Here is a 57,671-nt window from a genome sequence, read left to right on the forward strand (position 1 = left end):
GAAGGCGACCACAACATTGATTGCAAAATCGATGGTTTTGGCCCGATGAAACTCAAATCTGAGTTTGTGAAAAAGAACTGAGTACAGGACGGCTGTCCGGCCGTCCCTTATTGTGATCACATCAGCAAACGATCCAGCTCTGCGCACTGCTCAACCGTGAGTTCGCCGCCATAATTACGCGAATGGCTGCTCATAGAATCATATTTGCGCGCCACTGCGGTTTTGATAGTCGTGACAAAGTCATCGCCGATGGTGTAAATCGCCATTAGCTTACCAATACGCTGTTGAATCTGTGCCAACTGCGTTAACTCTCCCGCTCGCCATGCGTGCATCGCCTCGGCAAACAACTCCGGTACGATGTTGTTTAATCCGGAAATCACCCCGGCACCGCCTGCCAGCAAATTGGGCAGAAGATATTCGTCATACCCTGAAAGCACGGTGAAATCAGGGCGAACCTTTTTGGTTTCTTCAATCAGGGCTCGATTGTGTGAAAGACAATCCATGGTGTCCTTAATGCCGATAAATTGCGGCAGTTCAGCGGCTAATTCTGCCACCAATGCCGGCGTTAAATCGCAGCCGGTGCGCGCCGGAAAGTTGTAGGCAAACCACTTCCCACCTAACTGTTTATCCAGTGCTTTAAAGTAGCTCAACAGCTGTTTCTGCGTTTGCCCATAGTAGTAAGGCGGCAAAACCATCACGGCGTCATAACCATTTTCCCAGGCGGCTTCAGCGAGCTGCAACATGTCGGGAACACAGGTACTTGAGATATTCGCGACCATGGTCAGTGGCGAAAGCTGACGAGCTTCGCGAATCAGCATCAGCCGTTCCTGTTGGGTCAGCGAAGCAAACTCCCCGATACTGCCCATCAACAACAGCGTATCAATCCCCGAGGCGTTCAGGCGCGCAAAGTGGCGGCCCAGCGCATCAATATCGAGCTTATTATGTTGATCGAAAGGGGTAACTGAAGGACACCAGACGCCGGTTAATTCAGGTTGTGCAGCCATAACGCGATCCTTAATCATTAAAAATGAAACGTTGTTTTAACTTAGTGCTCGTGACTGACATTAACCAGTGACAAAGGGTAAAAAGGTGAGACATCGCACTTTTCTCTTCGCTTAGCGATTGAGAAAACAGGTAGTGTGATGCTCTTCAGCCAGACAGGAGCGTTGCCATGCAAGACTGGAATCCACAGCTGTATCGTCAATTTGAATCGGAACGCACGCGCCCTGCGCGTGAACTATTAGAACGTATTCCACTAACCGACGTGCATTTCGCAACTGACCTCGGATGCGGTCCCGGCAACAGTACTGAGCTGCTGGCGCAAGCGTGGCCAGACGCGGTGATTACAGGCATCGATAGCTCTGCAGCCATGCTGGAACAAGCGCATGAGCGGTTACCTGCCTGCACTTTTCTGCAGGCGGATATTCGTACCTGGCAGGCTAACCAGCCACAGCAGGTCATCTATGCGAATGCTTCGCTGCAGTGGCTAACCGATCATCACACGCTGCTGCCGCATTTGGTTGAACAGCTGGATATCGGTGGCGCTCTGGCGATACAGATGCCGGACAATCTTGATGAAGCCTCTCACAGCTTGATGCGTAAAGTGGCGGCCAGTGAACGCTGGCAGGCACATATCTCGCCACAGGCCGCCGATCGCAAACGCCTGCTAAGCACGGAACAATATTATGATTTGCTGAGTGATGCAGGCTGTCAGGTGGATATCTGGCGTACCACGTACTATCACCCGATGGCCGATGCGCAGGCCATCATTACCTGGCTCCGTGCCACGGGCTTGCGTCCCTTCCTCGCCGGATTGACTGAACAGCAACAGGCCGATTTTCTGCATGACTATCATCAGGCATTAATGCCGGCTTATCCCCCACGCAGCAATGGTCAGGTTTTGCTGGCTTTCCCGCGTTTATTTATGGTGGCAGTGAGAACGCATTAGTATCGTGGAAGCGCGCACGCAAAATGGTGTGACAGAGGTTGAAAAGGGCGCTCTGTTGCTCCATTTATGTCTAACGCGCAGCGCCAAAACAGGAGAAGGCGATGAACGACCAACAGTTGCAGCAGCTCAGCCAGCGTATTGGTGAACAGCTGAAGAAACGCAAGGCAACGGTGACCGCTGCGGAATCCTGCACCGGTGGCTGGATTGCCAAAGTGTTTACCGATGTCAGTGGCAGCTCTGCCTGGTTTGAGCGGGGTTTCGTGACCTACAGCAACGAAGCCAAACAGCAGATGGTGGGCGTGCAGGCAGCGACTTTGGCGCTGTATGGCGCGGTCAGTGAGCAAACTGTGCGTGAGATGGCTCAAGGTGCCTGCAATGCCGCCGCCGCTGAGTTTGGCATTGCTGTGAGCGGGATTGCGGGGCCAGATGGCGGTTCAGCAGAAAAGCCAGTGGGTACCGTGTGGTTTGCCATTGCCGGACCTGGCGATCGTGTTCTGGCGCAGCGGCAGATCTTTGCCGGAGACCGTGACGCGGTGCGTCGGCAATCCGTCAGCTGGGCGCTGCAAACACTGCTTGATGAATTTCTGACAAATTAAACTTGATACTGTATGGTCATACAGTATAATTACCGGCAACAGAACGAGCAGGCACACAATGATGTCGGCTTACCCAGCATGATTAGGAGTGGAAATGGCGATTGACGAGAACAAACAGAAAGCTTTAGCTGCCGCGCTGGGCCAGATTGAGAAACAATTTGGCAAAGGCTCGATCATGCGCCTGGGTGAAGACCGCTCAATGGACGTAGAAACCATCTCAACCGGTTCACTGTCACTGGATATCGCGTTGGGGGCTGGTGGCTTGCCGATGGGGCGTATCGTTGAGATCTACGGACCAGAATCTTCCGGTAAAACCACGTTGACGCTGCAGGTGATTGCCGCTGCACAGCGTAAAGGTAAAACCTGTGCCTTTATTGATGCTGAACATGCGCTTGATCCGGTGTATGCCAAAAAACTCGGCGTTGATATCGACAATCTGCTGTGTTCGCAGCCGGACACCGGTGAGCAAGCGCTGGAGATTTGTGATGCGTTAGCACGCTCCGGTGCCGTTGATGTGATCATCGTTGACTCCGTTGCGGCACTGACGCCGAAAGCAGAAATCGAAGGTGAAATCGGTGATTCGCACATGGGTCTGGCCGCACGTATGATGAGCCAGGCGATGCGTAAGTTAGCGGGTAACCTGAAGCAGTCCAACACGCTGCTGATCTTCATCAACCAGATTCGTATGAAAATTGGTGTGATGTTCGGTAACCCAGAAACCACCACCGGTGGTAACGCACTGAAATTCTATGCTTCTGTTCGTCTTGATATCCGCCGTATCGGTGCGATTAAAGAGGGCGATGAAGTGGTCGGTAGCGAAACCCGCGTAAAAGTGGTGAAGAACAAAATCGCTGCGCCATTTAAGCAGGCTGAATTCCAGATTATGTACGGTGAAGGCATCAACACCTTTGGCGAGCTGGTGGATCTCGGCGTGAAACACAAACTGGTTGAGAAAGCCGGTGCGTGGTACAGCTACAACGGCGAAAAGATTGGTCAAGGTAAAGCGAACTCGACCAACTTCCTGAAAGAGAACCCAGCGATTGCTAACGAGATCGATAAGAAGTTACGCGATCTGCTGCTGACGGGTGCAACGGCTGGAGCGGGTGCAGCAGAAATTTCTGCTGATGACTACGAAGAAGCTAGCGAAACCAACGAAGATTTCTAAGATTTACCCCCACGGGAGCAGCGATGCTCCCGTTTGCTTTTCCCCGTCAACACTTCCCCTGATCGTTTTCTTGCTTTACCCTGCGCAACAGTCAGAACAAGGTCAAATTCATGTCATCATCACCTTCAACGGCTTCGGTGCCGACATTTTCCCGTTTGCTGGATCGTGCCATGCGTGTCTTATCGCAGCGAGACCACAGTCGTGACGAATTGAAGCGCAAGCTGCAACTCTCTTCTCAGCGTGCAGCTTATCTGAAGCAAGAAGAAAATGTGCCGATACCGGATGAGCTGCTGGAAAAGGTGCTCGACTGGTGCCAGGAGAGTGGCTGGCTCAACGATCAGCGCTTCACCGAACGCTTTATCCAAAGTCGCGCACGTAAAGGTTACGGCTCACAGCGCGTGCGCATGGAATTACAGCAGAAGGGCATCAGCCGCGATGAGATCAATCAGGCGATGATGGATACTGAAGTGGACTGGAGCCAATGCGCGGCCGATTTGGCTAAGCGTAAGTTTGGTGATCCTCTGCCGCAAACCTGGGCTGAGAAAAGCAAGGTACAGCGCTTTTTAATGGCTAAAGGCTTTATGATGGAAGATATTCAGGCAGTTTTCAGAAATATTGACGACTGAAAGGCGATGGGATTTTACTTCCCACTGAAGAAAATTTATCTTATTCCCACTTTTTGTTCCTCAATCAGCGGTAAACCTGCAGATGTGGTTTGCCCGCGAAAGGGAACGTTCGTTAGCGTGATTCCAGGAATTATATGAGCAAGAGCACTGCTGAGATCCGTCAAGCGTTTCTCGACTTTTTTCATAGCAAGGGACATCAGGTTGTAGCCAGCAGCTCCCTCGTACCGAACAACGACCCAACGTTGCTGTTTACCAATGCGGGAATGGTGCAGTTTAAAGACGTTTTCCTCGGTCAGGATAAACGCGATTATGCACGCGCAACTACGTCTCAACGTTGTGTGCGCGCCGGTGGTAAGCACAACGATCTTGAGAACGTGGGTTACACCGCTCGTCACCACACCTTCTTTGAAATGCTGGGTAACTTCAGCTTTGGCGACTACTTCAAGAAAGAAGCGATTGCTTATGCCTGGGAACTGCTGACGGGTGAGCAGTGGTTCAAGCTGCCGAAAGAGCGTCTGTGGGTCACCGTTTATGAAACCGATGATGAAGCCTTCGAAATCTGGGCTAACGATGTCGGCGTGCCGCGAGAACGTATTATTCGCATCGGCGATAACAAAGGCAGCGCTTACGCGTCTGACAACTTCTGGCAGATGGGTGATACCGGCCCTTGTGGTCCGTGCACCGAAATTTTCTACGATCACGGCGACCATATCTGGGGTGGCCCGCCGGGTAGCCCGGAAGAAGATGGCGATCGCTATATTGAGATCTGGAACATCGTTTTCATGCAGTTCAACCGTCAGGCTGACGGCACCATGGAACCTCTACCGAAGCCGTCTGTTGACACCGGTATGGGTCTGGAGCGTATCGCCGCGGTACTGCAGCATGTTAACTCCAACTATGAAATCGATCTGTTTGCCAAACTGATCAAGGCTGTTGCTCAGGTCACAGGTGCAACCGATCTCAACAATAAATCGTTGCGCGTGATCGCTGACCACATCCGTTCCTGTGCATTCCTGATCGCTGATGGCGTCATCCCGTCGAATGAAAACCGTGGCTACGTGCTGCGCCGTATCATTCGTCGTGCAGTGCGTCATGGCAATATGTTGGGAGCTAAAGAAGCCTTCTTCTACAAACTGGTTGCGCCATTGATCGACGTCATGGGTGATGCCGGTGAAGATCTGAAACGCCAGCAGAAGCATGTTGAAAACACGCTGAAAAATGAAGAAGAGCAATTTGCCAAAACGCTGGAACGCGGCCTGGCATTGCTGGATGAAGAGTTGGCCAATCTGCAAGGTGATACGCTGGATGGCGGGACGGTCTTCCGTCTGTATGACACCTTCGGTTTCCCGGCCGATTTGACGGCTGACGTCTGCCGCGAGCGCAATCTGAAGATTGATGAAGCGGGCTTCGAAACAGCCATGGAACAGCAGCGCCAGCGTGCGCGTGAGGCCAGTGGTTTTGGCGCGGACTACAATAGCGTGATTCGCTTTGATGCTGCCACTGACTTCAAAGGTTATGACCAGCTGCAGGCTGAAGGCACCGTGCAGGCGCTGTTCGTTGGCGGTCAGCAAGTTGAGCAGATCGCGGCTGGCCAGGAAGCGGTAGTGATTCTGGATCAAACACCATTCTATGGCGAGTCAGGTGGCCAGGTGGGCGATACCGGCGTGATGACTGGGCAGAATGCTGAATTCGGCGTCCAGGATACACAGAAGTATGGCAAAGCCTTTGGTCATATCGGTAAGCTCAACCGCGGTGAGCTGCGTGTGGGTGACCGCCTCAATGCACAAGTGGATGAAGAGCGCCGTGCGCGTATTATTCTCAACCACTCCGCAACACATCTGATGCATGAAGCGTTACGTGAAGTATTGGGCGATCATGTAGGTCAGAAAGGCTCACTCAACAACGATAAATACCTGCGCTTCGACTTCTCTCATACCGAAGCGATGAAGCCAGAGCAGATTCGCACTGTTGAAGATATCGTTAATACCCAGATTCGTCGCAATTTACTCATCCAGACTGAAGTGATGGATCTGGATGAAGCCAAAGCGCGCGGCGCAACGGCGTTGTTCGGTGAGAAGTATGAACAGCGTGTGCGTGTGGTCAGCATGGGTGAATACTCCGTTGAGCTGTGCGGCGGTACGCACGCAGCGCGCACCGGCGACATTGGCCTGTTCCGCATTCAGTCTGAATCCGGCACGGCGGCAGGTGTGCGTCGTATTGAAGCGTTGACGGGTGAAGGCGCAATGGCTCAGCTGCATGCGCAGAGCGATCAGATAACTGAAATTGCGCAGGTGGTTAAAGCCAACAGCAGTAATCTGAATGAGAAAGTACGCGGTCTGGTTGATCACGTTCGCGCGCTGGAAAAAGAACTGCAGCAACTGCGCGATCAGCAAGCGGCTCAAGAGAGTGCCTCGCTGAGCAGTAAAGCAGTGGACCTGAAGGGTACCAAACTGCTGGTCAGCGAGCTTAACAACGTTGAGCCGAAGATGCTGCGCACCATGATGGATGACCTGAAGAATCAGCTCGGCTCGGCCATCATTGTGCTGGCAACTGTTGCTGAAGGTAAGGTTTCCCTGATTGCTGGGGTGACTAAAGACCTGACTGACCGCGTCAAAGCGGGTGAGCTGGTCGGCGAACTGGCCGCTCAGGTTGGCGGTAAAGGCGGCGGTCGTCCTGATATGGCTCAGGCGGGTGGTACAAACCCTGAGGCACTGGCTGGCGCACTGGCTGGCGTGTTGGAGTGGGTGAGTAACCGACTGTAACGAATTAAAATTCAGCATCGTGAGTAGCGCCAGAACCCCCGTGTTCTGGCGCTTTTTAACGCGGTGTGCACCCGATAATGACAAAGTCCGGTTGATGTAGTGTATTTCGGCTAAACTAACTATCAGCAGAATGTATTGGCGTGGCGATGCACAATGGTGTATTTGTCATAGACATTGTTCAGCGTTATATGATGGATATGGCCGGGAGACCGAACAGGCCCGACTCTTTTAATCTTTCAAGGAGCAAAGAATGCTTATTCTAACTCGTCGAGTTGGTGAAACCCTCATGATTGGCGATGAGGTGACTGTAACGGTGCTGGGTGTTAAAGGTAACCAGGTCCGTATTGGCGTCAATGCGCCTAAAGAAGTTTCGGTGCATCGCGAAGAAATCTATCAGCGTATCCAGGCCGAAAAAACTCAGCAAACGAGTTACTAACGGATTCAGCGCCTCGCATCCTGCGAGGCGCTACCGCTTTTATCCCCCCATCTTCATTTTTTCCGCCCTTAACCTCATTTTCTTTCTTCCCATTTTGTTAACTGCAACGTGCTTTCGCTGTTGATTAATCACTCTTTTTGTCGGCAAAACATCCTAATTGCGCGTCATTTGTGCAAACAGAACGATATCCAGAAAAAGTCGGGAAAAATTGTTTGACTTATAAGTGCGGGAAAGTAATATGTGCGCCACGCAGTGCCGATGAGCAGAAACAAGTTCAGAAGCACAGTTCGGAAGAACGCGTAAGGTGAGGTGGCCGAGAGGCTGAAGGCGCTCCCCTGCTAAGGGAGTATGCGGTCAAAAGCTGCATCCGGGGTTCGAATCCCCGCCTCACCGCCATTTCCGATGCATCCATAGCTCAGCTGGATAGAGTACTCGGCTACGAACCGAGCGGTCGGAGGTTCGAATCCTCCTGGATGCACCATTCGGAAAACTGAAGTAAGAGTGAACGAGCAGTTCCTTTCATGGTGAGTTGTCAGCACCCTGCGTTGTACAAGAATTAACTCGATGCATCCATAGCTCAGCTGGATAGAGTACTCGGCTACGAACCGAGCGGTCGGAGGTTCGAATCCTCCTGGATGCACCATTCTTCGTATCATTCCCAGGTTGATTGCAGTAAGTCCATCGTAAGAAAATCTCTCAATGCATCCATAGCTCAGCTGGATAGAGTACTCGGCTACGAACCGAGCGGTCGGAGGTTCGAATCCTCCTGGATGCACCATTCTGTTTTCTTCATGCTATTTTCAAACTGTTTCATCCGTAACATCAGTTATACCCCAATGCATCCATAGCTCAGCTGGATAGAGTACTCGGCTACGAACCGAGCGGTCGGAGGTTCGAATCCTCCTGGATGCACCATCTCCTGTTCGAAACAATCAACGTCCGCTTTCTGAATTTACTTCCCATTTTTCTTCATCACACAAAAACCACTTATATAACCGCCATTTATCCCCGGTATGGCTACCTGACCTTTTTCCGAAAACAAAAATAGCTAATGCTTTCAAAGCATTTGCTGTTAAGCACACCTGGCGACAACCTAAGCGCATTACGCTAAAGTAATGGCTCATTTTGTGGTGCTCGATGGAGTGACAATGTACGACCAATATGACGCCCTGATTTTCGATATGGACGGCACCATCCTGGATACTGAGCCGACACATCGAAAAGCCTGGCAGCAGGTGCTGAGCCGTTACGGTTTCACCATGGATGAGAAAAAAATGGTGAGTTTTAATGGCGCACCCACCTGGCAGCTGGCGCAGTACATTCTTGAGCAGAACAATGCTGAGCATGATCCTCATTTGCTGGCCGCGGAGAAAACCGAAGCGCTCAAGGCGATGTTGCTGGATGATGTACGCCCTTTACCGTTAATGGACGTGGTGAAAGCGTATCACGGTCGTCGTCCCATGGCGGTGGGTACCGGCAGTGAACATAGCCTGGCAAAGGCTCTGCTTGAAGCCTTGGGTGTCTATCATCTGTTTGATGCCGTTGTCGGCGCGGATGATGTGCAGCGCTATAAACCCCAACCTGATACTTTTTTACGCTGCGCCGAGTTAATAGGCGTGGCACCTGAACGCTGTGTGGTATTTGAAGATGCTGACTTTGGTGTTCAGGCGGCGCGAGCCGCGGGCATGGATGTGGTTGATGTCCGTTTACTGTGAATGAAATTCTGACCTATGGATCGTTATTCGGTAGTAGCTTTCTGAGTGCCACTCTCCTTCCAGGAAGTTCAGAGGCTGTGCTGATTGCTTTACTGATCGCCCAAAAGGGTTCGATCTATGGATTGTTATTGGCCGCATCAGTGGGAAACACGCTGGGTGGCCTGACCAACATTATTCTTGGTCGCCTCATGCCGCCAAAAGGGCAGGGGCGATGGCATGACACAGCAATGACGTGGTTACATCGATTGGGTCCTGCAGCGCTGCTTTTAAGCTGGCTGCCGGTAGTGGGCGACCTGCTTTGCGTGCTTGCAGGCTGGTTGCGCTTTGCCTGGCTGCCCACGGTGCTGTTCCTCGCCATCGGTAAAACGCTGCGTTATATCGTTATCGCGACCGCCACATTACAAACAATGCAATGGTGGCATTGATTCGCACAGATTCGAGGCTACGGTTAACATTATGCTGAACAAAAATAAATTATTCGCACAGCGGGAGGTTAATGTGATCCCGGACGTATCAAAAGCGCTTTCCTGGTTGGAAGCGCATCCCGACGCGTTGAAGGGTATCGGCCGTGGCATTGAACGCGAGACTTTGCGCGTTAATCCAAATGGTCACCTGGCAACCACCGGACATCCTGAATCCCTGGGTTCAGCGCTGAAGCACAGTTGGATTACCACTGATTTTGCCGAAACGCTGCTGGAGTTCATTACGCCTGTCGATCAAAGCATTGATCGGTCACTGGCTTTCCTGCGTGATATTCACCGCCACACTGCGCGAGAGTTAGGTCAGGAACGTATGTGGCCGTTCAGTATGCCGGGTTATGTTGAAGATGTTGATAGCATCGAGCTGGCGCAATATGGCAGCTCTAATGTCGGTAAGATGAAAACCCTCTATCGGCAGGGACTGAAAAATCGCTACAGCGCACTGATGCAGATTATCTCAGGTGTGCATTATAACTTCTCGCTGCCACTGTCGTTCTGGCAGGAGTGGGCGGATGTAAAAGATGCGGAAAGCGGCAAAGAGACCATTTCTGCCGGATATCTGCGTTTGATCCGCAACTATTATCGTTTTGGTTGGGTGATCCCTTATCTGTTCGGTGCATCTCCAGCGATCTGTTCATCGTTCCTGCAGGGACGTGAAAGCAAATTACCCTTTGAAACGGACGGCAAAGGCACCTTGTGGCTGCCGTATGCTACTTCGCTGCGCCTCAGTGATTTAGGCTACACCAACAAGTCGCAAAGTGGTTTGGGCATCACTTTTAACTCGCTCGACGGTTACGTTGCTGCGCTGAAAGCGGCGATCAAGACGCCGTCAGAAGAGTATGCGGCCATGGGCACCAAAGATGCAGACGGCAACTGGCTGCAACTGAACACCAACGTGTTGCAGATTGAAAACGAACTGTATGCACCTATTCGTCCAAAACGTGTGACTCGTTCGGGCGAAGCGCCTTCTGATGCATTATTACGCGGTGGTATCGAGTACATCGAAGTGCGTTCTCTGGATATCAACCCGTTCTCTGCCATTGGCGTGGACGCTAATCAGGCGCGTTTCCTCGACCTGTTCCTGATTTGGTGTACCCTGGCGGATGCTCCTGAGATGAGTTCTGACGAGCTGTTATGCAGCCGTAAAAACTGGAACCGCGTGGTTATGGAAGGACGTAAGCCGGGCCAGGTGATTGGTGTAGGTTGTAGCGATACAGAACATCCGCTGGTTGATGTGGGTAAAGCCCTGTTTGCCGATCTTCGTCGTGTTGCCGAGGTGCTCGACAGCAATTATGGCAGCACGCAATATCAACAGGTTTGTGATCAACTGGTGGCATCGTTTGATGATCCTGAGCTAACCTATTCAGCGCGTATTCTGCATGCCATCAAAGAAAATGGCTTAACCGGCGCAGGTGTGGCACTGGCTGAACAGTATCGTCATCTGCTGTGTGAAGAGCCGTTAGAGATTTTGACCGAAGATGACTTTAGTCGTCAGGCGTTGGAATCGGTGCAGGCGCAGGAAAAGCTGGAACAGAGTGATACGCTGGATTTCGAAAGTTATCTGGCAGGTCGCGAAGGCTAAAAAGAAAATGGCCACATCATTGTGGCCAAAATTAACATCTCTGTTGTCAGGGATGATGATAACAAATGCGCGTCTTTCATATATTCAGACGTTGGGCGAACGGAAAAGTTTCATCGTTTTAAAAAAAATCTCAAAACAGGAGGTGACGTATGCCACTACTGGATAGTTTTACTGTTGATCACACCATCATGGGTGCACCCGCTGTGCGCGTTGCAAAAACCATGAACACTCCGCATGGCGATACCATCACCGTTTTTGACCTACGTTTCTGCCGTCCGAATATCGATATTCTGACTGAGCGCGGCATCCATACGCTGGAGCACCTGTTCGCTGGCTTTATGCGTAATCACCTCAATGGTGATGGCGTGGAAATCGTTGATATCTCGCCAATGGGCTGCCGCACCGGCTTCTACATGAGCCTGATTGGTGAACCAGACGAGCAGCGCGTAGCGAAAGCGTGGAAAGGGGCGATGGAAGATGTTCTGAAAGTGAAAGAACAGAGCCAGATCCCGGAACTGAATGAATACCAGTGTGGTAGCTACAAGCTACACTCACTCGACGAAGCGCAGCAGATTGCGCGTAACGTGTTGGCGCATGAGATTGGCGTGAACCGTAACGAAGATCTGAAACTGCCGGCTGAGAAGCTGAAAGAGCTGCACATCTAGTGCCTGTCTGAGCAGAAATGAAAACGCCGCGATGTTCGCGGCGTTTTTTTTGGCTTCAGGAACCGATGGAGGATTTCAGCGGATGATGCGGGGTAATGCGCACCTGCTTCACCATGTTGTCTTGCACGTCGAGAATATCCACATCGTACTTACCGATTTTCACGCATGTATCGACCAACGGAATCTCTTCCAGCGCTTCCAGCAGCATGCCATTGATGGTGCGTGCTTCGTCTTCGGGTAACGTCCAGTTGAAGGCTTTATTGATTTCACGCACGTTGGCGCTGCCTTCAATCAGCACTGAGCCATCATTCTGCGGCATTACTTCTTCCGCCAGCGAGGGAGACATAGACGTCGTAAAGTCGCCCACAATCTCTTCCAGAATGTCTTCAATGGTCACCAGTCCTTTGATGTCACCATATTCATCGACCACTAAGCCGACTTTCTTCTTATTACGCTGGAATTTCACCAGCTGAACATTCAGCGGTGTACCTTCCGGCACATAATAAATTTCATCAGCGGCGCGCAGCAGGCGATCTTTGTTGAACTCTTTCTTCTCGGTCATCATGCGCCAGGCTTCACGCACGCGCAGCATGCCAACAGAATCATCCAGCGAATCGCGGAACAGCACGATCCGGCCATGCGGCGAGTTACTCAGTTGGCGGACAATCGATTTCCAGTCGTCGTTGACGTTAATGCCGACAATTTCATTGCGTGGCACCATGATGTCATCAACGCTGACCTTTTCCAGATCCAGCACCGACAGCAGCATGTCCTGATTACGACGTGACATCAGTGAGCGTGACTCATAGACAATGGTACGCAGTTCTTCCTTACTCAGGGCTGAACTAATGGAGCCTTCCGTTTTGATACCAACCATGCGCATCAGAATGCGGGTAATGGTGTTGAGCAGCCAGACCAAAGGCAACATCACATACTGCAGCGGCGCTAGCAGCACACTGCTGGGATAGGCAACTTTTTCGGGGTAAAGCGCCGCAATGGTTTTCGGCAGCACTTCAGCAAACACCAGCACCACAAAAGTCAGGATCCCGGTGGCAATTGCCACACCCGCATCGCCGTAAAGACGCATACCGACAATGGTACCCAATGCGGAAGCCAGGATATTCACGAGGTTGTTGCCTATCAGCACCAGGCTGATTAAGCGATCAGGACGACGTAAAAGTTTTTCGACACGACGAGCCGCGCGATTACCGCTTTTGGCTTTGTGGCGCAATTTATAACGATTGAGCGTCATCATGCCGGTCTCTGAACCGGAGAAGTACGCAGAGACCAGCACCATGATGACCAGCGTAACGATCAGCGTGGTGGTTGAAACATGTTCCAACGCAAAAATTCCTTTAGTGAGAAGTAAGCAGGTGCTGAAGCACGCGACTGCCGAAGTAGGCCATGGTCAGCAGCAGTGCACCGCCGCAGTTAAACCAGACGACGCGACGTCCGCGCCAGCCCTCGTGATAGTGTCCCCAGAGCAGAACGATATAAACAAACCAGGCAAGAATGGACAGTACCGCTTTATCGACATTCTCCGCGCTAAACAGGTTATGCATGAAGAACAGCCCGGTGCACAGCACCAGCGTCAACAGCACTACACCAATTTGCGTGATATGAAACATCTTACGCTCAATACTCAGCAGCGGCGGCATATCCTGGGTGAAAGCCAGTTTCTTATTTTTTAACTGGTAATCAATCCATGCCAGCTGCAGCGCATACAGTGCTGCGATAATCAGCGTGGCGTAGGCAAACAGCGACAGGCCAATATGGATCATCATGCCCGGCGTGGTTTCGAGATGGGTAATAAAGGCATTCGGCACAAAGGTGGCGAAGGCGAGGTTAATCAAGGCAAAGCCGTAGACAATCGGCAGCAGTAACCAACCGCGATTGCGCGATGCGACGATGGTCATGATCGCGCATATCAGCAGACTCACCAGCGAACCGATGTTTAGCAGACTGAGGTTTTGTCCGTTATCGACGGCAAAAATGCGTTGTTGCAGTGCAACCGCATGGGCGATCAACGCGACGCAAGCAGAAAGCACGGCAAAACGACGCCAGCCACCGTTGCGTTTCAGCAGGCTGGGGATAATCAATGCAAGACTGAGGGAGTAGGCGAACAGCGCCACGATCGCGAAAACGAACATAGATCCTTTCAGGTGTCGGTCAGATAAGGAAAAAACCAGTATAGCGCCAGCTGCATCAGGCTCCAAACGATCTGAAGGTCAATTGCAGAGATCGCTGTGGCTTCGTGCTATAATCCGCCGCATTGTGCCGCCCAGGCGGCCTCGCTACGGTCCTAAGTGAGAGAGCATGTTTGATAATTTAACCGATCGTTTGTCGCAATCCCTGCGCAACATCAGCGGCCGCGGAAGGCTGACCGAAGACAACATTAAAGACACCTTGCGTGAAGTGCGCATGGCATTGCTGGAAGCGGACGTTGCGCTGCCGGTCGTGCGCGAGTTCATCAACCGCGTGAAAGAAGCGGCGGTAGGGCAGGATGTAAACAAAAGCCTGACGCCTGGCCAGGAATTTATCAAAATTGTTCGCAACGAGCTGGTTGCGGCAATGGGTGCAGAAAATAATGCGCTCAATCTGAACGCACAGCCGCCGGCTGTGGTGTTGATGGCGGGCCTGCAGGGTGCGGGTAAAACCACGAGCGTGGCGAAGCTGGGTAAGTTCCTGCGCGAGAAACATAAGAAGAAAGTGCTGGTGGTTTCTGCCGACGTTTATCGCCCGGCGGCGATTAAACAGTTGGAAACACTGGCGCAGCAGGTTGGCGTGGACTTCTGTCCTTCCGATCTGAGCCAAAAGCCTGTCGACATCGTTAAGAACGCCCTGAAAGAAGCGAAGCTGCAATTCTACGACGTGCTGCTGGTGGATACCGCCGGTCGTCTGCACGTTGATGAAGCGATGATGGACGAGATCAAACAGGTGCACGCCGCGATCAATCCGGTGGAAACCTTGTTTGTGGTCGATGCCATGACCGGTCAGGATGCGGCAAACACGGCAAAAGCCTTCAATGAAGCGCTGCCTCTGACGGGTGTGATTCTGACGAAAGTGGATGGTGATGCGCGCGGTGGTGCAGCGCTTTCAATTCGTCATATCACCGGCAAGCCGATTAAATTCATGGGTATGGGTGAGAAGACGGAAGCACTGGAAGCGTTTTATCCAGACCGTATCGCCTCACGCATCCTCGGCATGGGCGACGTACTGTCGCTGATCGAAGATATCGAGAGCAAAGTTGACCGCGAACAGGCGGAGAAGCTGGCGAAGAAACTCAAAACCGGTGATGGTTTTGATCTCAATGACTTCCTCGACCAGCTGAAGCAGATGCGCAACATGGGCGGCATGGCCAGCCTGATGGGTAAGCTGCCGGGCATGGGTCAGTTGCCAGACAACGTGAAGTCGCAGATGGATGACAAAGTGCTGGTGCGTATGGAGGCGATCATCAATTCGATGACCACCAAAGAGCGTCAGAAACCGGAAATCATCAAGGGCTCACGCAAGCGCCGTATTGCCACCGGTTCAGGTATGCAGGTGCAGGACGTTAACCGTTTATTGAAACAGTTCGACGACATGCAGCGCATGATGAAGAAAATGAAGAAGGGTGGCATGGCCAAAATGATGCGTGGCATGAAAGGTATGATGCCGCCCGGATTCCCCGGTCGCTAAGGCGAGCGGCACACAGCCAGAAAATTAACACGCTCAGGTTGCTTTTTTCGCCAAAATGAGTAAAATTTTCGGGCTTTTTATATTGCGCTCGGGTTCCATCCCTCGATGGAGCCCGAGCGCTTTATTAACTAATGAGGATGTTATGGTTACAATTCGTTTGGCACGTCACGGCGCGAAAAAGCGTCCGTTCTATCAGGTCGTCGTTACTGACAGCCGCAATGCGCGTAATGGTCGTTTCATCGAGCGCGTAGGTTTCTTCAACCCGATCGCTTCTGGTCAGGCTGAAGGTCTGCGTCTGGATCTGGACCGTATTGAGCACTGGGTTGGCCAGGGCGCAACGCTTTCTGATCGCGTTAACGCGCTGATCAAAGAAGCAAAAAAAGCAGCTTAATCTGTCACGGTGGTTAGCATGAGCATTAAACCTGCCGCACAGCCTCTCGTTAACCCAATTGTATTGGGGAAAATGGGGGCCGCTTACGGCATTCGAGGTTGGCTCAAAGTGTTTTCCTCCACTGAAGACGCTGAAAGCATCTTCGACTACCAACCTTGGTTCATCCAGCGCGCCGGTAAATGGCAGCAGGTCGAACTGGAAGGTTGGAAGCACCACAATCAGGACCTGATCATCAAAGTCAAAGGCATTGACGATCGGGACGCTGCGGCACAGTTAACCAATTGCGAAATTACGGTTGATTCTGCTCAGCTGCCAGCGCTGGAAGAGGGTGATTACTACTGGAAAGACCTTATGGGTTGCAAAGTGGTAAACCTCGACGGTTACGAAATGGGCAAAGTCATTGATTTGATGGAAACCGGTTCGAACGACGTTCTCGTCGTTAAGGCAAACCTGAAAGATGCATTCGGTGCTCAAGAGCGGTTAATCCCGTTTCTTGATGAACAGGTTATCAAGAAAGTCGATCTCTCTACTGGCACGATTGAAGTAGATTGGGATCCTGGTTTTTGATCTCCGGACAATCCGGTAACGTAACGGCGAACGCGATGTGGATTGGTGTTATTAGCCTGTTTCCAGAGATGTTTCGCGCTATTACCGAGTACGGGGTAACTGGCCGGGCAGTAAAAAATGGCCTGCTCAACATTCAAAGCTGGAGTCCTCGTGACTTCGCGCACGACCGGCACCGTACCGTGGATGAACGTCCTTACGGCGGCGGACCGGGAATGTTGATGATGGTGCAACCCTTACGGGATGCTATCCACGCAGCGAAAGCGGCGGCGGGAGAAGGTGCCAGGGTGATTTATCTTTCACCTCAGGGTCGCAAACTGGACCAACAGGGCGTTTGCGAACTGGCGACCAACCAGAAGTTGATTCTGGTGTGTGGTCGTTATGAAGGGATTGATGAGCGCGTGATTCACACTGAGATTGATGAAGAATGGTCAATCGGTGATTACGTACTCAGTGGTGGTGAGCTACCAGCCATGACGTTGATTGATTCAGTCGCCCGGTTTATCCCCGGCGTATTGGGCAAGCAGGCGTCAGCCGATGAGGATTCGTTCTCGGATGGTTTACTGGATTGCCCGCACTACACCCGACCTGAAGTGTTAGAAGGGATGGAGGTTCCGCCAGTCTTACTGTCGGGCAACCATGCCGATATTCGCCGCTGGCGCCTGAAACAGTCGCTAGGCCGTACCTGGCTAAGAAGACCTGAACTTCTGGAAAACCTGGCTCTGACTGAAGAGCAAGCACGGTTGCTAAATGAGTTCCAACGGGAACATCAGCAGCAACAAAACCATCAGGTGGAAGAGTAATCTTCCCTGACTATCAGTTTACCCAGGATATAGAGATTTAATTATGAGCAACATTATCAAGCAACTTGAACAAGAGCAGATGAAGCAGGACGTACCTTCATTCCGTCCGGGTGATTCCGTGGAAGTGAAAGTATGGGTCGTTGAAGGTTCTAAGAAACGTCTGCAGGCATTCGAGGGCGTGGTTATCGCTATTCGTAACCGCGGTCTGCACTCTGCATTCACTGTTCGTAAGATTTCAAACGGCGAAGGCGTTGAGCGTGTCTTCCAGACTCACTCTCCGGTAATTGACAGCATTTCTGTCAAACGTCGTGGTGCTGTACGTAAAGCCAAACTGTACTACCTGCGTGAGCGTACCGGTAAGTCAGCTCGTATCAAAGAGCGTCTGGGCGCGTAAGCGACATCCCAAAGTTAATAGCAAACAAGGGGTTGGCCTAAGGGCCAGCCCCTTTTTTTTATGGCCGCTTAAGATGGTAAATCGCGCTATTCACTGGACCGCTATCAAGAATGATTAAACCATAGCGGTAATCGATAAACTCAAACCCACTGCGCAATGCCACGGCACGGCTGGCATGATTCTCCTCAGCAGCGATAATCTCCAGTAAGGGGATATGCGCGTGCTCGAAGCCAAAGTCCACCAATTGAGCCACTGCATGTGTTGCGACACCTTGCCTTTGCGCATCGCTGCGAACCCAATAGCCTAATGCACTAAATTCCCCAGGCCGCTGTGCGAATCTGATGCCTGCGCCGCCGAGTAACCGATCATTGCTATCGACAATGGCGAACTCTTCCGCTTCACCGTTTCTGCGCTGCAGATGGGTGAAATTAATCCAGCTAGCAGCTTCCTCTTCCCGATAATCGTGATGCGCCCACACCATCCATGGCAGCAGGCTGTTGAGAGACTGATTGACCGCCGCAGTAAAGGCGCCAGCATCTTGTATAACGAAAGGACGTAGGGTGATGTTGAAAGTGGGCATCCTAAGATCCTGGGAAAACGATGAATAACAAAATGTTAATGGAAAAAGAGGGTGTTGGTATTTTTTCAATAAAAGCACAGTGTAAAATATAGTTTACATAAACTGCTTTGCGTTATATGGATGTTATTTAATTAACTACATGTATTTAATGTGTTTATTGTTTTGTTTTCATGGTATTCATCAATAGTGGTAATAAAAGTGTACATTCATGGATTGCAAGATGTACATGTTGTGGTACAGTAAGCGCCATCCTCAGTGAGGATCCCAAACCGCATAAACGAGTAAAAAGGATCGCCATCATGCAGAAAGACGCGCTGAACAATGTCCATATCGCCGACGAACAGATTTTAATTACCCCGCAAGAGCTGAAAGCGAAATTCCCGCTCACTGCGGCGCAAGAAGCGCAGATTGCCGCTTCTCGCCAGACTATTGCCGATATTATTGCTGGCCGCGATCCGCGCCTGCTGGTGGTCTGTGGTCCTTGTTCAATCCACGATACCGAAGCGGCACTTGAATACGCTCGTCAGCTGCAAACTCTCTCTGCACAGTTAAAGGATCAGCTGTACATCGTTATGCGCGTTTATTTTGAAAAACCCCGTACCACCGTTGGCTGGAAGGGGCTGATCAACGATCCTTACATGAACAACTCATTTGATATGGAAGCCGGGCTGCACATTGCGCGTCAGCTGCTGGTGAACCTGGTGGAAATGGGCCTGCCGCTGGCAACTGAAGCGCTGGATCCTAACAGCCCCCAATACCTCGGCGATCTGTTTAGCTGGTCTGCGATCGGTGCCCGTACTACTGAGTCGCAAACACACCGCGAGATGGCTTCTGGTTTATCAATGCCTGTCGGCTTCAAAAACGGCACTGATGGCAGCCTGGGCACGGCGATCAACGCCATGCGCGCCGCCGCGATGCCGCACCGTTTTGTCGGCATCAATCAGGCGGGACAGGTTTGCCTGTTACAGACCCAAGGCAACCCGGATGGCCACGTGATCCTGCGTGGTGGGAAAGCGCCTAACTACGGCCCTGAAGATGTTGCGCAGTGTGAAAAAGAGATGCTGAAAGCGGGACTGCGTCCAGCCTTAATGATAGATTGCAGCCATGGTAATTCTAATAAAGACTACCGCCGTCAGCCTGGTGTAGCCGAATCGGCTATTGCGCAGATTAAAGATGGAAATCGTTCCATTATTGGCCTGATGCTGGAAAGCAATATTCACGAAGGCAATCAGTCTTCTGAGCAGCCACGTAGCGAAATGAAGTACGGTGTTTCCGTCACGGATGCCTGCATCAACTGGGAAACCACGGAAACCTTGCTGCGTGAAATCCATCAGGATCTGCAGGGAGTGCTGTCGGCACGTCTGTCACACGAGGAATAAAGAGTCATGGTGGCTGAACTGACCGCGCTACGCGATCAAATTGATGAAGTCGATAAAGCCCTGCTTGGGCTATTAGCCAAACGCCTTGAGCTGGTAGCTGAAGTAGGTGAGGTCAAAAGCCGTTATGGTTTGCCGATTTATGTGCCAGAACGTGAAGCCAGCATGCTGGCTTCACGTCGTCAGGAAGCTGAAGTGCTCGGCGTTTCGCCGGATCTGATTGAGGATGTCTTACGTCGCCTGATGCGTGAGTCTTATGCGCATGAAAACGACAAAGGCTTCAAAACACTCTGTCCGACGCTGCGCCCGGTGGTGATTGTTGGTGGGCGTGGCCAGATGGGGCGCTTGTTTGAAAAGATGCTCAATCTGTCAGGTTACCAGGTCCGTATTCTGGACAAGGGCGATTGGGATCGTTCTGAAGAGCTACTCAAAGATGCGGGCATGGTCATCATCAGTGTGCCAATCCATCTGACTGAGCAGATCATCGCCGAATTACCAACACTGCCGGAAGACTGCATTCTGGTTGATCTTGCATCGGTGAAGAATCGCCCATTGCAGGCGATGCTGGCGGCGCATACCGGCCCTGTGCTCGGTTTGCATCCCATGTTTGGCCCGGATAGCGGTAGCCTGGCGAAGCAGGTGGTGGTGTGGTGTGATGGCCGTCAGCCGGAGGCCTACCAGTGGTTCCTTGAGCAGATTCAGGTTTGGGGCGCGCGCTTACATCGCATTAGCGCGGTCGAGCATGACCAGAACATGGCCTTTATCCAGGCGCTGCGTCACTTTGCCACTTTTGCCTATGGTTTGCATTTAGCGGAAGAGAACGTCAACCTGGATCAACTGTTGGCGCTGTCCTCACCGATTTATCGCCTGGAACTGGCGATGGTTGGTCGACTGTTTGCTCAGGATCCACAGCTTTACGCAGACATCATCATGTCTTCGGAGAGTAATCTGGCGCTGATTAAGCGTTATTACCAGCGCTTTGGTGATGCAATCAAATTGCTGGAGCAGGGTGATAAACAGGCGTTCATCAAGAGTTTTGAAGGTGTCGCGCATTGGTTTGGCGATTACGCTCAACGCTTTCTGGTAGAGAGCCGAAGCATGTTGCGTTCGGCTAACGATAGCCGGCAATAAAAGAGAAGGCATCCGCAAGGATGCCTTTTTCATTTACAGTCGCGGTTCCACCGGAACAACATTTTCACCCGGATAGCAGCCGAGTACTTTCAGAGAGCGCGTCAAATCACGCAGCTCTTTCAACGCCAGCTGCATGTTCTCCGATTGCAGATTGCCCTGCACATCAATGTAAAACATCTCTTCCCATGGGTTGCCGTTAATTGGGCGGTTTTCTAGTTTACTCATGATCAGATTATGATTACGCAGCACCAGCAGAGCCTCAACCAGTGCACCAGCTTGCTGACCGGTAGCCATAATCAATGTGGTTTTGGCTGGTACCTGGCCAGAAACTTCAATCGGCTTACGTGCCAGCACAATGAAGCGGGTATGGTTTTGTTGCTGGTTAGCTAAATTCCGTTCTAACACCTGCAGACCATACAGCTCACCGCCCGCTTCACTGCCCAGAGCCGCCACTTTTGGTGAATTCATCGCCGCGACCTTTTCCATTGCCGCTGCGGTGCTTTCGGTATATTCGATTTTCCATTGTGGGAAACGATTGATGAACTGGCTGCACTGCTGGAATGGCTGAGGATGGCTATAAACCGTTTCTATTTGCTGTAAGTCGGTATTGCCGTTGACCAGCACACAGTGTTCGATAGGGATGGTCAGCTCGCCAACGATGGAGAGCGTCGTCTGCTGCAACAGGTCATAGACGTCGTTAATCGAGCCTGAGCTGGTATTTTCGATCGGCATCACGGCGTAATCTGCCTGACCACTCTCCACCTGATGGATGATGTCGTGGAATTTCAGACAGCCCATCTCAACCATTGAATCAAAATGACGTGTGGCGTATTTACGTGCTGCGAGGTGAGAGTACGAACCTTTAGGACCCAGAAATGCAATGCGTGGTGCGTGCGCGTGCGGATGGTTTAAGTTTTTCTGCAGCAGCGCTTGCTGAGTCAGCACCGAATCTTCAATCACCAGTTGGAACAGGCGGGTAATGTAGTGTGCATCAAGCTGATGCTTTTTACCGAGTGAGATCAGATTTTCCAGCAGAGCGCGTTCACGCTCAACATCGCGAATAGGGCGATGGGTCGCGAGCTTTGCTTGCGCCACTTCAACCGCCAGCGAACGGCGTTCAGATAACAGCGTTAAAAGCTTTTCATCAACGGCGCTGATCTTATCGCGTAATGCCAGCAGTGGATTTTCGGGATTCATAGGGCTCACCTGTAAAATGTCCAATAAAAAAGCCTCCCGTTTGGGAGGCTTTGTTGTTCGTCTTCGCATTCATTTTCACATGACGAATCGCCTCCCAATCAGGGGAAGGTAAAAAAGAATGCGAAGAAGAACGGTAGATGTTTCATGTGTGATTCCAGCAATAAAGTGGATTGAGAGTAACCGCAGTGATTTAAAGCTGTCAATAAAAAACGCGCCCGCAGGCGCGTTACTGGAAAAGGTCTATTTATCCCGCAGGTGTGAAATCTTTCATACTGCTGGTTGCGCGGCGCGCTTCAGGTTTGTGCTGCGCCTTATTAAGTTGTCGCTCCAGCTTGGCAATCAGATCGTTGATAGCCGTGTACATATCTTCGTGTTTCGCGCTGGCAACCAGCGTGCCGTTAGGTGTGTTAATGGTGGCATCAGCCACGAATTCTTTCGGCTCTTTCGATAACACGATGTGCGGATTTATCAGGTGAGTTTGCCACTTTTCCAGCTTGGCGAGACGGTCTTCGACATGGTTGCGGATAGCCGCAGTGATTTCCATTTGTTTGCTGGTAATGTTCAGAATCATAGTTAAACCTCTCTGTCATTTCCGTCTGGGTAGGACCAGCATACCGCGTAAATCAGGAAAAAGTGTGATTCGGATCACATTGAAATGTCACTTTTTGTCAATGCCAATGAATTGTGAGAAAGGCTCATAAAATCGCCGAAAATGCTTGAAGGGCAGGGATGAAAAGAGCAAGATTGATGAGTTAACCGCAGCGTAGAATCAGCAATATGGCTGAATTTTCGGCAAAAAAAAGCAGCCATTAAGGCTGCTTTTTTAATGGTGGCAAAATCAGGACTGATTATTGGTCGCGATGATCTTCGCCACTTTGTCCGCTTCTGCCGTCAGCTGCAGCTGGCGGTAGGCATTTTCCATCAGCGGCAGCGCTTTGTGTGTCGCTTCAGTATCAGGGAAATCTTTCATCATCCCTTCAACACGGTTAACAACGGCGACATAGGCCCCGCGCTTGGTATAGAATTGCGCCACCGAGAGTTCATACTTCGCCAGACGCTCTTTCAGGTAGGCTAAACGTTTCTGCGCATCCTCAGCATACTGGCTGTTCGGATAGCTGCGCAGTAACTGGGAGAAGTCACGGAAAGCATCACGAGCGTGCGTCGGATCACGATCTGAACGATCGATACCGAAGAAGCCCTGCAGTGCAGAGTCATCCAACGCCATATCCGTCAGGCCTTTCATATAGATGACGTAATCGATGTTTGGATGAGTCGGATTCAGGCGCATAAAGCGAGCGATAGCGGCTTGCGCCAGTGGCAGATCGGCATTTTTGTAATACGCGTAGATTAAATCCAGCTGTACTTGCTGCGAATAAGGGCCAAACGGGTAGCGGTTATCCAGTGCTTCCAGTTGCTTAATCGCCGCTTTAAAGTTACCGTCCTGCAGCTTTTGCTGGGCTGTAGCGTAAATTTCAGATGGCGGGCTGTCCGGAACGGGATCCGATGAGCCGGAACAACCCACCAGAGCCAGGCTCAGGCTCAATGTGGCAGCAGCCACCAGATGTTTCATACGCGTCATGACGAAATGATTATCCTCAAAGTGTTGTAGCGGAAGCTGTCCGTATAGCTCCCGGTTATGACCTGGTACGATAGCACATTATATTAAACGGCATCGCCGTGAAAACCCAACGTTAACGAAGAAGCTGTATATGGCACAACAAGTTCAACTCACCGCAACGGTGTCCGAAGCACAGCTTGGACAACGCTTAGATCAGACTTTGGCGGAATTGTTCCCTGATTATTCACGTTCCCGCATAAAAGAATGGATCCTTGAGCGTCGCGTCAGCGTCAACGGCACTATCATCGATAAACCGAAAGAGAAAGTTTTCGGCGGTGAGCAGGTGTCTATCGATGCTGAAATCGAAGAAGCGCAGCGCTGGGAAGCGCAAAACATTCCCCTGAACATCGTTTATGAAGACGATGATATTCTGGTCATCAACAAACCGCGTGGCCTGGTGGTGCATCCTGGGGCAGGTAATCCGGATGGTACGGTCCTGAATGCGCTGCTTTACCATTACCCACCGATTGCCGACGTCCCGCGTGCCGGGATCGTCCATCGTCTTGATAAAGACACAACCGGTTTGATGGTGGTGGCGAAGACCGTTCCCGCTCAGACGCACCTGGTGGAAACGCTGCAGCTGCGCGAGATTACCCGTGAATATGAAGCGGTTGCGATTGGCACCATGACGGCAGGCGGCACGGTTAATGAGCCGATGGCGCGTCACTCCACCAAACGCACGCACATGGCGGTACACCCTATGGGTAAACCCGCAACCACGCATTATCGCATTATGGAGCATTTCCGTGCTCATACGCGTCTGCGTCTGCGTCTGGAAACGGGTCGTACTCACCAGATTCGTGTGCACATGGCGCATATCAACCATCCATTAGTGGGTGATCCGCTTTACGGCGGCCGTCCGCGTCCGCCTAAAGGTGCATCCGATGCGTTCATTGCTGCGCTGCGCGGTTTTGACCGTCAGGCTCTGCACGCCACCATGCTGCGTCTTTACCATCCCATCACCGGTATTGAGATGGAATGGCATGCGCCGTTGCCGCAAGACATGGTCGACCTGATTGACGCGTTGAAAGCCGATACTCATGAGTTCCGTGATCAAATGGATTGGCTATGAGTGAGTGGATCATTCCTGACTGGCCTGCACCGCAGCGCGTTCAGGCATGTTCCACCTTGCGACATGGCGGTGTGAGCGCTGCGCCCTGGGATTCGCTGAATCTTGGGGCGCACGTTGGCGATGCTGAAACGCATGTCTTGCAAAATCGTCAGCATTTGAAAGATACGCTGCTGCCCGCCATGCCGCAGTGGCTTAATCAGGTGCATGGCCAGGACGTTGTACGTTTGCCTGCGGACGAGTTATTACCCAATGCTGATGCGGCCATCACCCGCGAATCCGGCGTCGTTTGCGCCATCATGACGGCAGATTGCTTGCCGGTGTTGTTTTGCAGTGATGATGGCAGTGAAGTGGCCGCTGCTCACGCTGGCTGGCGTGGTCTGTGTAACGGCGTGCTGGAACAGACGCTGCAGCAGTTTCGCTCACCAGCCCGTGAGATCCACGTCTGGCTTGGACCCGCCATCGGCCCTCAGGCATTTGAAGTTGGTGCAGAGGTGCGAGAAGCCTTTTTGGCGCACGATGTACAAGCCGATGCGGCTTTTCGCCCGGTTGGTGACAAATATTTTGCGAATATCTGGCAGTTAGCGCGTCAGCGGCTTCAGGCCGCGGGAGTGCATTCTATCAGTGGTTCACAGCGTTGCACTTTCACCGAAGCCAATGATTTTTTCTCCTACCGACGAGATGGAATCACCGGGCGTATGGCAACTTTGATTTGGCTGAGATAATCTTACGCCGCAAGACGATCCAGTAGCGTATTTTTTGTTCGCAACACAGGTCATTAACCTTGAAATATTTGAGGGATGACCTCATTTAATCTCCAGTAGCATTTTGACCTGTATTGGAGGAATCATGCGTCTGGATCGTCTTACTAATAAATTCCAGTTGGCCCTTGCCGATGCTCAGTCCCTTGCCCTGGGACACGACAATCAATTCATTGAACCCCTTCATTTGATGAGCGCGTTGCTCAATCAGGAAGGCGGATCGGTGCGTCCGTTGCTTAGCGCAGCAGGTGCCGATGTGGCTGGTCTGCGTACCAGCATCGAACAAGCTATCAACCGACTGCCGCAGGTAGAAGGTACGGATGGCGACGTACAGCCTTCAGCCGATCTCATTCGGGCTCTTAATCTGTGCGACAAACTCGCGCAAAAGCGCGGCGACAACTTTATATCATCTGAATTATTTGTTCTGGCGGCCCTCGACTCTCGTGGTTCGCTGGCGGACCTATTGAAGTCTGCCGGTGCAACCACCGAAAAACTCACCAAGGCCATCGAGCAATTGCGGGGAGGAGAGAACGTGAACGATCAAGGGGCTGAAGATCAGCGTCAGGCTTTAAAAAAATACACCATCGATCTGACTGAGCGCGCCGAACTGGGCAAGTTAGATCCGGTAATTGGTCGTGATGAAGAGATTCGTCGCACCATTCAGGTTTTGCAGCGCCGTACTAAAAACAACCCGGTATTAATTGGGGAGCCCGGCGTGGGTAAAACCGCGATTGCCGAAGGGTTAGCGCAGCGCATTATCAATGGTGAAGTGCCCGAAGGCCTGAAAGGCCGTCGCGTGTTAGCACTGGACATGGGAGCGCTGGTGGCGGGCGCTAAATATCGCGGCGAATTCGAAGAGCGCCTGAAAGGTGTGCTGAGCGATCTGGCAAAACAGGAAGGCAACGTTATTCTGTTTATCGACGAACTGCACACCATGGTCGGTGCGGGTAAAGCCGATGGTGCGATGGATGCCGGTAACATGCTGAAACCTGCATTAGCGCGCGGTGAGTTGCACTGCGTTGGTGCCACCACGCTGAATGAGTATCGTCAGTTCATTGAAAAAGATGCCGCACTGGAGCGTCGTTTCCAGAAAGTCTTTGTGGCTGAGCCGAGTGTAGAAGACACCATTGCTATTCTGCGAGGCCTGAAAGAGCGCTATGAACTGCACCACCATGTGCAGATTACGGATCCGGCAATTGTGGCTGCAGCAACGCTGTCGCACCGCTATATCTCCGATCGCCAGTTGCCAGATAAGGCCATTGACTTGATCGATGAGGCAGCATCAAGCATTCGTTTGCAGATGGATTCGAAACCGGAATCGTTGGATCGTCTGGAGCGCCGCATCATCCAGTTAAAGCTGGAACAGCAGGCGCTGAAGAAAGAGTCGGACGATGCCAGTATCAAACGTCTGGAGATGCTGGAAACGGAACTCGATCAGAAAGAGCGTGAATACGCTGAACTGGAAGAAGAGTGGAAAGCGGAAAAAGCCTCTCTGACGGGTACGCAGAACATTAAGGCGGAACTGGAGCAGGCTCGTCTGGCGATGGAGCAGGCGCGACGTACTGGTGACCTGGGGCAAATGTCTGAACTGCAATACGGCAAAATTCCAGAGCTGGAAAAGCAGCTCGCTATTGCCACGCAGTCAGAAGGTAAAACCATGAAACTGTTACGTAACCGCGTAACAGATGTGGAAATTGCCGACGTGCTAGCGCGCTGGACCGGCATTCCAGTGGCACGAATGATGGAAGGCGAGCGTGAGAAATTGCTGCGAATGGAGCAAGAGCTGCATGCGCGCGTGATTGGCCAGAACGAAGCTGTTGATGCAGTATCGAATGCGATTCGTCGTAGTCGTGCGGGTCTGTCCGATCCTAATCGTCCCATTGGCTCGTTCCTGTTCCTCGGACCAACCGGTGTTGGTAAAACCGAACTGAGTAAAGCGCTGGCTAACTTCTTGTTCGACAGCGACGATGCCATGGTGCGTATTGATATGTCCGAGTTTATGGAAAAACACTCGGTGTCACGTTTAGTGGGTGCTCCTCCGGGCTATGTCGGTTATGAAGAGGGTGGTTATCTGACAGAAGCTGTTCGTCGTCGCCCTTATTCTGTGATTCTGCTGGATGAAGTCGAAAAGGCTCACCCGGATGTCTTCAACATCTTGTTGCAGGTATTGGATGATGGGCGTTTGACCGATGGCCAGGGACGCACGGTCGATTTCCGTAATACCGTGGTCATTATGACCTCTAACATTGGGTCTGATCTGATCCAGGAACGTTTCGGTGCGTTGGACTATCCGGAAATGAAAGATATGGTGATGACGGTGGTAGGTTCGCATTTCCGCCCTGAGTTCATTAACCGTATTGATGAGGTGGTGGTGTTCCATCCATTGGGAGAACAGCACATTGCCTCCATCGCGCAGATTCAGCTGCAGCGGTTGTATCAGCGTCTCGAGGAGCGTGGTTATCAATTGCATATCTCTGATGCTGCGCTGAAACTGCTTGGCGAAAATGGTTACGATCCCGTTTATGGTGCGCGCCCATTAAAACGCGCTATCCAACAGCAGATCGAAAACCCGTTGGCGCAGAAGATTCTTTCTGGTGCTTTTATCCCGGGTAAAACCATTGAGATGGATGTAAAAGACGACATTATTGTGGCGCATCAGTAATGCGATGTGACTTTAACGGGCCTGCGGGCCCGTTTTTTTATGGTGTTTCACAAGATTTAGGTCGATTTTGCAACGTTTGGGTTAAAGAGTGAGCGGTCGTGCAAAAACTTTAAATTAACGCTTGTCAGTCCATCAGAAATCCCTATACTGCGCCACCACTGAGACGGCAAAGCGGCAACGCAGACGGCTCAGCAGGGAGTGAAGAAATTCATCCCGCCGGAGAAAAACGCTGAAAAAAACGTTTGACTCTGAAGGAGGAAAGCGTAATATACGCCACCTCGCAACAGCAGCTTAAGGCGCTGATTGCACCGCTCTTTAACAATTTATCAGACAATCTGTGTGGGCACTCGCAGGATTGATATCAGCGTCTCCGGACGTAAAAAATATCAAGTCTCACGAGTGAACACATAATGAAATTCATTATGACGTTTTACAGATGAGCATCGCTGCACTTGTTGCAGCAAATCAAACTTTAAATTGAAGAGTTTGATCATGGCTCAGATTGAACGCTGGCGGCAGGCCTAACACATGCAAGTCGAACGGTAGCACAGAGAGCTTGCTCTTGGGTGACGAGTGGCGGACGGGTGAGTAATGTCTGGGAAACTGCCCGATGGAGGGGGATAACTACTGGAAACGGTAGCTAATACCGCATAACGTCTTCGGACCAAAGTGGGGGACCTTCGGGCCTCACACCATCGGATGTGCCCAGATGGGATTAGCTAGTAGGTGGGGTAATGGCTCACCTAGGCGACGATCCCTAGCTGGTCTGAGAGGATGACCAGCCACACTGGAACTGAGACACGGTCCAGACTCCTACGGGAGGCAGCAGTGGGGAATATTGCACAATGGGCGCAAGCCTGATGCAGCCATGCCGCGTGTATGAAGAAGGCCTTCGGGTTGTAAAGTACTTTCAGCGGGGAGGAAGGCGTTAAGGTTAATAACCTTGGCGATTGACGTTACCCGCAGAAGAAGCACCGGCTAACTCCGTGCCAGCAGCCGCGGTAATACGGAGGGTGCAAGCGTTAATCGGAATTACTGGGCGTAAAGCGCACGCAGGCGGTCTGTCAAGTCGGATGTGAAATCCCCGGGCTTAACCTGGGAACTGCATTCGAAACTGGCAGGCTAGAGTCTTGTAGAGGGGGGTAGAATTCCAGGTGTAGCGGTGAAATGCGTAGAGATCTGGAGGAATACCGGTGGCGAAGGCGGCCCCCTGGACAAAGACTGACGCTCAGGTGCGAAAGCGTGGGGAGCAAACAGGATTAGATACCCTGGTAGTCCACGCCGTAAACGATGTCGACTTGGAGGTTGTGCCCTTGAGGCGTGGCTTCCGGAGCTAACGCGTTAAGTCGACCGCCTGGGGAGTACGGCCGCAAGGTTAAAACTCAAATGAATTGACGGGGGCCCGCACAAGCGGTGGAGCATGTGGTTTAATTCGATGCAACGCGAAGAACCTTACCTACTCTTGACATCCAGCGAATTCGGTAGAGATACCTTAGTGCCTTCGGGAACGCTGAGACAGGTGCTGCATGGCTGTCGTCAGCTCGTGTTGTGAAATGTTGGGTTAAGTCCCGCAACGAGCGCAACCCTTATCCTTTGTTGCCAGCGGTTCGGCCGGGAACTCAAAGGAGACTGCCAGTGATAAACTGGAGGAAGGTGGGGATGACGTCAAGTCATCATGGCCCTTACGAGTAGGGCTACACACGTGCTACAATGGCGCATACAAAGAGAAGCGACCTCGCGAGAGCAAGCGGACCTCATAAAGTGCGTCGTAGTCCGGATTGGAGTCTGCAACTCGACTCCATGAAGTCGGAATCGCTAGTAATCGTAGATCAGAATGCTACGGTGAATACGTTCCCGGGCCTTGTACACACCGCCCGTCACACCATGGGAGTGGGTTGCAAAAGAAGTAGGTAGCTTAACCTTCGGGAGGGCGCTTACCACTTTGTGATTCATGACTGGGGTGAAGTCGTAACAAGGTAACCGTAGGGGAACCTGCGGTTGGATCACCTCCTTACCTGAAGATACCTTCCCGCGCAGTGCTCACACAGATTGTCTGATAGAAAAGTAACGAGCAGAAAAAACCTCTACAGGCTTGTAGCTCAGGTGGTTAGAGCGCACCCCTGATAAGGGTGAGGTCGGTGGTTCAAGTCCACTCAGGCCTACCAAATTTCTTCTCATGCTGCGTTAAAGCGCCGCTCGTATAGCTCACTATACGTCGCGACCCTTTTACTTGCCTGAAAAGAAATTACCGTTTGAAAAAGCGGAACTCCTGGTGAGTGGTAGTAGTGGTCTCTGCAGTAACTGTATGGGGCTATAGCTCAGCTGGGAGAGCGCCTGCCTTGCACGCAGGAGGTCAGCGGTTCGATCCCGCTTAGCTCCACCATTACAGTGACTCAAAACAATACTTCAGAGCGTACCGGCAACGGTGTGCTGCGAAGTATTATGCTCTTTAACAATCCGGAACAAGCTGAAAATTGAAACGACACGTCGCGTTCATTCTCCGTAATAAGAATGAATAAACGATGTGTTCGAGTCTCTCAAATGCTTGCAGTCTGCATGCGTTGTAAAACGCCTGTGGGTTGTGAGGTTAAGCGACTAAGCGTACACGGTGGATGCCCTGGCAGTCAGAGGCGATGAAGGACGTGCTAATCTGCGTAAAGCGTCGGTAAGGTGATATGAACCGCTACAGCCGACGATGTCCGAATGGGGAAACCCGGTGCACTCTGTGCATCATCGCAACATGAATACATAGTGTTGCGAGGCGAACCTGGGGAACTGAAACATCTAAGTACCCAGAGGAAAAGAAATCAACCGAGATTCCCCCAGTAGCGGCGAGCGAACGGGGAGCAGCCCAGAACCTGAATCAGTTTGTGCATTAGTGGAAGCGTCTGGAAAGTCGCAGGGTACAGGGTGATACTCCCGTACACAAAAATGCACTTACTGTGAGTTCGAAGAGTAGGGCGGGACACGTGGTATCCTGTCTGAATATGGGGGGACCATCCTCCAAGGCTAAATACTCCTGACTGACCGATAGTGAACCAGTACCGTGAGGGAAAGGCGAAAAGAACCCCGGCGAGGGGAGTGAAACAGAACCTGAAACCGTGTACGTACAAGCAGTGGGAGCCTGATTTGTCAGGTGACTGCGTACCTTTTGTATAATGGGTCAGCGACTTATATTCTGTAGCAAGGTTAACCGTATAGGGGAGCCGCAGGGAAACCGAGTCTTAACTGGGCGTTAAGTTGCAGGGTATAGACCCGAAACCCGGTGATCTAGCCATGGGCAGGTTGAAGGTTGGGTAACACTAACTGGAGGACCGAACCGACTAATGTTGAAAAATTAGCGGATGACTTGTGGCTGGGGGTGAAAGGCCAATCAAACCGGGAGATAGCTGGTTCTCCCCGAAAGCTATTTAGGTAGCGCCTCGTGAACTCATCTCCGGGGGTAGAGCACTGTTTCGGCTAGGGGGCCATCCCGGCTTACCAACCCGATGCAAACTGCGAATACCGGAGAATGTTATCACGGGAGACACACGGCGGGTGCTAACGTCCGTCGTGAAGAGGGAAACAACCCAGACCGCCAGCTAAGGTCCCAAAGTCATGGTTAAGTGGGAAACGATGTGGGAAGGCACAGACAGCCAGGATGTTGGCTTAGAAGCAGCCATCATTTAAAGAAAGCGTAATAGCTCACTGGTCGAGTCGGCCTGCGCGGAAGATGTAACGGGGCTAAACCATGCACCGAAGCTGCGGCAGCGACACTATGTGTTGTTGGGTAGGGGAGCGTTCTGTAAGCCGTTGAAGGTGAACTGTGAGGTTTGCTGGAGGTATCAGAAGTGCGAATGCTGACATAAGTAACGATAAAGCGGGTGAAAAGCCCGCTCGCCGGAAGACCAAGGGTTCCTGTTCAACGTTAATCGGAGCAGGGTGAGTCGACCCCTAAGGCGAGGCTGAAAAGCGTAGTCGATGGGAAGCAGGTTAATATTCCTGCACTTGGTGTTACTGCGAAGGGGGGACGGAGAAGGCTAGGTTATCCGGGCGACGGTTGTCCCGGTTTAAGCATGTAGGCGGAGAGTTTAGGTAAATCCGGACTCTTTTTAACGCTGAGGTGTGATGACGAGTCACTACGGTGGTGAAGTAACTGATGCCCTGCTTCCAGGAAAAGCCTCTAAGCTCCAGGTAACACGAAATCGTACCCCAAACCGACACAGGTGGTCAGGTAGAGAATACCAAGGCGCTTGAGAGAACTCGGGTGAAGGAACTAGGCAAAATGGTGCCGTAACTTCGGGAGAAGGCACGCTGGCGCGTAGGTGAAGGGACTTGCTCCCCGAGCTGAAGCCAGTCGAAGATACCAGCTGGCTGCAACTGTTTATTAAAAACACAGCACTGTGCAAACACGAAAGTGGACGTATACGGTGTGACGCCTGCCCGGTGCCGGAAGGTTAATTGATGGGGTTATCCGCAAGGAGAAGCTCTTGATCGAAGCCCCGGTAAACGGCGGCCGTAACTATAACGGTCCTAAGGTAGCGAAATTCCTTGTCGGGTAAGTTCCGACCTGCACGAATGGCGTAATGATGGCCAGGCTGTCTCCACCCGAGACTCAGTGAAATTGAAATCGCTGTGAAGATGCAGTGTACCCGCGGCAAGACGGAAAGACCCCGTGAACCTTTACTATAGCTTGACACTGAACATTGAGCCTTGATGTGTAGGATAGGTGGGAGGCTTTGAAGCGTGGACGCCAGTCTGCGTGGAGCCAACCTTGAAATACCACCCTTTAATGTTTGATGTTCTAACGTAGGCCCGTGATCCGGGCTGCGGACAGTGTCTGGTGGGTAGTTTGACTGGGGCGGTCTCCTCCCAAAGAGTAACGGAGGAGCACGAAGGTTGGCTAATCCTGGTCGGACATCAGGAGGTTAGTGCAATGGCATAAGCCAGCTTGACTGCGAGAGTGACGGCTCGAGCAGGTGCGAAAGCAGGTCATAGTGATCCGGTGGTTCTGAATGGAAGGGCCATCGCTCAACGGATAAAAGGTACTCCGGGGATAACAGGCTGATACCGCCCAAGAGTTCATATCGACGGCGGTGTTTGGCACCTCGATGTCGGCTCATCACATCCTGGGGCTGAAGTAGGTCCCAAGGGTACGGCTGTTCGCCGTTTAAAGTGGTACGCGAGCTGGGTTTAGAACGTCGTGAGACAGTTCGGTCCCTATCTGCCGTGGGCGCTGGAGAATTGAGGGGGGTTGCTCCTAGTACGAGAGGACCGGAGTGAACGCACCACTGGTGTTCGGGTTGTCATGCCAATGGCATTGCCCGGTAGCTAAGTGCGGAAAAGATAAGTGCTGAAAGCATCTAAGCACGAAACTTGCCCCGAGATGAGTTCTCCCTGACTCCCAGAGAGTCCTGAAGGGACGTTGAAGACGACGACGTTGATAGGCCGGATGTGTAAGTGCAGCGATGCATTGAGCTAACCGGTACTAATGACCCGTGAGGCTTAACCTTACAACGCCAGAGGCGTTTTTGAGAGACGCAACAGATTTTCAGCTTTGTTCGAACGGATTGGTTCGCGTGGTGACTTTTGTCACGGCGTGAATAACAGAATTTGCCTGGCGGCTTTAGCGCGGTGGTCCCACCTGACCCCATGCCGAACTCAGAAGTGAAACGCCGTAGCGCCGATGGTAGTGTGGGGTCTCCCCATGCGAGAGTAGGGAACTGCCAGGCATCAAACAAGTGAAGAAACCCTGAACGCAAGTTCAGGGTTTTTTTCCGTCTGTAGCCAGGGGATAGTCCAGGTTTTTCTTACGTCTGTAGCCAGGAGATTTTACGTCTGAAATTCAGCCAGTCCTGCAAACACCTCCCCGCTTAGGGGCCTTTTTCAGCCAGTTTTCGATAAAACCAGCAACCTTAACCGGCTGATTATTTCGATAAAATCAGCAACCTTAACCGGCTGATTAATATCAGGAAGAGGCCGGTCGATCGTTGATTTCTCATTGCTGGCCAGCGCAATCACATATTCATCCAGTAAATCAGCTAATTCACCTTTGACACCACGCCGCCACAGCGCGATTTTGGCTACAGACTCACCTTCAAAGCCTTCAACCAGTACTGAAACATCGCCCTGATTTCACCCCAAAATCCCTCACTAATCACAAATTAGCACCTTCAACGTCATCCAATTCCCGAAACCGCCCAACACGTGCTTTACTGAATCCTTTGGCATTAATTTATCGCAAGGAAATGAGGTAAGACATGACCGACTCACTACAACAAAAAGTGGCACCATCTGAATCAACGATAAACAGCAAACAGCGCATCTGGGCGATTGTGGGCGCATCATCAGGCAATCTGGTCGAATGGTTCGACTTTTACGTTTACTCCTTTTTCTCACTCTATTTCGCGCATGTATTCTTCCCCGCAGGTGATACCACCACGCAGTTACTGCAAACCGCAGGCGTATTCGCCGCTGGATTTTTGATGCGTCCGATTGGTGGCTGGTTATTTGGCTATATAGCCGATCGCCATGGACGTAAAAACTCAATGCTGATTTCTGTCTGCATGATGTGTTTAGGATCCCTGGTGATCGCTTGCCTGCCAGGATACGGCGAAATTGGCGTGGCGGCACCAGTGATCCTGCTGCTGGCGCGTATGTTTCAAGGGTTGTCAGTGGGCGGAGAGTATGGCACCAGCGCCACTTATATGAGTGAAGTCGCTTTAGAAGGGCGTAAAGGTTTTTATGCTTCATTCCAGTACGTGACACTGATTGGCGGCCAGCTGTTAGCCGTGCTCACCGTAGTGGTGCTGCAACAGATCCTCAGCGACGAAGCGTTGCGCAACTGGGGCTGGCGCATCCCCTTCTTCCTCGGTGCCGTGCTGGCCGTTGTCGCACTGTGGCTGCGTCGCTCACTGAATGAAACCTCCGAGAAAAAGAATCGTGAACATAAAGATGCGGGCAGCGTTATGGGTTTGCTGCGCAATCACTCACGCGCGTTTCTGATGGTATTGGGCTTTACTGCCGGCGGTTCACTGAGCTTCTATACCTTCACCACCTATATGCAAAAGTATCTGGTCAATACGGCGGGGATGGATGCACGCAGCGCCAGTGGATTGATGACAGCCGCATTATTCGTCTTCATGCTGATTCAGCCGATCGTCGGGGCGCTGTCAGATAAGATCGGTCGTCGATCTTCGATGATGATCTTTGGTGCGGGGGCAGCGATCTGTACCGTACCGATCCTGATGATGCTGCAAAATGTGCAGAGCAGTTGGGCTGCATTTGCGCTGATTATGCTGGCGCTGATTATCACCAGTTTCTATACCGCTATCAGCGGCATTCTAAAAGCGGAAATGTTCCCACCAGAAGTGCGCGCGCTTGGCGTTGGCTTATCTTATGCGGTGGCTAATGCGATCTTTGGTGGTTCGGCCGAGTATGTCGCTTTACTGCTGAAGAAAGAGGGGATTGAAACCAGTTTCTTCTGGTATGTGTCGGCGATGGGGGCATTGGCCTTCGTTATTTCCCTGATGCTCCATCGCAAAGGGAAGGGCATTACACTGTGATTATTGACTTAAATTCCACAAGGCAACGCCAGTGGCCGCTCCCGCCACGTCATAGCTAAGATCTTTCCAACTCCAGCCGCTCCCCGAAGAGCGGCTGTCATATAACTCTTTTCCTACGCCAAAACTCAGCGAGAACAAAAAGCCAAAACGTAAATTTTGTCCACGGCTTTGATGCTGGTGTTGGGAGATTTCGCTGCCGGCAGCGGCTAGCACGGCAGAAGAGAAGAAGTGTTCGGCTTTGTCTTTACCGGTCCAGTTATCTTGTGCCACATGCGCACATCCACTACAAAGTAAAACTACGCAGAGGATGAGCGCACGCATCGGCTAGAGTAAGCGACTGATAAGACGGTCAATACGGATACGGCGTAGACGACGGATTAGCTTACGTACTTTCGCCGGATAGTCAGAAATACTCTCTAATTCGCGGAAGTGCTGAACCGTCGTGGTATGTTCACGAATCAACGCCAGCTCTTTCTCGCGCTGTTCTGCCAGCTCATTCTTAGGATCGTGGATCAGCACCGCATTTTCCAAATCCAGTCGCCAGGCGCGCGGATTAAGGTTATTGCCGGTAATCATCATCCACTCGTCATCCACCCAAATACCTTTCAGGTGATAACTGTTTTCGCCATCTTTCCACAGACGCACGGTCAACTGGCCGTTATTGACGTAATACTGCAAACGGCTCAGAAAGCGTCGCAGGTTGATCTCATACAAATAGGGCAGTGCGCCGATGATTTTAAACGGCTGCTCAGGCGGGATGTAGAAATCATTGGCAGTTTTATCGCCCACGATGATCTCCACCTCTTTACCCTGACGCAGCAGATGAATCAGATTACGCACCAGGATCGCAGGCAGGTTGAAGTAAGGCGTGCACAGCGTAAGTTTACGCTCGGCGCACGGCATCAAATGGAAGATGGTTTTATTGAGCAGACTGCGTTTGCCAAGGCCCACCAGCGGCGTGACCGCCAGTGACTCATTGTCAGCATTCCCCGCGAACTGGTAATTAAAACTGCGCAAATCCTGGCGGAACTGGCGTGTTTCGTTCTTAATTTCAGGGCTGGATGGACGCTCAGTCTGGTCAAGGCGATTAACCGCATCGGACTGCTTGAGATTTTCGCAAATCCACGCGTACATGGTGTCCGCCAATTGTGGATTACGGATTAACTGATAGCGATCATAGCGATATTTATCATGCTGATGCAGATAAACATCATTCAGGCTGGCGCCGCTGTACAGCAAGGTGTCATCAATGATGAAGCCTTTCAAATGCAGTACGCCAAGTGCTTCACGCGTGTTAACGGGAATGCCATACACTGGAATAGCGATATCGGGATGCTGTGCTGCCATCTCGCAGTACCAGTCCGCGTTGGTCAGTCCACGAGCGGCGCCAATTCGGCCACGCTGCGCGCGATGCCAATCCACCAGAATACTGATATCCAGCTCCGGACGTGCCTGACGCGCAGCATAGAGCGCCTGCATGATGCCACGCCCGCCGTCGTCGTTCTCGAGATAGAGCGCGGCGATACAGATGCGTTTTTCAGCCGCAGCGATTTTCGTCAGCAGGGTCTCACGGAACTCGGCAGGCGAGTAAAGCGTGGTCACATCCGACACGGATTGTGACAGTTTAGGCAGCTGTGCGAGGTGTTGTTGGTGTTTATTACGTTTAAATTTAGACAACATCACAGTGCACTTCTTCTCTGTTCATTGCATGGCCTTTTGCCATCAAATCATGATCCTAACGGTAAATAATAACACCAACCGGCCTGATAAGGAGGATTTTTACCTTTCTGTACAGGATATCATCACGCCTCACCGAGCGGTAAATTCAGGCTGACAATGCCATCATCCAATTGAATATTAACACGAAAATTCAGTTTTCGTGCCAGCGTAATCATGCCGGTGTTGTGTGGCATGGTGATACCGTTCAATTGTTGCAGACCATGATCGCGCGTATAGCGGATCATCTTTTCCAGCAGTCGTCTGCCCATCCCGAGTCCTTTCAGATCGGAGCGCACCAGCACCGAAAACTCCGCATCAATGTTATCGGCATCCGAGATCGCACGCGTCACACCAACAATCTCGTCATTCCCGTCGTGCTGTCGTACAGCAACAATGGCCATCTCTCGGTCATAGTCGATTTGGGTCATGTTGGCGAGATCCTCATGCGTGAACTCATTGATCTCACTGAAATAACGATAATAGAGATCTTCCTTCGTTACCTGAGCGATAAACGCGCGCAGTTGCGGTTCATCTTCCGGCAGGATCGGGCGGAACAGGCAATGTTGTCCATCTTTCAACTGCACCTGCTCTTCAAGGTGGTGTGGATAAGGGCGAATCGCCAGGCGTGCTTCGTTATGACCGGTAAATGGCGCGAGCTGCAGTGTGACATCCAGCAAGGTGAATTCATTCACGGAGGCCAGCAGCGGATGGATATCCAGCCGCTGGATCTCCGGGCAATCCACCACCAGGTTAGAAACCTGCACCAGAAGCTGGCTCAATCCCGCAATATCCAGTGGACGCAACGCACTGCGACTGCGCACTTTGCCGCTCTTCATCGCCTGAATCACCAGGTAACGCGCTAGCGTCATATTCAACGGGGGTAATGCCACTGCAGCCTGCTTATCCGGTTGCCACTCCACTCCGCCTTCACCCAGCATGATAATCGGACCAAACAACGGATCTTGTTCCACCACCACGCGTAATTCTTGTGCGCCGGCACGGTTTGCCATGCTTTGCACCAGTAAGCCATCGATACGCGCTTGTGGATGTGTATTGCGCACACGATCAAAAATCGCCTCAGCGGCCAGCTCAACTTCCGCAGCGCTGCGCAGATAAAGCATTACCCCCTGAACTTCAGACTTGTGTGGTATATCCGGTGAACGCAGCTTGAGTGCCACGGGGTAGCCAATCTGGTCGGCAATGCTGGCCGCTTCGCGACTGTCACTCGCAATCCAGGTCGGCAGCGTTGCTAATCCATAGGCTTGTAGCACCGGCTGGACTTCGTGGGTATCCAGAGTGTTAATATCCTGATCCAGCGCTTGTTGAATCAACTGGTGCGCCTGCGCGCTGTTTTGCGTCAGGCCGATCGGCAAGGCGGGTGTTTCACGCAGTTGTTTTTGGTTACGGCGATACTCTACCTGATGCATAAATGCGGTTACGGTACCTTCCGGTGTGCGCCAGGTGGGGATTCCGGCCTGAGTGAAAGCACGACGAGCGGCTTGTGACGAGTATTCGCCACACCAGTTAGTGAGCAGTGTTACCTGCTTGCCGCGAGGATGTTTAGCCACGGCCGCGATAATTTGTTCGGCCGTTTCACTGGCGGGAGACACGGCGCTCGGGGCATGGATAATCATTAATGCATCGAGTTCATGGCTATCCAGTAGTTGTTCTATGCAGGCAACATAGCGCGCTGGTGTGGCATCGTCCTTGAGATCCAGCGGATTACCGCGCCCAACGCCTTCCGGTAACAACGTGGCCAGGGCTTGTAAGGTCTCATTACTCAGCGTAGCCAGCTTTCCATTACGCGCGTACAGCTCATCCAGTGCTAAGGCTGCGGGGGCTGCGCCGTTGCTGATGATCATCAAACGATCACCGCGCAAGGGGCGCATATGGCTCAACGATTCCACCGCTGAAAACAGTTCATGCGTATCCTGTACGCGCAGCAAACCGGCACGCTGAATCGCGGCATCCCATGCGGCATCCAGCCCGCTAAGTGTGCCAATCATCGCTTGTGCCTGATGGCTGCGACCGCTTTTGATCACCAGAATCGGTTTATTGCGTGAGGCGCTACGAGAGGCCGAAACAAAACGGCGCGCATCACTGAGATGCTCTAAATAGAGCAAAATAGCGCTGGTTTTGCCGTCACGCGCCAGGAAATCCAGCAAATCATCAACATCAATATCCAGACTGTCGCCCAAAGCGATAAACCAGGAGAAGCCGAGATTGCGCTGCTGAGCCCAATCAAGAATGGTGTTGGAGACCGCCGCGGATTGAGAAATAAAGGCAATGCGTCCTTTTGCGATCGGCACCGGCGAGAAGCTGGCGTTCAATCCTTGCCAGGGGGCCAGCAATCCCAGACTGTTCGGGCCGAGCAGGCGAATTTGCCACTGGCTGGCACAGGCTTTCAATTCTTCCAACTGACTGGCGGGTGCGGAGAGAATGATGCAGGCTTTGCAGCCTTTTTCTCCCAACTGCTGCAGCAGTTCCAGATTGCGTTTGGCATGAGTACAGATAATGGCGAGATCGGGCGCGAACGGCAGGCTGGCAATATCCGGCCAGGCCAGCACACCGCTCACGGCTTTATACTTCGGCGTGACCGGTAGCACCGGACCGCTAAATCCGCCTGCCAGCAAATTACGCATCATAAAGTAGCCGGCGCGCCCCGGTGTAACTGACGCACCAATCACCGCGATTGATTTAGGTCGTAACAGTGCTTCCAGTCCGCGTTGGCTCATCATCCGCTCCCGACATCAAGATTGGCATGATTGTAAACGCTTTTTACTCTGCTTGCCGACTCGCCGATCGCAGGCTGAGGATCTCTTTAAGGTTCCAGCGCTTTAAATGGCCGATGTACTGCATATTCTGCTCGCTATGCCATGCTGAGATATCTCCATCACGCAGATGCATGAGATCAGCCGGACTGACCCAGCTCGCTTGTCCCTGAAGTAGCTCGACGCCTGCATGGCGATATCCTGCGATGACGAATTCTGAGCAGAAGAAGCGATTGGCTTGAGGATCGTCAACGTCGGCGAGTTGCACGCGCGCTAATGCAGTGAGACAGGCACTGCGTAGATTTTCATGCATCAGCGGCAGCTCGCAGACGCGGCGCGAAACCATAAACGGCATGAACATCACGATACCTTTGAAATTGTATTTTTTGCCTTGTTGCTGGTGGGCAAATTCGCGCAACAGCGAGCTTTGGTCTTGAGTGAGGCTGGGCACGCGTAGCACCAACAAGTTATTACTCTCCTCAATGGCCTGTTGCAGCGGAATGATTTTGACACCACTGCCCACGGCTTCCGCCACTAGTCGATCACCCAGATAGATTGCAGCATGGCTGACACCGCTGAAGCTGATCAGGCGAATGCCCCAGGATTGAGGCGAGGTGGCGGAGGAGAGCAGCAAATCACCGGGCTGCAATTCAGCAACGCTAATGATGCCACCTGGGCGTGTGCTAACGGATTGTAACTGCAGTGGGTAAGGGCGGTCAGTTTGCGGGGCCGTGCTGCAGCCCGCTATCAGCAGCACAACAAGCCACCAGACTTTCATAGCGCATCATCCTTATGTTGGGAGCCAACTCCATGGCGATGTGCGACTATAAATCAAACGGACAAGTTAAAAAATCAGGCGATCCCTACAGCACGCTTTCCTGATAGTGCACCGGATGATGCGGCTTGCCTGCCAGATAAGCGTGACGGAAATGCTCAAAATGCTGCTGTAACGCGCTTGCTGCCTCAACATCTCCCGCCTGTTCCAGCAGCGCGGCGGCCACTTCAGCGGTACAGTGCTGGCCCTCGCCGTGCGCTTCCCGCAGCGTGTAGCGCGACGGTGTGGAAACGTTGAGTGACATCACCGGGAACGCATCCAGCCAGGGGCTTTTGCGGAACATCTTGCGGGCTTCGGTCCAGGTGCCATCCAGCATAATAAATAGCGGTGGTTTGCCGGTGAGCGGAGGTGTGGTGAGCACTTCCCTGCCTGCATCGGCATACGAGCCCGGAAACACCACCAGTGGCTGATACTCGTCAGTTTTCACTGCGGCGAGCATCGCGTCATCAGGTTCGGTGCGTGACCAGCCAAACGCCAGCGTATCAGGCAGGATATCGGCGATCAGGCGTCCGGTATTACTGGGTTTCATTGGCTCGGTATCGAACATCACCAGACAAAAACGGCTGCGTGCTTGCTGCGGCTGCAGGGTGGCACACAGGCAATTTTTTTGTGGCAGCAGGCAACGCTGGCAGCGCAACACGCGATTGCCACGGGCAAGAAACGGGCGCGTAGCGCGTGCTAAACGTTGCGCACGTAAGCGCAGAACGGCATTTTCAGACATAGAATCGCAGGCAGGAAAAAACGCCAGTTTAATAGAAGGCTAATGGCAAGGCCAGCACAGGGGCTGGCCTGAGGTGCTTAAAGTGATTCGTCGAGCCACTCATTAAACGGCGCTTTGGGCATTGCTCCGTTTAACATGTCGACCATCTCACCCTTTTTGAACACCATAATGGTCGGGATACTGCGGATGCGGAAGCGTGAGCTAAGTGCCGGTTCGGCTTCCGTGTTCACTTTCACAAAGCGCACTTTACCGCGGCGTTCGTCAGCGACATCCTTAAAAACAGGCGCGAAGTTCACGCACGGTCCGCACCACGGTGCCCAGAAGTCGATCACCACGGGCAGATCGTCCTGCAAATATTTATCCAGCGTGGCTGCGGTAGCATTCACGACTTCACCATTGAAAAGCTCGTCGCCACAGCGACCACACTTGGCGCCATCGGCAATACGTTCCTCGGGAACGCGGTTAGTTGCCTGACAGGAGGCACATACAGTATTCATCGTCACCTCAAACCGGACCTGTAAATGTTATGATTGCCGAACATTATGAAAAGGTTGAGTGCTATGCTCAATCTGGATTACCCAATAGGTTCAATAGTTGATAGCTAAGCTCCAGCACATCAGGTAATCTTCGCGCTCTCAATGCAGGAGGAACAAATGAACGACGAATTTAAAGGCAAAAGCGGCAAGGTAAAAGTGATGTATGTACGTGATGAGGATGCAGGCCAAAAGCCCAATCCCCGTACCGGCAAAGGCGGCCGTCCTGCTGCGCGCCAGGAAGATAATCGTCGTTCTGGTCCTCGTACTGCACGTAATAATGAAGAAGGTGGCCGCAGCAGTGCAGGTGGTCGCGGAACGCCAGCGCGTGATGCACGCAACAGCGAGCGCGGTCGCAGCTTTGGCCGTCGTGACGATCGTGGCGATGACAACCGCAGCTTCGGTGATTCACCGTGGCGCACCGTTTCACGCCCACCGGTAGCGGACGATAGCCAGATTGATGAGGCCGCGAGCAACAAGCCGGTCATCGACCCCGAGCAGATTCGCCGTCAGCGTCAGGAAGAGACGCGCGTTTACGGTGAAAATGCCTGCCAGGCGCTGTTTGCCAGCCGTCCAGAGAGTATCGTGCGTGCCTGGTTTATCCAGAGCGTGACGCCACGCTTCCGCGAAACGCTGCGCTGGTTAGCGGCCAATCGTAAAGCCTACCACGTGGTGGATGATGCCGAGCTGACTAAGGCTTCAGGCACCGAACACCACGGCGGCGTGTGCTTCATCATCAAGAAGCGTATGGGCATGGAAGTCTCTGAGTGGCTGAAAAAAGCGGATACTAAGGATTGCGTGCTGGCGCTGGAAGATGTTAGCAACCCGCACAACCTCGGTGGCATCATGCGTAGCTGCGCGCACTTCGGCGTGAAAGGTTTGCTGGTTAACGATGCTTCACTGCTGGAGTCTGGCGCCGCTGTGCGCACGGCCGAGGGCGGTGCTGAGCATGTGCAGGCCATCAGTGGTGAAAGTTTTGCCAGCGGTCTGGAAGCTTTCCGCAAAGCGGGTTACACCATTGTGACGACTTCAAGCCATGAAGGCACGCCGCTGGCGAAAGCTGAGCTGCCAGCCAAAATGGTTCTGGTACTGGGCCAGGAGCGTGAAGGTCTGTCCGACAGCGCCTTCCAGCAGGGTGATATCAGCCTGTCGATTGGCGGTACCGGCAACGTCGAGAGTCTTAACGTCTCCGTTGCGACTGGCATTCTGCTTGCCGAATGGTGGCGCCAGAACGCATAAATGAAAACGGGCCGAAAGGCCCGTTTTTGTTTCTATCCTTTAGTGCGCACCACCGCCACCGCCCGCACCAAATGGCGGACGTGCAAACCACACCAGAACCAGCAAGATCAAAAATACTCCCGCTGATGCCCAGAAGATCTCATTCGCTGAGATAATCAGGCCCTGATTGGTAATTTGCTGTGCAATGTAGGCTGAAGCTTGCTGCTGCGTCATGCCCAAGCTTTGCAGTTGGTCATACATCTGCTGCGAATTCGGATTGAAGGGATTCACCGATTCCGACAGGTAGCTGTGGTGCATCGATTCACGATCCGTCCACATGGTGGTGGTGATCGACGTACCGATTGAACCGGCCAGCGTACGCACAAAGTTCGACAGGCTCGATGCTGCTGCCATACGCTCTGGCGGCAAGCCTGACAGCGTAATGGTGGTCAGTGGCATAAAGAAGCAGGCCACGGCAAAGCCCTGAATAAACTGCGGCCATGCCGACGCACCAAAATCCATCCCCGGCTCAAACGTATACGCGCGCCAGTAGAAACAGACGGCGTACATGATAAAGCTGAAGGTCACCAGCCGCCGCATGTCCAGCTTGTGGGCAAAGCGACCAATGATCGGCGACAGGATGACCGGAATGATGCCGACCGGCGCTGACGCCAAACCTGCCCAGGTGGCGGTGTAGCCGTATACCTCCTGCAGCAACTGGGGCAGCAACACGATCGAGCCGAAGTAAAGCATGTAAGCCAGACTGATCGACAAACAGCCGATGGTGAAGTTGCGCTTTTTAAACAGCGACAAATCGACAATCGGATGGTCGTCCGTTAGCTCCCACACCAACAGCACCGCCAGCGCCACCACGGCGACTACCGTGAGTACAATGATCTCCGTGGAGCCAAACCAGTCGAGTTCTTTACCCCGGTCGAGCATCACCTGCAGCGAACCAATCCCCACCACCAACAGCACCAGGCCGACGATATCAATCGGTCGGATTTCGGTTTTGGTTTCGCGTCCTCGCAGGGTTTGCAGAGTCAGCGCGACGACGACTACACCAATCGGAACGTTGATAAAGAAGATCCAACCCCAGTGGTAGTTATCACTGATCCAGCCGCCTAAAATCGGGCCGCAGATCGGGGCCACGATCACCGTCATCGCCCACAGCGAGAGCGCCACGCTGCGCTTGGCTGGCGGGTAGTTGTTCAGTAGCAAACTTTGCGACAGTGGAATCAACGGACCGGCGACCACACCCTGGATGATACGGAAGAAGATCAGCATCTCCAGACTCTCTGACATGCCGCAGGCCCATGAGGCCAGCACAAACAGAATGGTCGACCAGGTAAATAGCTTCACTTCACCGATACGTTTGGCTAACCAACCGGTAATCGGTATCGAGATGGCGTTTGCCACCCCGAATGAGGTAATCACCCAGGTGCCCTGTGAGTTCGAGGCACCAAGGTTACCGGCGATCGTCGGGATCGCCACGTTAGCAATGGTGGAGTCGAGAACCTGCATAAACGTCGCCAGGGATAAGGCGATGGTCATCAGGACTAACGGCGCACCTTCAAGCGGTTTTTGTGCCATCACAGCCTCCCGCGGAATTAATCGGCGTTGGCACGAACGATATCAGTAATCAGCTTGTTAACCGGCGCGAGGTCGATTGCCAATGCGTTACTTTCATACGCCGCTTGTGGACGCACGCTACTGGCCAGTGTGGCACCGTCTTTGTTTTGGGTATCCACTTTGACTAAGGTGGAGAGACCAATACGCAGTGGATGTTCAGCCACCTGTTGCGGGTCCAGCTCAATACGCACCGGTAAACGCTGAACCACTTTGATCCAGTTACCTGTCGCATTCTGTGCCGGCAGCAGAGAGAAGGCGCTACCCGTGCCCATATCCAGGCCGACAACTTTACCGTGATACTCCACGTCATCACCGTAAATATCACTGACCACGGTCGCAGGCTGACCGATGCGCACGCCGGAAAGCTGCGTTTCTTTGAAGTTGGCATCAATCCACAAATTAGTGGCAGGCACTACCGCCAGCAGCGGCGTGCTGGTGGAGATCTGCGAACCGACCTGAACACTACGACGTGAAATATAGCCATCCATTGGACTACGGATATCGGTACGCTGCAGCGCCAGCCAGGCATCACGCAATTCAGCCGCGCTTTGTTTGACGGCGGGTTGCTGTTCCAGATCGGTATTCAGGATCATCGCCTGATTCGCGTTGTACTGCTGCACGGCGACATCAAGTTGCGCTTTCGCCGTGGCCACGGCATCACGTGAGTGTTGCAGTTCTTCACGACCAATCAGGTTTGACGCACCCAGCGGCTCACGACGTTTCAGATCGGCTTCAGCCTGATCCAGAGCGGTCTGTTGCAGCTTGATGGTGGCCTGATACTGCTTGCCGTTGATCATCAATTGATGCGTCTGGCGGACGCTGGTGGCCAGTGCAGTCTGCGCTTTTTCAAACGCCTGCTCCGCATCGGTTTTATCCAGCGACACCAGAATGTCGCCTTTTTTCACGAAGTCAGTGTCATCGAACCAGACTTTATTCACGCTGCCGGAAACCTGTGCCATCACCTGCACCTGGTTACCTGCCACATAGGCGTCATCGGTTTCCTGGAAATGGCGCAGCACCAAATACCAGTAAGCCAGATACGCCACCCCAATCAATACAAACACGATAGCCAGCAGGATCAGCACACCTTTGCGCTTCTTCTTTTTATTCGCTGGCTGTTGCGGGCTTTGCGCTTCCGCGGTCGCACTCATGTTGTTCTCCACGTTTTCCATTTAGCCGGGCTGTGTTGATCCTTCAACACGGTTTCCCGAGTCGAAAAAGCCAGCGTATGAGACGCTGGCCGGATAAAAGGGGATTAAAATAGCGATTTCGGAAGGTGATTGTGTCGCACTTCTTGCTATTAGCGCGACAGGGAAGCGATAACCTGGTCTTCATCCATTTTATCAAGACGGTTAAGCAGCTTACGCGTAATCGCTTCCAGCTGATCCTGCTCGGATGTTGAGAGCGAAGACCACAGGTACTGCAGGCTCTGATGCTGTGGCGGCAGCAGCTGACGTAAGAATTCGTTACCTTTTTCTGTCAGGTGCAGATGCAGGCAGCGACGGTCATTATCGCTCTCGCGGCGCTCAATCCAGCCACGTTTTTCCAGCTCATCAGCAATACGTGTTGCATTAGTACGTGAGGAACCCAGCGCAGAACTCAGTTCAGAAGGCTGGATGCTCTGGTTTTCTTGCGCATCAAGTGTGATCAGCGCCATGAATAAGGTCTCATTAATTCCCTGCGCCTTCAACATCTTGTTGCGGTTATCCAGCAGTTTTCCCTGCATATGCATGCACAGACGAGTCAGGATGATTTCCTGCAACGGAAAATCTTTATGGCGGTTAGCACGGATGTTCAGCATCTGTTCAATGGGAGTAAACGAACTTTCCATTTTAAAAAAAACCTCTTAGTTGCAACTGGTATAGTAAGGATGGTGACAGATTAAGCGTAGTCATATTTTCCGCCAGTGATTGTTCGCACGATCACATTGTCAACATCTGGCGTTCCAGGTCGTTCCATAACCTTGGGCAGTTCGCCCTGACAATTTGCCACGCTGGATGGTTAGATTGTCATCAATTCGCATCATGAAATATTTTTAAGAAAAAATAATTTCGAGAGAAAAAATAACTCTGGTGAATAACTGTGCTGCTAACCATAACAAACTCAATCATCAATGAATAGTCTCACTCACGTGATTGGGTGGGTCTTTACGCTTTCTAAACACTTTCGCTGCGGATATTACATCACCAAATCAATGGGTTAATTAACTAAATTGTAACATTTACGGTATCAATACCGTACCAGTTAAAATGATGAATTGCATTCGTTGAGAGGATCTAACCTCAGATAGTGCAGAGATGCGTCTCGGCTTAGCCATATTCACAGCGGAAGAAAAACGAAGATAATCATTTGTGGTTAATAGTAACCCAAAAAATTATTTCAATGGTGTGTTAATTGACAGGACGTACCAGTGCGCTATAACGCACTAAATGTGCGGGGATGGTGGAGAAGAGCGACCAAAAGGCCGCTCTATAAGGGAAAGAGGATTACTTCGCCGCAGCCTGTGCGTCAGAAACCCACTTATCAAACTCGGCCTGATGGCCTTTGATCCAGCCGTCTACGTGGCTGTTAATGTCGGCTTCAGACGCGTGGCCCGCATGCATCGCCGCATTCTCCGCATTGATATCAGCCAGCGGCAGCTTCATTTCCGCAAACAGTTTTGCCGCCGCCGGGTTTTTCTCAGCCCAGGCTTTGTTAGCCACGATATGCATGGTGTTGACCGGGAAGCCATAGTTCATGCCGTTAGGCAGTTTGGTATCCACTTTGCTCTGCGCGCCCGGCATGGATGAGAACGGCACCTGCAGCCACACTACATCTTTGCCCGGTTTTAGCACATCACTTACCCAGTAAGGCGTCCAGGTATAATAAAGAATCGGTTTACCCTGTTTGAAGCGGGTAATGGTGTCGGCAATCATCGCCGAGTAGTTGCCCTGGTTGTGCTCAACGGTGTTGCTCAGTTTGAAGGCATCAATCTGGTGGTTAATCACCGCTTCACAGCCCCAGCCTGGTGTACAGCCGGTGAGGTCGGCTTTGCCATCTCCGTTGGTATCAAACAGCTTGGCGATCTTAGGATCTTTTAGCTGTTCAAGATTGGTGATGTGATACTGATCCGCTGTTTTCTTGTCGATCAAATAGCCTTGTGCCGCGCCGGTCACGTAAGTGCCCTCACGGTAGAATTTCTGATCGCCACCGGCAGCGGCGTACATGTCATCATGCAGTGGTTTCCAGTTGGTGGCGATAAAGGTGGCATCACCCGCCGCGATGGTGGTGTAAGCCACGTTGTAATCCACTTCGCTAGGCTTATCGACGGTGTAGCCCAGTTTTTCCAGCGCACGGCTCACCAGCAGCGTCTGGAAAGTCTCTTCGGAAATATTGCTCTGAGCGGGTTTAACCGTAATGCCTTTACCGGGCAGGTCGGCGGCGGACACGTGGGTTGCGGCAAACGTCGTCAGGACGGCGGCGAATAGAGCTGTCTTGCGCATAGTCATTCCTTATTTTACGTGTAGCGTCGGAGACGGACGGCCACGGCGGGCCGTCCAAAGAAATCAGACTTTTTTACTGAAGGGGCGTAATAGCAAGCCAACGGGGCCGGTGTTATACCAGTGGCGACTACCACGGCTGCGGCTGTCACGGCCAACAGATTGTGTCAGGCGGTCAAGAATAATCGCGAGGATAACGATACCGACACCGCCAACACTGGCGAGGCCCATATCCAGGCGACCAATACCGCGCAGGACCATCTGACCAAGACCGCCAACAGCGATCATCGAGGCGATCACCACCATCGACAGTGCCAGCATCAGTGTCTGGTTGACACCCGCCATGATGGTTGGCATCGCCAGCGGCAACTGCACTTTAAACAGCATCTGGCGGGGGCTGGCACCAAAGGACTCGCTGGCTTCAATAAGATCAGCGGGCACCTGTTTAATGCCAAGAATGGTCAGACGGACAATCGGCGGCAACGCAAAGATAATGGTCACCACCACACCAGGCACGTTACCGATACCGAACAGCATCACAATTGGCACCAGGTATACAAAGGCGGGTGTGGTCTGCATCGCATCCAGTAATGGTCGCACAATTCTCGCCGCACGCTCACTGCGCGCCAGCCAGATACCGAGCGGTAATCCAATGATGATGCAGAACAGTAGGGCGGTCAGCACCAGCGCCAGCGTCACCATCGCTTGCGACCAGGCGCCGATCATGCCGATCAGCACCAGTGAAATCAGCGTGGCAATACCCATCGCCGGGCTGGCAATCTGCCAGGCGATCAGCGCAAACAACGCAATCGCAACGGGTGCAGGCAACCCCATCAACAGATTCTGGAAGGCACTGAGGATATAATCCACTGGCACACGAATGCCCTGGAACACCGGGCGGAAATGGTTCACTACCCAATCGATGCCTTCCGTCACCCAACGATCCAGCGGGATCATGGTGTTGTGGAAGGGGTCCATAATATTGAAATGTTCAGGTTTCGGCGCCGGCGCGCTGCTTAGCCAGTCGCTGCTACTGGCCGCCGAGGAGGCCGCATCATGACCTGCACTGGAGGCGGCATCATGGCCTGCACTGGAGGTGGCATCCGAGCCGGTGCTGGAGGCATTGCCCCAGGCATCAGTAGAACCTGAACTGGCACTGCTATCCGCCGGGGCAGCACTCCCGCCCCAGGGATCGCTACTGCTGGCCGCCGCACTCGAATCTGTTGTAGCAGGTTGCGGCGTGGTCTGGCTGGCGCTGTCCCACGGATTGCTGGTTTGTTCACTCATGACTGGGCTCCTTCACGATCTAAAGCGCGCAATAGCATGCTTTTGGAAATAATACCGACGTACTGATTCTCCTCGCCTACCACCGGCACCGCGCAGGGCGCTTGGGCAACGTGGGAAAGCAAATCGTTCAGTGAGGTATCCGCAGGAACCGCTAACGGCGTCTCAAGCAGGGCGCTATCCAGACCTTCACCCGCGGCCAGTGCTGCTTTAAGTGAATCGGTTGAAACCACGCCGACAAATTTCTGTTTCTCCAGCACATAGCCAAATTCGCGGTCCTCATCCTGCAGCAGTTTGATGGCGGATCGCGGGCCAAAACCGGCCGCTTTACGAATCAGTGCGCCAGCGCTACGACGGGCGATATCCTTAGCGCTAAACACATGGCTGATATCGACACCCCGGAAGAAGGTGCGCACATAATCGTTCGCGGGATTATTCAGAATCTCATCCGGCGTGCCGACCTGAACGACTTCGCCGCCCTGCATGATGGCGATGCGATCGCCAATACGCATCGCTTCGTCGAGATCGTGAGAGATAAACACGATGGTACGCTGATGTTTCGCCTGCAGTTTCACCAACTCATCCTGCATTTCAGTGCGGATAAGCGGATCGAGGGCGGAGAAGGCTTCATCCATCAATAATATATCGGGATTGATTGCCAGCGCGCGGGCTAATCCGACGCGTTGACGCATACCACCAGAGAGTTCATCCGGGTAGGCGTGGGCATAATTATCCAGTCCCACCTGACGCAATGCTTCCAGCGCTTTTTCCTGACGTTCCTGTAACGCCACGCCCGCTAATTCCATGCCGAAGGCGGTATTATTGAGAACCGTCATATGGGGCATTAATGCGAAGGATTGGAATACCATGCTGATCTTATTTCTGCGCACTTCACGCAGTTCAGCATCCGATATTTTCGCAATATTGACACCGTCAATGATCACCTGGCCGCGAGTGGGCTCGATCAGACGATTGAGAAGGCGAACCATGGTGGATTTCCCTGAACCGGAGAGCCCCATGATGACGAAGATCTCGCCTTCTTCAATGGCCAGACTGGCATCTTTTACGCCGACTGAGAGACCGGTTTTCGCCAGAATCGTCTCTTTGCTTTCGCCTTTCTCAATCAGCTTAAATGCCTTTTCGGGGTGATCCCCAAATACCTTATATAAATTCTTTACTTCGAGTTTAATTGCCATGCAGTAATTAATTTCCCGGTTAAATGTTTAGCTATTTCTTGTAATGATCTCGATTAAATTTAAGCGCCCTATAACCTAGCATAGTGAGAATATCTGACAACCCTTGGTGCGGATATTTGGTTGAGCGAGCGTGCGCAGATTGGCGATAATTCCAGTGTTCACAAGGGATGAGGGTGAATCATTTTTTTCTGAATTTTTTGTGAATTTAACCCGCTTTCATGGCAAATGCTCAGTGAAACACGAATAAATTGCGCTTATGTAGACGATATAATGGACGAATGAATGGCGCTAAAATGACAAAATAATGAAGCTGAGAAAGGGAAATAACGGGGGAATATTTGTCAGTCTGAAGAGGAAATATGAAAGCGATGAAAGGGCGCGCTGTGGCGCGCCCTGTGCTGCAGGCCTGAGGCTAGAAATTCCAGTCCTCGTCTTCGGTTTCCACGGCTTTTCCCATCACGTAGGAAGAACCTGAACCGGAGAAGAAATCGTGGTTTTCATCGGCATTCGGTGACAAAGCGGAAAGAATCGCCGGATTCACCGTGGTCAGCTCTGATGGGAACAACGCCTCATATCCCAGATTCATCAATGCCTTGTTGGCGTTATAGTGCAGGAAGGTTTTTACCTCTTCCGCCCAACCGACATCCGCATACAGCGCTTCGGTATACTCCACTTCGTTTTCATACAGCGCCAGCAGCAAATCGATGGCAAATTGCTGCAGCTCTTCACGGCGTGCATCGTCGACTTTTTCCAGTGCCTTCTGGTACTTATAGCCGATGTAATATCCGTGTACCGCTTCATCGCGAATAATCAAACGAATCAAGTCAGCGGTGTTGGTCAATTTGCCACGGCTTGACCAGTACATCGGCAGCCAGAAACCGGAGTAGAACAGGAACGATTCCAGGAACACGCTGGCGATTTTCTTCTTCAGCGGGTCCTCGGCACGATAGTGCTCCAGCACAATCTTCGCCTTGTTCTGCAACGCTTCGTTCTCTTCACTCCAGCGATACGCGGCATCGACATCGGCGGTGTTGCACAGGGTGGAGAAAATCGAACTATAGGAACGCGCATGCACTGCTTCCATAAAGCTGATATTCGACAGCACCGCTTCCTCATGCGGCGTGATGGCGTCTTCCATCAGGCCCGGCGCGCCGATCACGTTTTGGATGGTGTCGAGCAACGTTAACCCGGTAAACACACGGATAGTCAGCTGCTGTTGCTGGTGGTCCAGTGACTGCCATGCAGGCAGATCGTTGGACAACGGCACTTTTTCCGGCAGCCAGAAGTTGCTGGTCAGACGGTTCCACACTTCGAGATCTTTTTCGTCTTGGATACGGTTCCAGTTAATCGCTTGAATTTGTTTAAGTTGCATAGTTTTCATCACAATGAGCAGGAGACGCAGCCCTGCACCTCAGTGCCTTGTAGCGCCATCTGGCGCAGACGAATGTAATAGAGCGTTTTGATGCCTTTCTTCCACGCATAAATTTGCGCTTTGTTGATATCACGCGTGGTGACGTCATCGCGGAAGAACAGTGTCAAAGACAAGCCCTGATCGACGTGTTGTGTGGCTTCGGCGTAGGTATCAATAATCGCTTCCGGGCCAATCTGATACGCATCCTGATAGAGATCCAGGTTGTCATTAGTCATAAACGGCGCCGGATAGTACACGCGGCCGGTTTTGCCCTCTTTGCGGATCTCAATGCGCGACACAATCGGATGAATACTCGAGGTGGCGTGATTGATGTACGAAATTGAACCGGTAGGCGGAACCGCCTGTAAGTTCTGGTTGTACAGGCCATGCTGCATCACTGATTCGCGCAATGCCTGCCAGTCGGCCTGCGTCGGCAGTGCAATGCCTGCATCGGCGAAGATCTGTGCCACGCGCGCGGTGCGCGGCTGCCAGGGGCGATCCACATATTTATCGAAGTAGTGACCGTTGGCGTATTGCGACTGGTCAAAGCCATCAAAGCGCTGTTTACGCTCTTGTGCCAGCAGGTTAGAGGTGCGCACCGCGTGATAGGTCACGCAGTAGAAGTAAAGATTGGTGAAATCCAGCGCCTCTTCCGAGCCATAAGCCATGCCTTCACGCGCCAGATAACCATGCAGGTTCATCTGACCCAGGCCCACCGCGTGTGAACGGCGATTGCCTTCCGCCACCGACGGCACCGAGTTGATTTCGCTCATCTCAGAAACCGCTGTTAAGGCGCGTACCGCCGTTTCCACGGTTTGTGCCAGATTGCGGGAATCCATGGCATGCGCGATGTTCAGCGAGCCGAGGTTACAGGAGATATCCTTGCCCACGCGGCGGTAGTTGAGATCGTCATGGAATTCGCTGGCGCTGTTAACCTGCAAAATCTCCGAGCACAGGTTGCTCATATTGATGCGACCGGCAATCGGGTTATGACGGTTCACGCTGTCTTCGTACATGATGTACGGATAGCCTGACTCAAACTGGATTTCGGCCAGCGTCTGGAAGAAATCACGCGGCTTGATGTAAGTCTTACGGATGCGATCGTCCGCCAGCATCTCTTCGTATAGCTCGCTGATGCTGATATCACCAAATGCCTTGCCATAAATACGCTCAACGTCGTACGGCGAGAACAGCGCCATATCGCGATTCTCTTTCGCCAGCTGGAAGGTGATATCGGGGATCACCACGCCCAGTGACAGCGTTTTGATACGGATCTTCTCGTCAGCGTTTTCTCGCTTAGTATCGAGGAAGCGGAAAATATCCGGATGGTGCGCGTTCAGCCACACTGCGCCCGCGCCCTGACGTGCGCCGAGCTGATTCGCATAAGAGAACGCATCTTCCAGCATCTTCATCACCGGAATCACACCAGACGACTGGTTTTCGATACGTTTAATAGGCGCACCGGATTCACGCAGGTTGGAGAGCAGGAATGCCACGCCGCCGCCACGTTTGGAGAGTTGCAGCGCCGAATTCACCGCACGGCCAATCGATTCCATGTTGTCTTCGATGCGCAGCAGGAAGCAGGACACCAATTCACCACGCTGCTGTTTACCGCAGTTGAGGAAGGTTGGGGTGGCTGGCTGGAAGCGGCCACTGAGCATTTCTGCCAGCAATTCACGTGACAGCGATTCATTACCGCGTGCCAGCGTCAGCGCCACCATGCAGGCGCGCTGCTCGAAAGTTTCGAGATAACGTTTACCGTCGAAGGTTTTCAGCGTGTAGCTGGTGTAAAACTTCCACGCCCCCAGGAAGGTGTGAAAACGGAAACCCCAGGCATCGGCTTCATCGTGCAACTGGCACAGGAAATTGAAGTCGTACTGATTCAGTACCGTGGCTTCATAGTAGCCTTCCGCCACCAGATAGCGCAGACGATCGCCCGCCGAAGCGAACTGTACGGTATTCGGCTCTACGTGCTGCAGGAAGAACTGGCGCGTGGCCTCATGATCTTTTTCAAACTGAATGCGGCCATCGGCGTCATACAGGTTCAGCATCGCATTGAGCGCGTGATAGTCCAGCTGCGTGCTGTTCAGGGTGTCTGTCGTTGCCAAAATTGGGTTACTCCCGCTTTTACATTAGCGATATCGTCGGGGGTTCCCATCAGCTCAAAGCGGTAGAGATAAGGAACCTGACATTTCTGCGCAATAATGTCGCCCGCCAGGCAGTAGCCTTCACCGAAGTTGCGGTTACCGGCAGCAATCACCCCGCGAATACCGCGTCGGTTGGCGTCATCATTAAGGAATTGAATCACTTGTCTGGGCACCGCACCTCGCGCGCTGCCGCCGCCGTAGCTCGGCACCACTAAGATATAGGGCTGGTCGATATTGAGGCACTGCTTGCCATCCACCGGAATGCGGCGAGCAGGCAGTCCCAGACGAGTGATAAATCGGTGCGTGTTTTCCGACTGGCTAGAGAAGTAGACCAGTGGGAACATCGCCTTATCCCCCGACTGCAGCGAGCTGGCGCAGGCTGGCGATTTTGTCAGGGCGGAAGCCGCTCCAGTGGTCATCATGGGTCATGACAACGGGCACCTGGCGATAGCCGAGGGATTTGAGGTTATCAATGGCTTCCGGTTGGGTATCGAGGTTGATCAGCTGATAGTCGATACCTTTGCGGTCCATGGCATTTTTTGTCGCGTTGCACTGGACACAGTTGTTTTTAGTGTAAATAATAATGCGCATGATTCGTATTTCCCTTTGATTGCGGTCTGGATGCGAGATACGAAGCAAAATCCTATTTGCAGCGAACTTCGTCCTTGACGACATCTGGTAGCGAGTTGATGGGTTGAATACTAGATGTAGTGCTCGTGGTGGTCAAGCCCACCAGATATAGGGTTTTGTTATTTTGATCTTCGGATAATCGCTAACACCAGAGATCATGCGCCTTCCAGGCCCGAAATTTTTTTGTAAAGGCGCAGGGCGTGAAATTTAGGTCGAATTTTGTGCGTATTCATTCACTACAGGCATAAAAAAGCCCCGCAATCGCGAGGCTCTCTTTAAACGCCAGTGGCGGTTAACGGCGTGACATCAACAGTGCCCCAAGCACCAGACCCACAGCTGCACCGACACCTACGCCATGCCAGGGTTTATCGTGCACATAGGCATCAACCTGATAGCTGGCGTCACGCGCTGCCTGAGAAACACGGCTGTTACCGTTATTCAGTTTTGCGCGAGTCTGTTTTAACAGCGACTGCGCTTTGCTGCGCGCGCTGTCCACTTCATCTTTGGCTTCGCTGCCGTAAGATTTAAGTAATGCTTCGAGCGAATCTGCCAGCTCATTCACATCCTGATTAATATCAATGTCATCGTTTTTGCTTACGCGATTAAACATTTTTTCGCTCCCTTTGATTTAACAAGTAATACTTAGTGTAGACGAAACGTGACTAAACGCAGGCGTATGCCAGGCTTTAGGGAAATTCCGAATGTCCTGTATGTCGGGCTGTTGTAAGGTTGCGGGGCTGTGAGAAGAGAGGAGCAAGCATGTATTTACGTCCGGATGAGGTAGCGCGCGTACTGGAAAAGGCAGGGTTCGAAATGGACGCCCTGACGCCGAAAATCTACGGTTATCGTCGTGGTGAAAGCTATGTCTACGTCAATCGCGAAGCGCGCATGGGCCGCACCGCATTGATTATTCACCCTACGCTGAAAGAGAAAAGTCAGCACTTTGCTGAACCCGCTTCAGAGATGAAAACCTGCGATCACTACACGCAGTTTCCACTTTATCTGATGGGTGAATCCCAGGAACATTACGGTATTCCGCACGGTTTTAGCTCGCGTATTGCGCTTGAGCGCTATCTGCAAGGCGTATTTGGCGCCTGATGTTGTGCCCCGTTGACGCGGGGCCACCCCCCTATATTTAAAACCCTTACCCTTTGCCACGTTGCAAATTGCTACGCTGGCGCGTATAACCCTGTGTCCATATAGATGTTCAGACGTCCATACGGATAAAAATAATGCAAACGCAGGATACTTCTTCGCAGGAAAACTTTAAGCGCACCATGAAAGTGCGGCATCTGGTGATGCTGTCACTCGGCGGCGTGATTGGTACCGGACTCTTCTTTAACACCGGCTATATCATCTCGACCACCGGCGCAGCGGGCACGCTGCTGGCGTATCTGATCGGGGCGCTGGTGGTGTGGCTGGTGATGGTGTGCCTGGGTGAATTGGCCGTGGCGATGCCGGAAACCGGCGCGTTTCATGTCTACGCCGCGCGCTATCTCAGCCCGGCAACCGGCTACACCGTGGCATGGCTCTATTGGCTAACGTGGACGGTGGCGCTTGGCTCCAGCCTGACCGCCGCCGGTTTCTGCATGCAGTATTGGTTCCCCGCCACGCCCGTGTGGTTATGGTGTCTGGTGTTCTGCATCGCCATCTATCTGCTGAATATCGTCTCCACGCGTTTCTTCGCGGAAGGGGAGTTCTGGTTCTCCATCATCAAAGTGGTCACCATCATTGCCTTTATCATTCTTGGCGCAGGCGCGATGTTTGGCTTTATCCCGATGAAGGATGGCAGTGCCGCACCGGGATTAAGTAACCTGACGGCTTCAGGCTGGTTACCGCACGGCACCTTGCCCATTTTGATGACCATGGTGGCAGTGAACTTTGCCTTTTCCGGCACAGAGTTGATAGGTATCGCCGCCGGTGAAACCGAGCAGCCGCAGAAAGCCCTGCCGCTGGCAATTCGCACCACCGTAGCACGATTGATTATCTTCTTTATTGGTACAGTATTTGTGCTGGCGGCGTTGATCCCGATGGATCAAGCCGGCATCGTCAAAAGCCCGTTTGTGCTGGTGTTCGAGAAGATCGGCATTCCTTATGCGGCTGATATCTTCAATTTCGTGATCCTGACGGCGATCCTTTCCGCCGCCAACTCGGGGCTGTATGCATCGGGCAGGATGCTGTGGTCACTGGCGAATGAGAACACGTTGCCGCGCTGTTTCGCCCAGGTGAACCGCCGTGGGATTCCGGTGCTGGCGATCACCGTCAGTATGATCGGTGGCCTGCTGGCGCTGTTTTCCAGTGTGATCGCGCCGGATACCGTGTTTGTGGCGCTGTCAGCCATTTCAGGTTTTGC

General features: G+C 52.4%; 51 protein-coding genes, 7 tRNA genes, 3 rRNA genes and 1 other annotated feature (2 of these 62 only partly in view). Of the genes, 35 read left to right on the forward strand and 26 right to left on the reverse strand.

Features of this window, described 5'->3' with window-relative positions:
- On the forward strand, positions 1–81 hold the 3' portion of the coding sequence (locus LH22_RS07015) for a zinc ribbon domain-containing protein YjdM (protein ID WP_038645217.1). The gene continues 255 nt to the left of window position 1, outside the view; the window shows 81 of its 336 coding nt (coding positions 256–336); its start codon lies off the left edge, out of view; its stop codon occupies positions 79–81.
- 35 nt (positions 82–116) lie between these two features.
- Here the strand turns inward: LH22_RS07015 and LH22_RS07020 are convergent, their stop codons facing one another.
- A complete protein-coding gene (locus LH22_RS07020) occupies positions 117–1,004 on the reverse strand; it encodes a dihydrodipicolinate synthase family protein (RefSeq protein WP_038645219.1) in 888 nt (295 codons plus the stop codon).
- Positions 1,005–1,171: 167 nt separating this feature from the next.
- Here LH22_RS07020 and tam point away from each other — a divergent pair, with 167 nt between their 5' ends.
- From tam to luxS, 15 genes are all read left to right on the forward strand, one after another.
- Complete coding sequence (gene tam / locus LH22_RS07025) at positions 1,172–1,948, forward strand: trans-aconitate 2-methyltransferase (protein WP_038645221.1); 777 nt, start codon at positions 1,172–1,174, stop codon at positions 1,946–1,948.
- A gap of 101 nt (positions 1,949–2,049) precedes the next feature.
- Complete coding sequence (gene pncC, locus LH22_RS07030) at positions 2,050–2,544, forward strand: nicotinamide-nucleotide amidase (RefSeq protein WP_038645223.1); 495 nt, start codon at positions 2,050–2,052, stop codon at positions 2,542–2,544.
- Positions 2,545–2,638: 94 nt separating this feature from the next.
- A complete protein-coding gene (gene recA, locus LH22_RS07035; protein ID WP_034822205.1) occupies positions 2,639–3,709 on the forward strand; it encodes a recombinase RecA in 1,071 nt (356 codons plus the stop codon).
- A 110-nt stretch (positions 3,710–3,819) separates the two neighbouring features.
- Positions 3,820–4,335: a regulatory protein RecX gene (locus LH22_RS07040; protein ID WP_197079611.1), complete on the forward strand. Its 516-nt coding sequence runs from the start codon at positions 3,820–3,822 to the stop codon at positions 4,333–4,335.
- A 134-nt stretch (positions 4,336–4,469) separates the two neighbouring features.
- Positions 4,470–7,097, forward strand: coding sequence for an alanine--tRNA ligase (alaS, locus tag LH22_RS07045; protein ID WP_038645228.1), 2,628 nt, complete (start codon positions 4,470–4,472; stop codon positions 7,095–7,097).
- A gap of 250 nt (positions 7,098–7,347) precedes the next feature.
- The gene (gene csrA, locus LH22_RS07050) at positions 7,348–7,533 is read left to right on the forward strand and encodes a carbon storage regulator CsrA (protein ID WP_004155916.1); all 186 of its coding nucleotides are present in this window, start codon (positions 7,348–7,350) and stop codon (positions 7,531–7,533) included.
- Positions 7,534–7,836: 303 nt separating this feature from the next.
- Positions 7,837–7,929 (forward strand) — tRNA-Ser (locus LH22_RS07055).
- A gap of 8 nt (positions 7,930–7,937) precedes the next feature.
- A tRNA-Arg gene (locus LH22_RS07060) sits at positions 7,938–8,014 on the forward strand.
- Between the two features lie 85 nt (positions 8,015–8,099).
- Positions 8,100–8,176: transfer RNA gene (locus LH22_RS07065), tRNA-Arg, on the forward strand.
- A 58-nt stretch (positions 8,177–8,234) separates the two neighbouring features.
- Positions 8,235–8,311 (forward strand) — tRNA-Arg (locus tag LH22_RS07070).
- Between the two features lie 60 nt (positions 8,312–8,371).
- Positions 8,372–8,448, forward strand: a tRNA-Arg gene (locus LH22_RS07075).
- A gap of 233 nt (positions 8,449–8,681) precedes the next feature.
- The gene (gene yqaB, locus LH22_RS07080) at positions 8,682–9,248 is read left to right on the forward strand and encodes a fructose-1-phosphate/6-phosphogluconate phosphatase (RefSeq protein ID WP_038645232.1); all 567 of its coding nucleotides are present in this window, start codon (positions 8,682–8,684) and stop codon (positions 9,246–9,248) included.
- On the forward strand, positions 9,245–9,673 hold the full coding sequence (locus LH22_RS07085; RefSeq protein WP_038645234.1) for a YqaA family protein: 429 nt from the start codon (positions 9,245–9,247) through the stop codon (positions 9,671–9,673). Before yqaB ends, LH22_RS07085 begins: the two co-directional genes overlap by 4 nt.
- 31 nt (positions 9,674–9,704) lie before the next feature.
- The gene (gshA, locus tag LH22_RS07090; RefSeq protein WP_038645236.1) at positions 9,705–11,309 is read left to right on the forward strand and encodes a glutamate--cysteine ligase; all 1,605 of its coding nucleotides are present in this window, start codon (positions 9,705–9,707) and stop codon (positions 11,307–11,309) included.
- Between the two features lie 149 nt (positions 11,310–11,458).
- Positions 11,459–11,974 carry an S-ribosylhomocysteine lyase gene (gene luxS / locus LH22_RS07095; protein ID WP_034822217.1) on the forward strand — a complete coding sequence of 172 codons (516 nt, stop codon included), beginning with the start codon at positions 11,459–11,461 and terminating at the stop codon, positions 11,972–11,974.
- Positions 11,975–12,029: 55 nt separating this feature from the next.
- On the opposite strand, the gene LH22_RS07100 is transcribed toward luxS, so the two are convergent.
- Together LH22_RS07100 and LH22_RS07105 are read right to left on the reverse strand one after the other, a co-directional pair.
- Positions 12,030–13,316 (reverse strand): HlyC/CorC family transporter, encoded by a 1,287-nt coding sequence (locus LH22_RS07100; protein ID WP_038645238.1) that lies wholly within the window; start codon positions 13,314–13,316, stop codon positions 12,030–12,032.
- A gap of 13 nt (positions 13,317–13,329) precedes the next feature.
- Entirely contained in the window at positions 13,330–14,124 is a 795-nt protein-coding gene (locus LH22_RS07105; RefSeq protein WP_038645240.1) for a cytochrome C assembly family protein, read from the reverse strand.
- Positions 14,125–14,290: 166 nt separating this feature from the next.
- On the opposite strand from LH22_RS07105, the gene ffh reads away from it, so the two are divergent.
- The 5 genes from ffh (at position 14,291) to rplS (ending at position 17,804) form a co-directional block, all read left to right on the forward strand.
- Positions 14,291–15,652, forward strand: coding sequence for a signal recognition particle protein (gene ffh / locus LH22_RS07110; protein WP_034822223.1), 1,362 nt, complete (start codon positions 14,291–14,293; stop codon positions 15,650–15,652).
- A 142-nt stretch (positions 15,653–15,794) separates the two neighbouring features.
- Entirely contained in the window at positions 15,795–16,043 is a 249-nt protein-coding gene (gene rpsP / locus LH22_RS07115; protein WP_007893313.1) for a 30S ribosomal protein S16, read from the forward strand.
- A gap of 18 nt (positions 16,044–16,061) precedes the next feature.
- A complete protein-coding gene (rimM, locus tag LH22_RS07120) occupies positions 16,062–16,610 on the forward strand; it encodes a ribosome maturation factor RimM (RefSeq protein ID WP_034822227.1) in 549 nt (182 codons plus the stop codon).
- Positions 16,611–16,645: 35 nt separating this feature from the next.
- Positions 16,646–17,410 (forward strand): tRNA (guanosine(37)-N1)-methyltransferase TrmD, encoded by a 765-nt coding sequence (trmD, locus tag LH22_RS07125; RefSeq protein ID WP_045816445.1) that lies wholly within the window; start codon positions 16,646–16,648, stop codon positions 17,408–17,410.
- Between the two features lie 43 nt (positions 17,411–17,453).
- A complete protein-coding gene (gene rplS / locus LH22_RS07130; RefSeq protein ID WP_034822234.1) occupies positions 17,454–17,804 on the forward strand; it encodes a 50S ribosomal protein L19 in 351 nt (116 codons plus the stop codon).
- A 58-nt stretch (positions 17,805–17,862) separates the two neighbouring features.
- On the opposite strand, the gene LH22_RS07135 is transcribed toward rplS, so the two are convergent.
- Positions 17,863–18,384, reverse strand: coding sequence for a GNAT family N-acetyltransferase (locus LH22_RS07135; RefSeq protein ID WP_038645242.1), 522 nt, complete (start codon positions 18,382–18,384; stop codon positions 17,863–17,865).
- Positions 18,385–18,683: 299 nt separating this feature from the next.
- On the opposite strand from LH22_RS07135, the gene LH22_RS07140 reads away from it, so the two are divergent.
- Together LH22_RS07140 and tyrA are read left to right on the forward strand one after the other, a co-directional pair.
- A complete protein-coding gene (locus LH22_RS07140; RefSeq protein WP_034822238.1) occupies positions 18,684–19,763 on the forward strand; it encodes a 3-deoxy-7-phosphoheptulonate synthase in 1,080 nt (359 codons plus the stop codon).
- A 6-nt stretch (positions 19,764–19,769) separates the two neighbouring features.
- Complete coding sequence (gene tyrA, locus LH22_RS07145) at positions 19,770–20,891, forward strand: bifunctional chorismate mutase/prephenate dehydrogenase (RefSeq protein WP_038645245.1); 1,122 nt, start codon at positions 19,770–19,772, stop codon at positions 20,889–20,891.
- Between the two features lie 33 nt (positions 20,892–20,924).
- On the opposite strand, the gene pheA is transcribed toward tyrA, so the two are convergent.
- The 4 genes from pheA to bamD form a co-directional block, all read right to left on the reverse strand.
- A complete protein-coding gene (pheA, locus tag LH22_RS07150) occupies positions 20,925–22,088 on the reverse strand; it encodes a bifunctional chorismate mutase/prephenate dehydratase (RefSeq protein WP_038645247.1) in 1,164 nt (387 codons plus the stop codon).
- A gap of 22 nt (positions 22,089–22,110) precedes the next feature.
- Positions 22,111–22,235, reverse strand: a sequence feature (Phe leader region).
- A complete protein-coding gene (gene pheL / locus LH22_RS20535) occupies positions 22,187–22,234 on the reverse strand; it encodes a pheA operon leader peptide PheL (RefSeq protein WP_100703679.1) in 48 nt (15 codons plus the stop codon). It overlaps the preceding feature by 48 nt.
- Before the next feature lie 97 nt (positions 22,236–22,332).
- On the reverse strand, positions 22,333–22,659 hold the full coding sequence (raiA, locus tag LH22_RS07155) for a ribosome-associated translation inhibitor RaiA (RefSeq protein ID WP_034822244.1): 327 nt from the start codon (positions 22,657–22,659) through the stop codon (positions 22,333–22,335).
- Positions 22,660–22,926: 267 nt separating this feature from the next.
- The gene (gene bamD / locus LH22_RS07160) at positions 22,927–23,667 is read right to left on the reverse strand and encodes an outer membrane protein assembly factor BamD (protein WP_034822246.1); all 741 of its coding nucleotides are present in this window, start codon (positions 23,665–23,667) and stop codon (positions 22,927–22,929) included.
- Between the two features lie 130 nt (positions 23,668–23,797).
- Here bamD and rluD point away from each other — a divergent pair, with 130 nt between their 5' ends.
- The 8 genes from rluD (at position 23,798) to rrf (ending at position 33,909) form a co-directional block, all read left to right on the forward strand.
- Positions 23,798–24,778 (forward strand): 23S rRNA pseudouridine(1911/1915/1917) synthase RluD, encoded by a 981-nt coding sequence (rluD, locus tag LH22_RS07165; RefSeq protein WP_034822248.1) that lies wholly within the window; start codon positions 23,798–23,800, stop codon positions 24,776–24,778.
- Positions 24,775–25,500 (forward strand): purine nucleoside phosphorylase YfiH, encoded by a 726-nt coding sequence (yfiH, locus tag LH22_RS07170; protein ID WP_038645249.1) that lies wholly within the window; start codon positions 24,775–24,777, stop codon positions 25,498–25,500. Before rluD ends, yfiH begins: the two co-directional genes overlap by 4 nt.
- A 124-nt stretch (positions 25,501–25,624) precedes the next feature.
- On the forward strand, positions 25,625–28,198 hold the full coding sequence (gene clpB, locus LH22_RS07175; RefSeq protein ID WP_038645252.1) for an ATP-dependent chaperone ClpB: 2,574 nt from the start codon (positions 25,625–25,627) through the stop codon (positions 28,196–28,198).
- 474 nt (positions 28,199–28,672) lie between these two features.
- Positions 28,673–30,212 (forward strand): 16S ribosomal RNA (locus LH22_RS07180).
- Positions 30,213–30,286: 74 nt separating this feature from the next.
- Positions 30,287–30,363: transfer RNA gene (locus LH22_RS07185), tRNA-Ile, on the forward strand.
- A 142-nt stretch (positions 30,364–30,505) separates the two neighbouring features.
- Positions 30,506–30,581 (forward strand) — tRNA-Ala (locus tag LH22_RS07190).
- Between the two features lie 202 nt (positions 30,582–30,783).
- Positions 30,784–33,690, forward strand: a 23S ribosomal RNA gene (locus LH22_RS07195).
- A gap of 103 nt (positions 33,691–33,793) precedes the next feature.
- Positions 33,794–33,909 (forward strand): 5S ribosomal RNA (gene rrf / locus LH22_RS07200).
- Together the 16S, 23S and 5S rRNA genes with 2 tRNA genes alongside form the textbook arrangement of a ribosomal RNA operon.
- Positions 33,910–34,063: 154 nt before the next feature.
- Here the strand turns inward: rrf and LH22_RS20970 are convergent.
- Positions 34,064–34,198: a hypothetical protein gene (locus LH22_RS20970; protein WP_255530348.1), complete on the reverse strand. Its 135-nt coding sequence runs from the start codon at positions 34,196–34,198 to the stop codon at positions 34,064–34,066.
- Positions 34,199–34,437: 239 nt separating this feature from the next.
- Between LH22_RS20970 and LH22_RS07205 the strand changes: the two genes are divergently transcribed.
- Complete coding sequence (locus LH22_RS07205; protein WP_038645254.1) at positions 34,438–35,742, forward strand: MFS family transporter; 1,305 nt, start codon at positions 34,438–34,440, stop codon at positions 35,740–35,742.
- Here the strand turns inward: LH22_RS07205 and LH22_RS07210 are convergent, their stop codons facing one another.
- The 6 genes from LH22_RS07210 to trxC all read right to left on the reverse strand — a co-directional run bounded on the left by LH22_RS07210 (position 35,743) and on the right by trxC (position 42,285).
- Positions 35,743–36,063, reverse strand: coding sequence for a YfiM family lipoprotein (locus LH22_RS07210; protein WP_038645257.1), 321 nt, complete (start codon positions 36,061–36,063; stop codon positions 35,743–35,745).
- Positions 36,064–36,066: 3 nt separating this feature from the next.
- Entirely contained in the window at positions 36,067–37,422 is a 1,356-nt protein-coding gene (gene pssA, locus LH22_RS07215; RefSeq protein ID WP_038645259.1) for a CDP-diacylglycerol--serine O-phosphatidyltransferase, read from the reverse strand.
- 122 nt (positions 37,423–37,544) lie between these two features.
- Positions 37,545–40,196 carry a bifunctional acetate--CoA ligase family protein/GNAT family N-acetyltransferase gene (locus LH22_RS07220; RefSeq protein WP_038645261.1) on the reverse strand — a complete coding sequence of 884 codons (2,652 nt, stop codon included), beginning with the start codon at positions 40,194–40,196 and terminating at the stop codon, positions 37,545–37,547.
- A 43-nt stretch (positions 40,197–40,239) separates the two neighbouring features.
- The gene (locus LH22_RS07225) at positions 40,240–41,010 is read right to left on the reverse strand and encodes a YaeF family permuted papain-like enzyme (RefSeq protein WP_038645263.1); all 771 of its coding nucleotides are present in this window, start codon (positions 41,008–41,010) and stop codon (positions 40,240–40,242) included.
- Positions 41,011–41,095: 85 nt separating this feature from the next.
- Positions 41,096–41,788: a tRNA-uridine aminocarboxypropyltransferase gene (locus LH22_RS07230; protein ID WP_038645265.1), complete on the reverse strand. Its 693-nt coding sequence runs from the start codon at positions 41,786–41,788 to the stop codon at positions 41,096–41,098.
- A gap of 77 nt (positions 41,789–41,865) precedes the next feature.
- Positions 41,866–42,285: a thioredoxin TrxC gene (gene trxC, locus LH22_RS07235; RefSeq protein ID WP_038645267.1), complete on the reverse strand. Its 420-nt coding sequence runs from the start codon at positions 42,283–42,285 to the stop codon at positions 41,866–41,868.
- Positions 42,286–42,441: 156 nt separating this feature from the next.
- Here trxC and LH22_RS07240 point away from each other — a divergent pair, with 156 nt between their 5' ends.
- Complete coding sequence (locus tag LH22_RS07240) at positions 42,442–43,560, forward strand: tRNA/rRNA methyltransferase (protein WP_038645269.1); 1,119 nt, start codon at positions 42,442–42,444, stop codon at positions 43,558–43,560.
- Between the two features lie 39 nt (positions 43,561–43,599).
- On the opposite strand, the gene emrB is transcribed toward LH22_RS07240, so the two are convergent.
- The 11 genes from emrB to LH22_RS07295 form a co-directional block, all read right to left on the reverse strand.
- Positions 43,600–45,135, reverse strand: a complete 1,536-nt coding sequence (emrB, locus tag LH22_RS07245; RefSeq protein WP_156102779.1) for a multidrug efflux MFS transporter permease subunit EmrB — start codon at positions 45,133–45,135, stop codon at positions 43,600–43,602.
- A 14-nt stretch (positions 45,136–45,149) separates the two neighbouring features.
- Positions 45,150–46,322 (reverse strand): multidrug efflux MFS transporter periplasmic adaptor subunit EmrA, encoded by a 1,173-nt coding sequence (gene emrA, locus LH22_RS07250; RefSeq protein ID WP_038649923.1) that lies wholly within the window; start codon positions 46,320–46,322, stop codon positions 45,150–45,152.
- Between the two features lie 149 nt (positions 46,323–46,471).
- The gene (gene mprA, locus LH22_RS07255; RefSeq protein WP_034825472.1) at positions 46,472–47,002 is read right to left on the reverse strand and encodes a transcriptional repressor MprA; all 531 of its coding nucleotides are present in this window, start codon (positions 47,000–47,002) and stop codon (positions 46,472–46,474) included.
- A 655-nt stretch (positions 47,003–47,657) separates the two neighbouring features.
- Positions 47,658–48,653, reverse strand: coding sequence for a glycine betaine/L-proline ABC transporter substrate-binding protein ProX (gene proX, locus LH22_RS07260; RefSeq protein ID WP_038645275.1), 996 nt, complete (start codon positions 48,651–48,653; stop codon positions 47,658–47,660).
- 63 nt (positions 48,654–48,716) lie between these two features.
- Positions 48,717–49,937: a glycine betaine/L-proline ABC transporter permease ProW gene (proW, locus tag LH22_RS07265; RefSeq protein ID WP_038645277.1), complete on the reverse strand. Its 1,221-nt coding sequence runs from the start codon at positions 49,935–49,937 to the stop codon at positions 48,717–48,719.
- Complete coding sequence (gene proV / locus LH22_RS07270; protein ID WP_038645278.1) at positions 49,934–51,130, reverse strand: glycine betaine/L-proline ABC transporter ATP-binding protein ProV; 1,197 nt, start codon at positions 51,128–51,130, stop codon at positions 49,934–49,936. The genes proW and proV overlap by 4 nt, the downstream gene beginning before the upstream one ends.
- A gap of 412 nt (positions 51,131–51,542) precedes the next feature.
- Positions 51,543–52,502 (reverse strand): class 1b ribonucleoside-diphosphate reductase subunit beta, encoded by a 960-nt coding sequence (gene nrdF, locus LH22_RS07275; RefSeq protein ID WP_038649925.1) that lies wholly within the window; start codon positions 52,500–52,502, stop codon positions 51,543–51,545.
- 8 nt (positions 52,503–52,510) lie between these two features.
- Positions 52,511–54,649, reverse strand: coding sequence for a class 1b ribonucleoside-diphosphate reductase subunit alpha (gene nrdE / locus LH22_RS07280; RefSeq protein WP_071845600.1), 2,139 nt, complete (start codon positions 54,647–54,649; stop codon positions 52,511–52,513).
- Positions 54,628–55,032, reverse strand: a complete 405-nt coding sequence (gene nrdI / locus LH22_RS07285; protein ID WP_038645280.1) for a class Ib ribonucleoside-diphosphate reductase assembly flavoprotein NrdI — start codon at positions 55,030–55,032, stop codon at positions 54,628–54,630. Before nrdI ends, nrdE begins: the two co-directional genes overlap by 22 nt.
- A 4-nt stretch (positions 55,033–55,036) precedes the next feature.
- A complete protein-coding gene (locus LH22_RS07290; RefSeq protein ID WP_038645282.1) occupies positions 55,037–55,279 on the reverse strand; it encodes a redoxin NrdH in 243 nt (80 codons plus the stop codon).
- 331 nt (positions 55,280–55,610) lie between these two features.
- Entirely contained in the window at positions 55,611–55,928 is a 318-nt protein-coding gene (locus LH22_RS07295) for a DUF883 family protein (protein ID WP_034825483.1), read from the reverse strand.
- A gap of 149 nt (positions 55,929–56,077) precedes the next feature.
- On the opposite strand from LH22_RS07295, the gene LH22_RS07300 reads away from it, so the two are divergent.
- Complete coding sequence (locus LH22_RS07300; protein ID WP_038645285.1) at positions 56,078–56,416, forward strand: DUF2002 family protein; 339 nt, start codon at positions 56,078–56,080, stop codon at positions 56,414–56,416.
- A 134-nt stretch (positions 56,417–56,550) separates the two neighbouring features.
- A protein-coding gene (gene mmuP / locus LH22_RS07305; RefSeq protein ID WP_038645287.1) for an S-methylmethionine permease crosses the window boundary here: on the forward strand, positions 56,551–57,671 show its 5' portion. It continues 289 nt past the right edge of the window; only the first 1,121 of its 1,410 coding nucleotides appear in the window; its start codon is at positions 56,551–56,553; its stop codon lies beyond the right edge, outside the window.

The sequence above is a fragment of the Pantoea rwandensis genome (assembly GCF_000759475.1).
Lineage (GTDB): Bacteria > Pseudomonadota > Gammaproteobacteria > Enterobacterales > Enterobacteriaceae > Pantoea > Pantoea rwandensis_B.

Bases quoted from the DNA above. Each gene is read 5' to 3' on its own strand.
- LH22_RS07225 (WP_038645263.1), bottom strand. From the start codon at position 41,010: ATGAAAGTCTGGTGGCTTGTTGTGCTGCTGATAGCGGGCTGCAGCACG.
- alaS (WP_038645228.1), top strand. From the start codon at position 4,470: ATGAGCAAGAGCACTGCTGAGATCCGTCAAGCGTTTCTCGACTTTTTT.
- LH22_RS07295 (WP_034825483.1), bottom strand. From the start codon at position 55,928: ATGTTTAATCGCGTAAGCAAAAACGATGACATTGATATTAATCAGGAT.
- LH22_RS07300 (WP_038645285.1), top strand. From the start codon at position 56,078: ATGTATTTACGTCCGGATGAGGTAGCGCGCGTACTGGAAAAGGCAGGG.
- proV (WP_038645278.1), bottom strand. From the start codon at position 51,130: ATGGCAATTAAACTCGAAGTAAAGAATTTATATAAGGTATTTGGGGAT.
- ffh (WP_034822223.1), top strand. From the start codon at position 14,291: ATGTTTGATAATTTAACCGATCGTTTGTCGCAATCCCTGCGCAACATC.
- pssA (WP_038645259.1), bottom strand. From the start codon at position 37,422: ATGTTGTCTAAATTTAAACGTAATAAACACCAACAACACCTCGCACAG.
- pncC (WP_038645223.1), top strand. From the start codon at position 2,050: ATGAACGACCAACAGTTGCAGCAGCTCAGCCAGCGTATTGGTGAACAG.
- LH22_RS07220 (WP_038645261.1), bottom strand. From the start codon at position 40,196: ATGAGCCAACGCGGACTGGAAGCACTGTTACGACCTAAATCAATCGCG.
- rluD (WP_034822248.1), top strand. From the start codon at position 23,798: ATGGCACAACAAGTTCAACTCACCGCAACGGTGTCCGAAGCACAGCTT.
- trxC (WP_038645267.1), bottom strand. From the start codon at position 42,285: ATGAATACTGTATGTGCCTCCTGTCAGGCAACTAACCGCGTTCCCGAG.
- csrA (WP_004155916.1), top strand. From the start codon at position 7,348: ATGCTTATTCTAACTCGTCGAGTTGGTGAAACCCTCATGATTGGCGAT.
- bamD (WP_034822246.1), bottom strand. From the start codon at position 23,667: ATGACGCGTATGAAACATCTGGTGGCTGCTGCCACATTGAGCCTGAGC.
- LH22_RS07140 (WP_034822238.1), top strand. From the start codon at position 18,684: ATGCAGAAAGACGCGCTGAACAATGTCCATATCGCCGACGAACAGATT.
- LH22_RS07240 (WP_038645269.1), top strand. From the start codon at position 42,442: ATGAACGACGAATTTAAAGGCAAAAGCGGCAAGGTAAAAGTGATGTAT.
- rpsP (WP_007893313.1), top strand. From the start codon at position 15,795: ATGGTTACAATTCGTTTGGCACGTCACGGCGCGAAAAAGCGTCCGTTC.
- LH22_RS07205 (WP_038645254.1), top strand. From the start codon at position 34,438: ATGACCGACTCACTACAACAAAAAGTGGCACCATCTGAATCAACGATA.
- yqaB (WP_038645232.1), top strand. From the start codon at position 8,682: ATGTACGACCAATATGACGCCCTGATTTTCGATATGGACGGCACCATC.
- rimM (WP_034822227.1), top strand. From the start codon at position 16,062: ATGAGCATTAAACCTGCCGCACAGCCTCTCGTTAACCCAATTGTATTG.
- nrdI (WP_038645280.1), bottom strand. From the start codon at position 55,032: ATGTTCCCACTGGTCTACTTCTCTAGCCAGTCGGAAAACACGCACCGA.
- mprA (WP_034825472.1), bottom strand. From the start codon at position 47,002: ATGGAAAGTTCGTTTACTCCCATTGAACAGATGCTGAACATCCGTGCT.
- LH22_RS07210 (WP_038645257.1), bottom strand. From the start codon at position 36,063: ATGCGTGCGCTCATCCTCTGCGTAGTTTTACTTTGTAGTGGATGTGCG.
- proX (WP_038645275.1), bottom strand. From the start codon at position 48,653: ATGCGCAAGACAGCTCTATTCGCCGCCGTCCTGACGACGTTTGCCGCA.
- recA (WP_034822205.1), top strand. From the start codon at position 2,639: ATGGCGATTGACGAGAACAAACAGAAAGCTTTAGCTGCCGCGCTGGGC.
- LH22_RS07230 (WP_038645265.1), bottom strand. From the start codon at position 41,788: ATGTCTGAAAATGCCGTTCTGCGCTTACGTGCGCAACGTTTAGCACGC.
- LH22_RS07020 (WP_038645219.1), bottom strand. From the start codon at position 1,004: ATGGCTGCACAACCTGAATTAACCGGCGTCTGGTGTCCTTCAGTTACC.
- raiA (WP_034822244.1), bottom strand. From the start codon at position 22,659: ATGATTCTGAACATTACCAGCAAACAAATGGAAATCACTGCGGCTATC.
- tam (WP_038645221.1), top strand. From the start codon at position 1,172: ATGCAAGACTGGAATCCACAGCTGTATCGTCAATTTGAATCGGAACGC.
- LH22_RS07105 (WP_038645240.1), bottom strand. From the start codon at position 14,124: ATGTTCGTTTTCGCGATCGTGGCGCTGTTCGCCTACTCCCTCAGTCTT.
- LH22_RS07290 (WP_038645282.1), bottom strand. From the start codon at position 55,279: ATGCGCATTATTATTTACACTAAAAACAACTGTGTCCAGTGCAACGCG.
- nrdF (WP_038649925.1), bottom strand. From the start codon at position 52,502: ATGCAACTTAAACAAATTCAAGCGATTAACTGGAACCGTATCCAAGAC.
- rplS (WP_034822234.1), top strand. From the start codon at position 17,454: ATGAGCAACATTATCAAGCAACTTGAACAAGAGCAGATGAAGCAGGAC.
- LH22_RS07040 (WP_197079611.1), top strand. From the start codon at position 3,820: ATGTCATCATCACCTTCAACGGCTTCGGTGCCGACATTTTCCCGTTTG.
- clpB (WP_038645252.1), top strand. From the start codon at position 25,625: ATGCGTCTGGATCGTCTTACTAATAAATTCCAGTTGGCCCTTGCCGAT.
- yfiH (WP_038645249.1), top strand. From the start codon at position 24,775: ATGAGTGAGTGGATCATTCCTGACTGGCCTGCACCGCAGCGCGTTCAG.
- LH22_RS07135 (WP_038645242.1), bottom strand. From the start codon at position 18,384: ATGCCCACTTTCAACATCACCCTACGTCCTTTCGTTATACAAGATGCT.
- trmD (WP_045816445.1), top strand. From the start codon at position 16,646: ATGTGGATTGGTGTTATTAGCCTGTTTCCAGAGATGTTTCGCGCTATT.
- proW (WP_038645277.1), bottom strand. From the start codon at position 49,937: ATGAGTGAACAAACCAGCAATCCGTGGGACAGCGCCAGCCAGACCACG.
- pheA (WP_038645247.1), bottom strand. From the start codon at position 22,088: ATGAATCCCGAAAATCCACTGCTGGCATTACGCGATAAGATCAGCGCC.
- luxS (WP_034822217.1), top strand. From the start codon at position 11,459: ATGCCACTACTGGATAGTTTTACTGTTGATCACACCATCATGGGTGCA.
- tyrA (WP_038645245.1), top strand. From the start codon at position 19,770: ATGGTGGCTGAACTGACCGCGCTACGCGATCAAATTGATGAAGTCGAT.
- gshA (WP_038645236.1), top strand. From the start codon at position 9,705: ATGCTGAACAAAAATAAATTATTCGCACAGCGGGAGGTTAATGTGATC.
- emrA (WP_038649923.1), bottom strand. From the start codon at position 46,322: ATGAGTGCGACCGCGGAAGCGCAAAGCCCGCAACAGCCAGCGAATAAA.